The sequence below is a fragment of the Actinomadura fibrosa genome, from assembly GCF_900659615.1.
In the GTDB taxonomy this organism is placed as follows: domain Bacteria; phylum Actinomycetota; class Actinomycetes; order Streptosporangiales; family Streptosporangiaceae; genus Spirillospora; species Spirillospora fibrosa.
Window position 1 is genome coordinate 1 of record NZ_CAACUY010000015.1, and the last position, 56,245, is coordinate 56,245.

A 56,245-nucleotide genomic window follows, 5' to 3' on the forward strand; every position below is an offset into this window, starting at 1 on the left:
CGGGGGCTACCCGCAGCCAGGCGAGCCGCGGCAGCCCGGGTACGGGCAGCAGCCGATGGCGTCCCCGCAGGGTCCGGCCGAAAGTTCCGGGCCTCTCTCCGGGACGGGTTACGGCGAGTACGACTCCATCCGCAGTTCGGACGGCGGCCCCACGGGCTTCTTCGGCGGACGGGCGGGCGGTCCGGGCGGGCCGGGCGACTCCGGCGGCGGGGCCGGAGGGTCCGGCGGTTCGGGTGGCTATGGCGGTGGATCCGGTGGTTACGGCAGCGGAGAGTATGGACGCCGCAAGCGCAAGCGGAGCGCGGCGGCGCTGATCGGTCCGATGGCGGGCGCGCTGGGCCTGGCCCTCCTGCTGGGCGTGGGCGTGTACGCGTTCGCCGAGAGCGGCGGCGGCTGCACGGGCGATGACGCGCTGAGCCTGTCGGTGGCGGTCGCGCCGGACATCCAGCCGGTCGTCGTGAAGGCCGCCGGGCGGTTCAACGACGGGAAGCACAAGGTCGGCGGCAAGTGCGTCCGCGCGGACGTGCGGAAGGTCGAGCCGGCGTCGGTGGCGACGCTGCTGTCCGGGCAGGGCGTGGCGAACGACTCCAACAAGCGCCCGGACGTGTGGATCCCGGACTCGTCGCTGTGGACGGCGCTGGCGCAGGGCGGCGAGCGCGGCGCCAAGAACATCGAGCCGACGAAGACGTCGATCGCGACGAGCCCGATCGTCGTGGGGCTGCCGCAGACGCTCGCGGCGCAGCTCAAGAAGCAGGGCATCACCGCGAGCCCGTCCTGGGACAACCTGCTCAAGGCGGCGGGCGGCGTCGCGGGCGGCGCGGTGACGAAGAACCAGATGATCCCGGCGGGCTCGGTGCGGCTGATCGTGCCGGACCCGACCCGGAACGCGGCGGGCATGGGCTCGCTGATGATCACGAGCATGCTGCTCGCGAACGACCCCAACAAGGAGTCGATCTTCACGGGAATCGTCCGGACGGTCCGGGAGAGCACCGTGCCGAACGTCCAGGCGCAGTTCACGCACTTCCGCAAGGGGCGGACGGGCAAGCAGCCGATCTCGCTGTCGTCCGAGCAGGCGCTGTGGAGCTACAACCACGGCGGTCCGTCCGAGCCGGCGGTGGCGCTGTACCCGACCGAGGGCACGCTGTCGATGGACTACCCGTTCACCGTCACGAGCGACGACGGCGACCGGCAGAAGGCCGCGCGCCTGCTGGAGCAGGCGATGAGCAGCGAGGACACGCGGCGGGACGCGCGGGAGCTCGGCTTCCGCACGCCGGACGGGAAGGCGCCGTCGGGGTTCGGCGCGAAGGAGGGCGTCAGCCCGGCGCGGCCGCGGCAGCTCCCGAACCCGAAGGCCGCCGAGGTCAACCAAGTCATGCAGGCGTGGTCGAAGCTGTCGCTCGGCCTGCGCATGCTCACGCTGATCGACGTGTCGGGGTCGATGGCGGAGGAGGTCGCGCCGCACACGAACCGGCTCCAGGCGATCGCGCAGGTGTCGCAGGGCGGGCTGAGCATGATGTCGAACGACACCGAGCTCGGCCAGTGGCTGTTCTCGACGAACATGCAGGGCAAGCTGCCCTACAAGGAGTCGGTGTCGATCGGCCCGCTCGGTGAGCGGATCGGGTCGAACACGCGGCGCAACCTCGTCCTGTCGCAGCTCAACCAGATGAAGCCGAAGCCGAACGGCGACACGGGCCTCTACCGGACGATGCTGGCCGCGTACAAGGAGATGAACGAGTCCTACAAGCCGGAGTTCGGCAACTCGATCCTGCTGCTGACCGACGGCAAGAACGACGACCCGGGCGGCCCGACGCTGGCGCAGACGCTGGCGCAGCTCAAGGGCATGCAGGACGAGAACAAGCCGATCCAGGTCAACATGATCGGGTTCGGCAAGGGCGTCGACCGCAACGAGCTGGAGCGGATCGCGGAGGCCACCAACGGCAACGTCCAGATCGCCATGACCCCCCAGGACATCCAGAAGATCTTCCTGAAGATGCTGTCGCGGCGCATCACGTCGTGATCTTACGGACACGGATCGAAGTTCCCGATATTTCCTGGGATTCGTGTCAACCGGCGGGGCGCGCCGCCCGTCAAACTCTGTGGAGGCCCGACGGGGAGCGGGGCCGTCGGGCCTCCGACTCGACCTTCCTGCCCGGCCTTCCCGGCCCGTGACGGGGAGCGGCGGCCGGCACGAGCCGCGAGGCCCCCGGCGGCCCCGGGAAGCGATCTCCGTGGAAACGCCCCGCCCGACCCGGGTGTGCACGCCGGACGCCGGCGCCGGGCGACCACCTCATCGAACGGCTGACGCTCAGCTCGCGGGAGGACCCTGTGTCCGGATGGCCCAGTCTTGACCGCGCCGACGACGACCGCCTGGCGCGGTCGCTCGCGGCCGGCGACCCCGGTGCCCTGATCCAGGTCATGGACCGCTACGCGGCCCGCCTGTACGACTACTGCCACGCGCTGCTGCGCGACCAGGAGCCCGCCGCCGGCGCCCTGCACGACGCGCTCGTCGCCGCCTACGCGCACGTCACGCTGCTGCGCGAGCCGGAGGGCTTCCGCGGCTGGCTGTACGCGCTCGTCCGCAACGAGTGCCTGCGCCGGCTCCGCGACCCGCACCGCCCCGCGGAGCGGCACGAGGCCCCCGAGGTCGAGGAGGGCTTCCTCGACGAGGAGGAGCGGTTCCGGCGGCTGGAGGCGCGGCACCTCGTCCACGGCGCCCTGGCGGGCCTGCGCGGCCGCGAGCGGGAGTCGCTGGACCTGATGCTCCGGCACGGCCTGGAGCCGGTGGAGATCGCCGGTGTGCTCGGCATGGACGAGCGGCAGGCCGCGGACCTGACCGGCGAGGCCCTCGCCCGGCTGGACGACGCCCTCGCCGCCGCGTTCGTCGCCCGCACCGGCCGCCGCGACTGCCCCGACCTGGACGCCCTGCTCGGCACCCTGCCCGGCGCGGACGGCGACCAGCCGCTTCCGCCGCAGGCCGCGCGCCGGATCGTCCAGCACATCGGCGGCTGCCCCGTCTGCCACGCCCGCCGCGAGCGCATCTCGCCGGCGCGGCTGCTCCAGGTGCTGCCGGTCGCGATGATGCCCACCGACCTGCGCGGACGCGTCCTCGCCACCGCCACCGACCCGGCGCTGGCCGCCGACCTCGCGGCGGTCGCGCAGCGCGCCGAGCCGTTCGACGACTGGGGCTGGCCGGTCCCCGTCGAGAGCGCGGCGCCGCGAAGCGAGCGCCGCGGGGCGGGCGCACCGCGCGGGCTGTGGGCCGCCCTCGCCGCCGCGGCGGCCGTCGTCCTCATCGTCACGGGCGCGTTCTTCCTGATGCCCAGTTCCGGCAAGGAGCGGACCGGGGCGCAGAGCGGCCCGGTGACGTCGTCGTCCGCTCCGGACCCGTCGGAGTCGAGCGAGTCCGAGACGCCCTCGGACGAGCCGACGCCGACCGAGAGCACCCCGACGCCCACGCCGTCCACGACCACGCCGACGCCGTCCAGGACGCCGACGACCCGCCGCCCGACGCGCACGCCGAGCAGGACGGTCTCCAGCCCGCCCAGGGCCGGGACGCTGGCGGTCGGCGGCTGCACGATCTCCGGGCCCGGCCCCGGCAGTTGCAGCGCCTCCGTGCGCGCCGTGGGCGGTCCGGTGACCTGGTCGGTGCGCGGCACCTCGGGCGGCGTCAGCGCGGGCGGCGGCGGCAGGCTGGCGAGCGGGCAGTCGGCCTCCGTGCAGGTGAGCGGTACGTGCAACCCGCCCGGAGGGTCGGGGACGGTCAGCTTCTCGCCCGGCGGCGTCGCGACGATCACGCTGTCGTGCCAGCAGCCGCCCGACGGGGGCACGTCCGACTGAGGCCGCATCCGGCCGCCGGGTGGCTGACCACCCGGACACAAAGTGATCCAGATCACTTTCGCGCGCGCAACCGTGCTCTCACGAGGCGGAACGGCCACGGGGCGTGCGCTTCCCGTCACAACGAATCGCTCATATGGGAGAAATTCCAGGAATTTGGTGGCAAGATCGGGCAACCGGAGCGGGCCGAGAGGCGTCGGCGGCTCCTCGGGGCACGTTCATCACACCGAAAACTCACCTGGAGGGTTCCCGTGGCCGGTGAGCCAGGGCCCGGGCAGTTCGACGATCCCAGGCTGGCGGAGGCGCTGCGGGCCGGGGACGTCATCGCCCTGACCGAGGTCTACGACACCTACGCGCCGTTCCTGTACGACTACTGCCACGGCCTGCTGCGCGACCGCACCGAGGCGGCCGGGGCGCTGCGCAACTGCGTCATCGCGGCGCGCGAGCACGTCGGGCGCCTCCAGGAGCCGGAGCGGCTGCGCGGCTGGCTGTACGCGATCGCCCGCAAGGAGTGCATGCGGCGCCGCGACAGCCCCAACCGGCAGACCGGCCAGGAGGCGCCGGAGGCCGACGACGACCTGACCGACGAGCAGCTCGCCCGGCGCGAGGAGCGCCGCCTGCTCGCGCACAGCGCGCTCGCCGCGCTGAACGGCCGGCAGCGCGAGGCGATCGACCTGTCGGTGCGGCACGAGCTCGACGAGGTCGACCTCGCCGGGATCCTCGGGATCCCGCTCGAGGAGACGCTGCACCTGGTCGAGGACTCCCGCGAGGACCTCGCCGCCGCGCTGCGCGCGTCCCTCATCGCGCAGAACCACTGGAAGGACTGCCCCAGCGTCTCCGCGCTGACCGAGTCCTGGCCGCTGTCGCCGCAGACGTCGACGTCCCTCGTCCGGCACGTCGCGAACTGCCCGGTCTGCGGCGCCCGCGACACCCCGCCGCTGCCCGCCGACCGGCTGCTGTCCGTCCTGCCGATCGCCGCGATCCCCGGCGACCTGCGGCTGGACGTGCTCACCGCCGCCACCGCCGCGGACCGCGCCGACAACCGCCGCGCGATCGCCGCCTGGACCGAGCCGTTCGACGAGTACGGCTGGCCGCTCCCCTACGAGCCCGCCCCGTCCCGCGCCCGCGAGCGCGCGTCCAGGCGCCGCCGCGGGCCCCTCCTCGCGGGCGTCGCCGCCGCCGTCGCCGCCGTCGTGCTGCTCGTCGGCGCGATGTCGGCGTTCGGCGGCGACTCCGGCTCCAACGCCGCCGCGACCCGTCCCGCGCCAGCGGGCAGCGAGGACGAGTCGCCCGGCGCCGACCCGGAACCGCCCCCGGGCGACGGCGAGCCGACCCCGTCCGCGAGCGCGTCGCCGAGCCCGTCGAAGTCGGCGTCGCCGTCGCCGTCGAAGTCCCCCTCGCCGTCCAAGAGCCCGTCCAAGACGCCGTCGCCGGGCAGGCCGCCGTCCACGCCGACCTCGCGGGCGCCCGAGCCGCCCAAGCCCGGCACTCTGTCGGTGTCGGGGTGCAGCATGGGCGACGGCAGGTCCTGCACCGTCACGATCAGGGCGGTCGGCGGCGCGGTGAACTGGCGCGTCACCGGCACGTCCGGGAACGTGAGCGCGGGCGGCTCCGGGCACCTGTCGGCGGGCCAGTCGGCGGGCGTCCGCGTGAGCCGCGACGACTCCGACTGGTGCTGGGGCGGCACGAAGAGCGCCTCGGTCTCGTTCTCGCCCGGCGGCTCCGCGGCGGTCTCCTACTGCTGACGGGCGCGGCCGGGTCCTGGACGGGGCCCGGCCGCCGCGCCGTCCGTCACCAGGGGGAGCCGGCGTCCAGGATGCGGTGGGCGCGGCCGAGCAGCAGCGGCACCGCGGCGCCGATCTGGTCGAAGCCCTCGCCCACGGTCGCGTTCTGCAGGAAGCGGGCGTGGATGCCCTCCAGGATCACCGCGAGCTTGAAGCAGGCGAACGCCACGTAGAAGTCGAGGTCGGCGAGGTCGAACCCGGTCAGCGACGCGTACCGCTCGGTGAACTCGCGGCGGGTGAAGAACCCGGGCGCGGACGTGATCGTCGCCCCCACCGGCAGGACCTCCTCCTCGGTGTCGCCCGCCTCCGCCCAGTACACGAGCGTCAGCCCGAGGTCGGACAGCGGGTCGCCCAGCGTCGACATCTCCCAGTCGACCACGGCCGCGATCTCCGGCCGCGGCTCCAGCCTGGCCAGCGCGTTGTCCAGCCGGAAGTCGCCGTGGACGAGCCGCGCCGGGGCGTCCGCGGGCAGCCGCTCGGCGAGCCGCGCGACCAGCCGGTCGTACTCGGGCAGATCGTGGGTGCCGCCCGTGGCCCTGATGGCCTCCTGCGACCCGTCCCACTGCTTGCCCCACCGCTTGAGCTGCCGCGCCATGTAGCCGCTCGGCCGCCCGAAGTCCTCCAGCCCGGCCGCCTTCACGTCCACCGTGTGGACGGCGGCGAGCGCCTCCGCCAGCGCCTCGCTGAGACCGCGGGCCTGCTCGGGCGTGAGGTCCCGCGCGTCCTCCCGGGTGCGCAGGACGCGCCCCTCGACGAAGTCCATGAGGTAGAACCGCGCGCCGATGACGTCCTCGTCGTCGCAGAACGCCAGCGTCTTCGGGACGGGCACGGCCGTCCCCGCGCCGAGGGCGGACAGCACGCGGTACTCGCGGCCCATGTCGTGCGCGGTCGGCAGGACGTGCCCGAGCGGCGGCCGGCGCAGCACGATCCGGCGACCGCCGCCGCTGCCGCTCTCGGCGCCGCCGTCCAGGGTGATGCCGTAGGTCAGGTTCGACCGCCCGCCGGCGATCAGGTCGATCGCCGTGATGCGCCCCGAACCGGGCAGCTCGCGGGCCAGCCAGCCCGCGAGGCGGGGCACGTCGATGCCGGGGACCCCGGCCGGAAGTTCAGCGTCAACGGTCATGACGCCTTATTAGAACGCGGCTCGGTCGGCGAGGGAAACCCCACCCCCGTACTGAACGGTAAGCGCACCGCGCCTAGGCACCCGTCTTCGCGGACTGTAATCTTACGGCCACATCCGGCCGTATCGCCGCTCCGCGCCGGCGAGGTCCGACATACCGCACGACCTGCGACAACACCGCCGCTGCCGGGACGGAACAGGGCAGAACAGAAAGGAAAAGAGTGACAGCAGGTGCAAGCGGAAGACCACCGGGGTACGCATCTGCGACGACAGCCGAGCAGAGTGGACTTCCCTCAGCACGATTGTTGCTCGCCGTCGTTTCCGGCCCATGGCGGCAGGCTGGACCTCCGGGTCCCGCCGGGCTACCACCAAGGGACTAGACCATTCGGGGCTAGACCGCCCGATTGGGGGGATCACACCGTGGCAGACGCATGGCTGCCTGGCGCCGGACGCATGCCGGCAGGACGGGACGGTGGAGCGCTGCGAGGGGGTGCGCCCCGGGTCGTCTGGTTCGCCAGCGAGTCCGATCCCCGCACCGTCTCGGCGCGCTCGGTCGCCGCCGACCTCATCAAGGAGGACCGGCCCGCGCACCTCGTGTGGCACCCCGGCACCGGCGAGGTCGTCCAGCTCCTGCCCGCGACCCGCGCCGCCCGCCTCCTCGGCGAGCAGGTCGGCCGCGAGGGGCGCACCTGCCTGCAGATCGTCGTCGTCGGCCAGGCCCGCCTCCCCTTCACCGGGACGCTGCTCACCGGCCTCGACGCCATCGTCCGCTGGCTCGACACGTGGGGCGTCGCCCGCCGCTGGCCCGCCGGGCCCCCGCTGCCCCCGCCGCAGTCCTACCACTCGCGCCGCGCCCGCAAGGACTGGGCGCGCGGCGGCCACTACGGCGCCTCCCAGGTCCCCGTCATCGAGCGGCCCGACCCCGGCGGCATCGACATCCGGCGCATCACCGGGCCCGACACCCCCGTCGCCCCCGTCCCGAAGCCGCGCCTGCCGATCCCCGAGCCGGCCGCCGCCGGCCGCCTCGTCCTGCGCGACCCGCGCGGCGGCGACCCGGTCCGCACCCCGCAGGCCGAGCAGAGCACCCCGCCGCCCGGCCGTCCCGGCCCCGCTGTCACCCCGGTCCCAGACCGCTCGCCGCCCGCCGGCGACCCCGTCCCCGGACGCGTCACGGTCGGCCCGTCGGCGATGTCAAGCTGACCCGGCCGCGAGCTCGCGGACGACCGAGCAACCCTTCCGGAGCTCGGCGAGCCCCGCCGCCGACCCGTAGCCGATCACCAGTCCCGTGACCGGCCCGCTCCCGTCCCGGTGCCGCTCCAGCGTCTCCACGAGCACGCCCCGCTCCGCCGCGTCCCGCTCGACCCGCGCGGCGACCGGCCCGGGCAGCTCCACCACCACGTGCAGCCCGGCCGTGTCGCCGCGCAGGCGCAGCCCGTCCAGCGCCCGCACGGCGGCCTCCCGCCGCCGCGCGTACTCCGCGCGCATCCGCCGGACGTACCGCTCCAGATCACCGCGCTCCAGCAGCAGCCGCATCGCGTGCTGCGGCACCACGCTCGTCCGGTCCGCGAGCCGCTCCCGCCGCGCCGCGATCGCCGCCACCAGGTCCGGGCGCGCCACCAGCCAGCCCAGCCCCATGTCCGCCGTCAGGATCTTGGACGCCGTGCCCAGGTACACGACCACGTCCGGATCGAGCCCGTACAGCGCCGGAAGCGGCGCCACGTCGTACCGGAACTCGCCGTCGTAGTCGTCCTCCGCCACGAGCGCCCCCGTCCGCCGCGCCCACGCCAGCAGCGCCTGCCTGCGCGGCACGGGCAGGACCCCGCCCAGCGGGAACTGGTGCGACGGCGTCGTGTAGACCAGCCGCAGATCGTCCGGGAGCCCGTCCACGACGAGCCCGTGCTCGTCCACCGGGCACGGCACGATCTCCGCGCCCCGGGCCGCCAGCACCGTCCGCGCCTTCAGGTACCCCGGCTCCTCCACCCCGACCCGGTCGCCCGGACGCAGCACCGTCGCCGCGAGCAGATCCAGCCCGTTCGTCGCGCCCCGCGTGACGAGCAGCCCCTCCACCGCGCAGCCCACGCCCCGGCTCCGCCGCACGTACCCGGCGAGCGGCCCCCGCAGCTCCGGCAGCCCGAACGCGTCCGGACGCTGCCGCGGCGGCATCCCCGCCGCCAGCCGCCACGCCCGCCGCCACGCGGGCGTGTCCAACTCCCCCACGAACGCCGTCCCGGGCCGCAGATCGATCATCCCCGCCCGGACCCCGCCCCCGCCCGCCGCCTTGCCCACCGGCCGCGGCAACGGCACCGGATCGGCCGCCACCCCGTCCGTCACATACGTCCCGGACCCGTGCCGCCCCTCCAGCCACCCCTCCGCGTACAGCTGCTCGTACGCCTCCGTCACCACCGTCCGGCTCACCCCGAGCAGCCCGGCCAGCGACCGGCTCCCCGGCAGCCGCTCCCCCGCCGCCAGCCGCCCGTCCCGCATGGCCGCGCGGAGCTGCCCCACGAGCTGCGCGTTCATCGGCTCGTCCGCACCACGATCCACGGCGAGCGGAAGGTCGATCGTCAAACTGGTCTCCGGCTATCCACGGGAAGTGGCACTACTCACCAGGCCACTCGCCCCCTAGCGTAAACGGACATGACCTCACTCTCCGCCACGGAACGCACCCGTCTCGGCCGCCTCTCCGAACGCGCGTCCACCGACCGCGCCGCCCTCCACCAGATCCTGGACGACGGCCTGATCTGCCACCTCGGCGTCATCGTCGACGGCACGCCCCGCGTCATCCCCACCGGCTACGGGCGCCTGGACGACACCCTCTACGTTCACGGCTCCACCGGCGCCACCAGCCTTATGGCCGGACCGTCCCAGGAGATCTGCGTCACCGTCACCCACCTCGACGGCATCGTCCTCGCCCGGTCCCTGTTCCACCACTCCGTCAACTACCGCAGCGCCATGATCTACGGGACGCCCGTCCCCGTCACCGACCCCGACGAGAAGCTCGCCGCCCTCCGCACCATCACCGAGCACCTCGCCCCCGGCCAGTGGGACGTGGCCCGCCTCCCCGACCGCAAGGAACTGGCCGCCTCCGCCGTCCTCGCCCTCCCCCTCGACGAGGCGTCCGTCAAGATCCGCCAGGGCCCGCCCTCCGACGACGACGAGGACCTCGCCCTTCCCGTCTGGGCCGGCGTCCTGCCCGTCCACCAGGTCTTCGGCACCCCGTCCCCCGACCCGCTGCTCCCCCCGGACGTCCCCGTACCCGCCCACATCGCCCTCCGTGGTACCGAAACGGCTCCGACCTCGTAAATCGATCGGATCCGATGCCCCGCGCAGTCGTTCATGGTCGTAGGGTGAAACCCATGAACGAGCGGCTGGTCTGGATCGACTGCGAAATGACAGGACTCGACCTGCGCAACGACGCGCTCATCGAGATAGCCGCGCTGGTGACCGACAGCGAGCTCACGATCCTCGACGAGGGCGTCGACGTGGTGATCAAGCCGTCGCCCGAGTCGATCGCCCAGATGTCCAAGGTCGTCCGGGACATGCACACCGCGTCCGGCCTGCTGGAGGCCCTCCCCGGCGGCGTCACCCTCACCGAGGCCGAGGACATCGTCCTCAACTACGTCCGCGGCCACGTCAAGGACCCCAAGAAGGCGCCCCTCTGCGGCAACTCCATCGCCACCGACCGCTCGTTCCTCGCCCGGGACATGCCCTCCCTGGACGCCCACCTGCACTACCGCATGGTCGACGTCTCGTCCATCAAGGAACTGGCGCGCCGCTGGTACCCCCGCGTCTACTTCGCCAGCCCGGAGAAGAAGGGCGGCCACCGCGCCCTCGCCGACATCACCGAGAGCATCCAGGAACTGCGCTACTACCGCGCCGCCGTCTTCGTCCCCCAGCCCGGCCCGGACTCCGAGACCGCCCGCGCCCTGGCCGCCGCCATCAGCGGCTGACCCACTCCCCGGGAACCGCTACACTACTTGGAGCCGGGAGCGATCCCGGCCACGGTGGGTGTAGCTCAGCTGGCAGAGCACTTGGTTGTGGTCCAAGATGTCGGGGGTTCAAGTCCCCTCACTCACCCCACCAGAAGCCCTGGTCCTCACCGACCAGGGCTTTTTCGTTCCCATCCGCGCATCGGCCGCCGGATACGGCCCCGCTCCAGCGTCGCCCGTCCTCACGAGAGGGCGGCGATGGCGGCGGCCACCACGTCTCGGTGGCAGCGTTCTTGCTCGGCCTCGAAGCAGAGCAGCGCGACCCTCTGCTCGGTCGCCCAGCCCGCGATGGCCGAGAGCCATTCCCGCGCGGCCGGTGCGTCCAACTCCTCAGCGAAGCGCCGTCTGGCGTCCCGCAGCTCCGACAGATCACCGCCGAACCCCGCCCGATTCTCCTTCGGGTTGCCGAGCGGCCGGGCATGCTCGTACCCGATCCCGACAGAGTTCAGGGCTTCGGCCAAGGCGCGCTTGCTGAAGCCACGCTTACGCGAGATCGGGTTCAGCCGGACGTCCACGACTAGAGAAATGCCGTCCGCGGAGAGCTGCGCCAGGAACGAGGCGAGGTCGTGCCCCTGGTAACCGATACCCGTCAATCCAGCCTGATCGGTCACGGACATGGCGCACAGCCTCTCACGCCGATCACCGGTGCAAGCCCCTCCCCTCCGGACCGAACGTCCACTGTTCTAGCGACCGCCTTCGGTCGTCGTTGGCCCTGGCTCATCGCGGCAGACGAAATCGGGCCTACTCGGGAGGGCCGTCCTTCATCACGATCACCGGTGACCGGCGTGCCGGGAGGTCAGTGGAACTGGGGAACGATCAGGTAGACGCCGTACAGGACGAGGGCGGCGCAGGCGGCGAAGCACAGCCCCGCCGCGGCCGCCGGGACGGTCGCGGGCCGGCCCTGCTCGACCGCCGTCTGGCGGGCCGAGGCCGCGAGGAGGCCGACGGCGAAGATCACGACCACGGCGACCGTCGCGCCGAGGCTGACCACGAAGACCTGGCCGAGGGACGACCACTTGATGTCCATGTGCTGCTCCAGACCTACGCCGCCGCGCGGGCGGGCTCGCGCCGCTGTTCGGGGACCTCGTTGACGTTGCCGGAGTGGACGGGCGTCCGCCGCGACGCCGCGTAGATCCCGGCGGCCACGGCGAGCGCCGCCACCGCCGCGATCGTCACGCCGAGGTCGCCGTGGGTGGCGACGGACGCGGCCAGCGCGCCGACACCGGCCGCGGCGGGCAGGGTCAGCAGCCAGGCCACGGCCATCCGTCCGGCGACGTTCCAGCGGACCTCGGCGAGCCTGCGGCCGAGCCCCGACCCGAGGATCGCGCCCGAGCACACCTGGGTGGTCGACAGCGCGAACCCCAGATGCGAGGACGCGAGGATCACCGCCGTGGACCCCGACTCGGCCGCGAACCCCTGCGGCGACTCGATCTCGGTGATGCCCTTGCCCATCGTCCTGATGATCCGCCAGCCGCCGATGTAGGTGCCGAGCGCGATCGCGAGGCCGGCGGACAGGATCACCCAGAACGGCGGGTCCGCGCCCTGGTCCAGGGCGCCCGCCGAAATGAGCGTCAGCGTGATGACGCCCATGGTCTTCTGCGCGTCGTTCGTCCCGTGGGCGAGCGAGACCAAAGAGGCCGAGGCGATCTGCCCGATCCGGAAGCCGTCGCGCGTCGTGTCCGACCGCTCCTTGGCGGTGATCCGGTAGGCCAGGTAGGTCGCGGTCATCGCGACGAATCCGGCCACGAACGGCGCCGCCACCGCCGGAATCAGGATCTTCTCCACAACGGTGTCGAAGTGCACCCCGGACGAGCCGGCGCTGAACCACACCGCGCCGATCAGTCCGCCGAACAGCGCGTGGGACGAGCTCGACGGCAGCCCGAGCAGCCAGGTCAGCAGGTTCCAGACGATCGCCCCGACCAGACCGGCGAAGATCATCGCGGGCGAGACCAGCTTGTCGTCCACGATCCCGCCGGAGATCGTATGGGCGACCTCGACCGACAGGAACGCCCCGACCAGGTTGAGCGCCCCGGAGATGGCGACGGCGACCTTCGGCCGCAGCGCCCCCGTCGCGATCGAGGTGGCCATCGCGTTGGCGGTGTCGTGGAAGCCGTTGGTGAAGTCGAAGGCGAGCGCCGTGACGATCACGACGACCACCAGGAACGAGACGTGGTCCATAAGCACCCTTTCCGGACGAACCGGGCGCCGTCACGGTAGTCAGACCAGGTGAACCCTCCGTGAACTCGACATGCCCGACAGCGACCACGCACCTTCCACACAGGTGCGAGCGTCGGCACGTTCCACGCCCGGGACCGCTCGCCACCCCCTCACCGATCCCGTCATTCCGGCGGCGACATGTCTTCTCCACTTCCACGCGCGCGTTTTCTCCCGTCCGCCCCAAAATCCCCGGCCGAGGCTTTTGTGCAGGTCAACCCGGCAGATCTCCCCGACTAATGCCCCAGCACCGTACGAAAGCTTCCACTCGCCTCTGACCTGCACAAACCCCATAGCAACCACGGCCACTCGAAGCGCTCCGGCGAGAAGCCGGGCGTTCTTCGCGGCGAGGTTTGTTGGCTTAGGATCATCGGCCGGTTATGCTCCGTCCTTATACATGTCAACGACACCCCAAGGGCAACGGATGAGTGTCGACGAAACGGCTCCACTACGCGTGCTGGTGGTGGACGGCGACCCGCACGTGCGGGCGAACGTCATCTCCCTGCTGGACGGCAGCGACGAACTCCAGGTCGTCGCCGAGACCGCCGACCCCGGCAACGCACTCTCCCTCGCCGAACGCCTGAAACCCGACATCGTGCTCCTGGACGCCGCCGCCGCCCGCACAGGTCACGCCGGCCCCCTCAGCCGCTCGTCCCGCGTCTTCGTCCTCGCGTCCCCGGACGACCACGGCGTCGAGGTGGCGCTCCGCGGCGGCGCCTGCGGCCACCTCGTCCCCGGCTCCTTCACCGTCCCCGACCTCATCCGCAGCGTCCGCGACGCGTCCCGCACCTCGCTCGGCCTCTCGGCCCGCGAGGCCGAGGTCATGGACCTCATCGCCACCGGCCGCTCCAACGGCGAGATCGCCCGCCAGCTCTTCCTCAGCGAGAAGACCGTCAAGAACCACGTCAACCGCATCTACTCCAAGCTCGGCGTCAGCTCCCGCGCCACGGCGATCGCCCTCTGGCGCGGCATGATGAGCGTCCTCCCGGCCAAGGACTAACCGGTTCGCACTGGTCCGCAGGTCCTGATACTGTTCTTCCTGTCGCCAGGGACACCGGCCAAGGCCGGAGCCCCCACCGACAGGCGCCGTTAGCTCAATTGGCAGAGCAGCGGACTCTTAATCCGCGGGTTCGGGGTTCAAGTCCCTGACGGCGCACCCACCACCGCCAAGGCATTCGCGAATATGTCGCGAATGCCTTTGGCATTTCCTCCCCAAAAGTCTACCCGCGCTGCTCCAAGCTCGCTCATTGACGCAACCTCAGACAACGATCATGAGGATCGGCCATAACGGCCTCACGGAGGCGCGGCCGTGCGGGGCCGCGCCGCGGCAACGTCCACCCTGAGGAATCTCCATCACAAGATCCGATGCCAAGTTCAGGACGTATCGAGCCGGAGGCGCGCGGTCGCGGCCAGCGCCTGACGGACTTGGCTCGGTAGGCCGGCTTTCAGACATGCGGTTACCCTGAACGGGACCGAACACCGCCAACGACTTTTCGTCTAGTACGACTTGACGTCCGCTTCAGTGTCCGACCGGGACGTGTTCATCAACGGATCGACCAGCACGGTCATATCCGCGCTGGCGGCGAGCCCAGCGTTGCTGGCGCCCGCATTACCGCCGTCAATGCATCGGCGTGTGCCGATCCGGATCAGCGGATAGAAACCCGTCACCGCGCAGCTCGCCACCGTGGCCACCGTCAACGGGACACCGGCGGGCCGCGCGTCCCACATCGCCGGATCGCCAGCCTCCACATCCACCCCGACGATCAGCAGCCGCACTCCAGGTCACTCCCACGTCCGGGTCAGCACCTCCACCGACGCCAGATGCTTCTCCTCACCGGTCACCACGGCTTCCAGCGCGTTCCGCCGTACCTCCGACGCGGCCCCCGCCGGGTCCGGTGTGGCACAACCGAGGGCGGTGAACACCTCCTCCAGCCGCCGGGTCCCGGTGCCGAGCCGCTGCACTCGACGGGACCGCCACTTCGTCCAGGCTTCGACCGGCCCGCAGCACTGCCGCAACGATCGCACCAGCCAAATTGATCAACATCGGAACCCGGCGGCTCACCTGCCCGTGACTGCTGGTCCACCGCGGCCACCGCAGTGAAGAACCGACCTTCTCCCGTTCGGCACCACTGGCTAACCTGGCGCCGCCGCCAAGCTCGCACCTGCCACTACTAGCGTCATCTCAAAGACAAACCATTTAGATCACGATCTGTAACCGACATGTCACCTCATGAGACCAGTAACGTCACGCCCCCGAGCCACGCCAGACACTCAAGCGCCCACAGCAACTCTCACAGCGCTTCGCCTGGTGCTCTGCAAAATCCAGTAATAGGATGATACGGGCGTGGTCTGATCACGACCTCGCCGGTCGACCGGCCGATGCAGACACATTCGCACGGTAACGAGATCCTACCAGGACTCTCATCCTCACAACCTGATGCCGACCTACAAAGATGCTGTATAGCAGTACTTGGCATGGTCCTCACATCTATCCCGTGGCTTATCGCGTTCATGGCAGATACGAGTAGCACATGACTCAAGAAGCTGGCTGGACAGCCGATGCGGCAGAAATTTTCGCCATCCACTGCCTCGAGTGGGTGGTGTCTAACGAGGGTTCGTCAGTGGCTTCTTGCATTAATGCACTCGAACCCACTCTTAGCCATCTAAGGCCAATCATCCAAGAAAGTCGATGGGATCTATTGCCTTACAGATCAATCGCTCAGCTGCATGACGCTAAGTCAATTCTCTTGGACTGCTTTATAGCAAGCACTGAAATCTATGGCGACTACGTCAACCCGTCCGTCTTAGACTTACTCCTCAGAGAGAGTTCTGAGGCAGACCTTGAGTGGTGGAATGATCAACGAACTTGGTTCCGCCAACTCGAACTGCGAGTCACTGGCGTTGGGATTCGAAGACTCCAAACGATCAAACGACGCCGAACTGACGCTCCTCGGAAACAAAGCTCAATTTCAGGTGCTTTGATCGACTGGCTAACGTCGAAGCCTTCCGTCAGCGAGACCGCTCAGCCTAGGGCTGAATACGCCCAGTGGACGGATATAGATTTGTTCTGGGAGTCACCTCATTGCTATTACGAAGGAATCGCCGTCAGCCGGGAAGATGCAGTCGAAGCGGCAAGGATCCTCGAGAGACGCGGCACTCTTGCCCTCCAGGAGGATCGCATAGCCCTCATCAAGAAAGGAACAGTCATCTTTTCAGGATATGCGGAAAAGGTCATACAAATCAATAATATGCATCAGGGTACTATCAATACCTGAGTTCACAGACATAACTCCCATCCACCTCAGATGCGCCCAGACGCGAGAAGCATGCGACGGCGCCATCGCTGCAATAATCGCTCGGCATTTACACATCTCTCACATGCTTAGGAGAATTAGATGGTAGATCCGTTGACGTTGGCGATCGCCGCAGCGGCGGCAGGCAAGGCGGTTGAACTGACCGGCCAGCCCGCAAGGGACGGAATCATCGCTTTCAGCAACAAGGTACGTGCCCGGCTGCGCAAACGGCCTGACGACGTAGAAGCGCTCGACAAGGCGATCACTACTCCCGACGACAACACAAACGTAGTCCAACTAGCTGAGGTACTACACCGAACGATGGAGGAGGATGCCGTCTTCGCCGGCGAACTCGAGGCCGCACTGCAGCACGCAATGCGCGATGACTCGGATTTCCGAGCGGAAATCTACACCCGCCTCCGGCGGGCGCAGGTTGAGTCGACGGCAGGGCATCAGAATGTGACACTGGTCTTCAATGGAACAGCCGAAAAGTACACTCAGATCGGGAACATGTACGGCGGCAATTTGACCGTTAACTAACGACATCCGGACGGCTGTGCAATTCCCATTAAGCGCAGGTCGACCGGACGGGCAGAGGAGGCCGAGACGTCGCCCAGTGGCCTCATGAGGCCAATCCCCTTGGCCAGTCGCATCAGGAGGTTTCGGAGGATCTGGCGCTCTTCGAGACCGCGCAGATCGAGGGCGTTGCAAACGCGCAGGATTCCCCTCACCAGGTGGGGGCTTCCCCCGAGCGCTTTACGACGGGCGTAGATCTGGTCGAAGGCCGCCTCGCCCAAGACGTTCAAGGCTGCGTAGGGGTCGGAATCTCGGGCGGAGTGGACGAGTTGGGCCCGCCACCACATACGTCCGAACACGTGCCGCGTGAAGTCGGTGCCAAGAACGCGGTCTCCCGGCGGATTCGGATACCTCCAGTAGGCGACGTCCGGCAGCAGCACGAGGGCGAGAAAAGCCCAGACGTCCCCGTATGCGGCCTCGGCCGGAACGACATCCATGTCCGAGTGCAGAACCCTGGCGAGACGGAGGTCGGAACGCCCGCCATCGCTGTGCGCGTCGCCGACCATTTCGCCGCTGATCAGTACTGCAGAGTAGCTCGCTGATCAGTACTGCAGAGTAGCTGCCCAGCGCATCGTCAAGCGCAGCAGGTCATCCGCCCATCATCTTGCCATCCGAGAACGCAATGCCCCCGCCGGAGGGGCCAGGTAAGAGGTCTGCCTCGTTATCGTCGACCTCGATCAAGTCGACGTGGCCGACGAGTTTCCGGTCTGGTCATCGAACAGGCGCCCGCGATACGCTCCATCATGGTCACGAGATGCTCGCAGGTGCTGACCGTCGGGAACCTCGACAACGAACCGCTTTTTCGCCATCAGAGGCCACCGCTCCGTAAGCCTCCGACGCTTATTCCACCTCGTCAGACGAGAGCTTCGGCTTCCTGCCGCCAGCGTAGTAGTACGGCCTCAGGGCCCGGGAACGTGAAGGATGCCGAAGTCGCTCGAGTGCCTTGCTCTCGATCTGTCGAATCCGCTCCCGAGTCACCCCGTAGACCTTACCGATCTCGTCGAGGGTCTTGGGATTGTCGTCGACGAGACCGAAGCGCATCGAGATGACACCGGCCTCGCGTTCAGTCAAGGTGTCGAGCACGGCGCGGATCTGCTCCTGCAGGAATCCGAAGGTGACCTCCTGTTCGGGATCCTGGCGCGGATCATCGATGTCCAGTACGTCGGCGAGGGTGGCTTCACCGTCACCGATCTTCATATCGAGAGAGAGTAGGTCGGGCGGCCCGAGTCGGAGGCACTCCATGACCGCCTCCTCCTCTAGTTCGCAGGTTCGGGCGAGTGAAGCCAGCGAGGGGGTCTGCCCGTCGTAGGTGAGCAGCGCGCGTTGTTTCCAGACCATGCGCTGCCGTTCGACCATGTGAACAGGCAGACGGATGAGGCGTGCTTCTTTGGCTATCCCCCGGGTGATGCTCTGGCGCACCCACCACATCGCGTAGGTCGAGAACTTATTGCCTTGGGAGGGGTCGAACAGCTCCACGGCTCGAATGAGCCCGACCGCTCCGTGCTGGACGATGTCCTCATAGGTCATCCCCGTCTGCGGGTACTTCTGCGCGACGGAGTGCAGCAGACGCTGGTTGTGGAGGCAGAGACACTCGGCAGCTTCGCGCGCCTCACCGGTGAGCTTGGCGAAGTCTCCCTGCTCCAGCGGACGGTTCGCCTCGCCTCGGATGAGGAACGCCAGCCCCACCTCCTGCTGGGCGTTCAGCAGAATCCTGGCGCGATCCGCGACCAAGCGGTCAGCGGCAATTCGACGGCGTGCGGCCGCGATGGCCATCTCAGTCTCAGAACGCCCGATGAGCCGCGGCTCCCCACGAGGTTTCTCCTCCGTGAACTCCGGACCTTCTTCGTCGATCTCCACCTTGGTGGGGTCGGTGCTCTCACCACCAGGTGTATCGACGCCCGGTGGCGTTGCGACCAACTTGACCATCACAGGAGCCGGCTCCGGTACCAGATCCTCTTCGATGGTGATGCCCGCCTTGATGAGCAGACGCTCGACCTCCGGACGGACTGTATCGGAGGACATCTGTAGCGTTCCGAGTACTCGCTCGAGCCGAGTGCGCCGGAGGGTCTTACCACGTACGAAGGGCCGGAGCCGCATCAGGACGCGGGACAGATATTCGAGATCCACAATACTGTCTCTCCCCCTAGAGCTTCCCGTGGCCAACGGTATCGGGCAGGATTGACCTGACCCTCAGGTAACGGAGTAGAGCTTTGCGGATGGTACCGACAGAACTCGGGGCGGAGGAGATCACTTCCTCTGAGCGGAGGGTCTTCGAGGCCCTCTCGAGGAGCAGCCTCGCCGGCACCGCATTGCATTCGCTCAACCTCCCGGACCACGAATACAAGCTCACCGCCGAGCTCGACTTCGTACTAGTACTGGACGTCCTCATCCTGGCCGTCGAGGTGAAGGGCGGGCAGGTCTCCTGCCGCGACGGGATCTGGACCTATCGTGACCGCGCCGGACACCATCGGACCTCCCGTGAAGGACCGTTCAAGCAGGTGCAGACGGGTATGTTCGCTCTGCGTGACCGCCTCCGGCAACGTCACGGTCAGCCCATCGACGACGTCGCCTTCGGCTTTCTGGTCATCACACCCGACGTCGATCTAGCCGGCAGCTTCGAGTGGGACGACGAGACCTACTGCGGTCGTGGCCCCTTCAACCGGAATCTCACCAAGGCCGTCGAACGAGCGTGCGCCTACTGGAAGGCCAAGCAGCCCGCCGCCAACCCGATACCCAAGCAGCTTCAGACGACGTTGCTCCGAGACCTTCGTCCCTCGTTCGACCGTTCGCCGCTGCTCGATGCCCGCGCCAGCGAGCTGGAACGCACCATCGTTCGCCTGACCGAGGAACAATACGAGCGTCTGGATCTCATCAGCGAGGAGCCTCGCGTCATCTGTCATGGCGGGGCAGGGACGGGCAAGACTTTTCTTGCCGCGGAGGTCGCCCGTCGGCAAAGCCTGCTGTGCCGCCGAGTGCTGTTCTGCTGCCGGAGCGAAGTACTCGCCGGATTCGTCCGCAACCGCCTTGCCGGGACGAACGTGGACGTCATGGCCGTCTCCAAGCTGAAGGCCATCAAGCCATATGACGTGCTCGTCATCGACGAGGCTCAGGATCTGATGACCTTCGACATCCTGACCAAGCTGGATGACGCCGTCCGTGGTGGGTTGTCGGATGGTCGCTGGGTGATGTTCCTCGACCAGAACCGTCAGGCACACCTCTACGGCGACTACGATCACAACGCGCTCCAGTACGTGGAGTCCTTTCGGCCCGTACGCCCGAACCTGAAGTTCAACTGTCGCAACACTCGGGAGATCGCCTTCCAGACGCGCGCCTACACAGGCGCGGATACCGGCGTGGCCACCGCTGGGGCCGGGCCAGAGGTGTCCTTCGCTCCCGTCGACGATCGTGCGTCCGAGACGGCAGCCCTGGATGCACGCCTTCGAGCTCTTCGCGAGCACGAGGTACCGCCCGAGCACATCACCATCGTCTCCCTTCGGGGGGACTGGGAGAACTCGGCAGCGAGGGACCTGCGGGACGCCCGCAAAGGTCGGATCGCCAAGCTGACTCCCTCGCTGGCCACGACCTGGCCGGGTACCTCGATGACCTGGGCTTCGGCGGTGGACTTCAAAGGGCTGGAAAACCGCTTCGTCTGCGTCATCGACATCGATTCGGTCGAGTCGGAGACAGAACTCAATCTGCTCTACGTGGCTCTCAGCCGCCCGCGCGCCGGACTTTGGATTGCCGTCACACCGCTGGTGTCGGGTCAGCTCCGCGCACTGTTCAAGGAGCACCACGTCGGTGCCATGGATGCCTATCAGAAGGCGAAGTTATGAGTTCGCTGGCACAGACCCGTCAAGACTTCGTCGACTACGTGCGTCGGCAACTGGTCGGACCGTTCGACGGCCCGGCGGAGATCATCTTCGACCCGCCGAACAGGCGTTATTTGATGGGCATCCTGTTCCCGCGCCAGGTCTCCTTCGCCGGCTACATCGAAGCGGAGGGCGAGGAAGCCGACGAGGCGGGCACCGACACCGGCGACGAAAGCCAGTTCAGCGACGATCCGGTGTCAGCAGCCAACGACTTCCTGCCAGCATCCCAGGGGCTGTCGTTCTTCACCACCGCACCCCGTATGACCGTCCGGGCACACGGGGCCGAATACAAGACGCTCTCGGGGGCTGCCGCCGAAGCGGCCCTATCCGATGTCGAAGTCAAAGCAGGGCCGACTGAGAGGCTCGAGGACGACGAACCCAAGAAGAAGTCGCGAGGCTCACGGAAGATCTGGCGTCGCCACGAGCTGCAGGAAGCGACTGTCACCATTGCCCCCGAGGACGACAAGCCACACTCCATCTGGGATGGCAAGGCTGAGATCCACGTCCGCTGGCGGAGCTACCCGCATGGCTCTCTGGTGACCGTCACGCTCGTGAATGCACGTGAGGCCGATGACGAGCATCCCGAGCGCCATTGGGACGAGATGTTACTCCAGGTCGACTTCGACATCACTGTGCCGGACGGCTCTGAGGTGCTGGAGTATCCGAACGTCGCCATGGCGTCCCACGACCCCGAGGAGGACGAGCTGCGGCTCGTCCATCGGGCTGCCCGCGTGTTCGCGATCGGACACGGATGTTCCCCTGAATGGGTCGAGCACGACGGCACTGTGACGACGGTTCGTTCCGAAGTCATGCCGTCCCACGTTGTGCCCAGAGTCAGCGCCGAGGGCGACGCCTGCCAGGCGCTCGACGTGGCGTGGTTGGCCGACGAGTCGGTGCCTACCGCGACGCTGGTCGCTGAACTCAACTCCTTCATCGATCCCTACGAACACTGGATCAAAGGTGTGGAGGTGAAGGCCGCCACGCTCGACTCTCGCTACACGGCGGCCGCTGAGTCGGTCATCACGCGATTGAAGCGTGCGCTTGCCCGCATGCGGGACGGGGCACAGGTCTTCGTCGACCATCCGGATCGCGTCAAGCTCCTGACCGCCTTCCGCTTGGCTAACCAGGCGATGCTGATCCAGATGCATCACAGCAAAACGGGGTATGCCGGGAGCCGCCGTCCCCGAGCGGCTGCCCCGGACATGCCGGACGCCTATGCTCCCGGCGCGGCCTGGCGACCGTTCCAGCTGGGCTTCTTCCTGACGACCCTACGCGGCCTGGTCGCCGAGGTGCATGACGACCGCGACGTTGTTGATCTGATCTGGTTTCCGACAGGTGGTGGAAAGACCGAGGCGTACCTGCTCGTCGCCGCCTTCGAGATCTTTCGCCGCAGACTCGTGCTCGGTGAAGCGGGCCTGGGTACCGCAGTGATCAGCCGCTACACGTTGTCTCTGCTGACCGCCGACCAGTTCAAGCGTACCGCTTCAACGACCGCGGCCTGCGAGTACCTCCGCCGTAGGCGGCCCGGTGAGCTCGGGGACGAACCGATCTCCGTCGGGCTTTGGGTCGGGGAGGCGACTTCGCCCAATAATTACGTCAACGCACGTGAGCAGTTCGACGAACTACGCGATGCCGGCGAAACCGATGACCGATTCCTCCTGGATCGGTGCCCTTGGTGCGGCACCGAGATCGTCCCGCGAGACCACCAGGACGACGACTCGCTTTACGGCATCATCGCGACCGACCAGTCGTTCGCCTTCAACTGTCCATCGACAAAGTGTGAGTTCAACGAGATACTTCCGGTTCACGTCGTCGACTGCGCACTTTATAATTCTCCGCCGACCTTTCTTCTCGGCACCGTCGACAAGTTCGCTCAGCTTGCTTGGGTGCCCGACTCGGGGTCCCTCTTCGGCAACATGGTGGATCGACGCCCTCCGTCCCTGATCATCCAGGACGAGCTGCACCTGCTGACCGGCCCGCTCGGCACGACGGTCGGGCTGTACGAATCTGCGATCAACCTCCTGTGCGAGTCGAACGGTCGCCCGCCGAAGATCATCTCGTCAACCGCCACCATTCGCCGTGCCTCGGCGCAGATCATGGGGCTGTTCGGTCGTCCCGTCGACCTGTTCCCGCCGACCGGAGTCGATGCTGACGACTCCTATTTCGCCCGCGTTGACAGAAACTCACCGGGACGGCTCTACGTGGGCCTCATGGCCCAAGGGCACACCTCCGACACCGCAGTGGTGCACACCGGAGCCGCACTGCTCCAGGCGCCGGTGGATCTAAACCTCACCGGTGATGCCCAGGATGCCTACTGGACGGTCGTGGCGTATCACAGCTCGCTGCGGGAGCTCGGTCGTACGGTCACGATCGCCCGGGACGACATTCATGCCCGACTGGGGAGTCTCGTGGTTGACCGTCCCCGTAGGGATTACGACGTCGAAGAACTGTCATCCACAGTCCCGCGCGCATTGCAACCGCGTCTGTTGGAGCGACTGAATCTACCGGTGACGAGTAGTTCGGTGATCGATTTTCTTGCCTCCACCAACATGCTGTCGGTCGGTGTCGACGTGCCGCGGCTTGGCCTGATGCTGGTCAACGGACAGCCGAAAGCGACCGCGGAGTACATCCAAGCCACCAGTCGCGTGGGGCGTGCGAAGGCACCGGGTCTGGTGTTCGGCCTGTTCCGTTCGACCAAGCCTCGGGATCGGTCGCACTACGAGAACTTCCGGGCGTATCACTCGGCGCTGTATCGTCACGTCGAGCCGACCAGTGTCACGCCGTTCTCGCCGCCGTCGCGCGATCGGGCGCTGCATGCTGCGCTGGTCATCCTGGCGCGTCACCGACTGGGTATGCAGTCCGACGGTAGCGCCGGCCAGATCCTCACTCGTCGTGCTGAGGTCGAAACACTGGCCGAGAAGTTGGTCGACGTTGTTGTCCGTGTCGAACCCCGCGAGAAGAACGGAGCGCAGACGTATTTGGCACGGTTCATCGAGGACTGGGTCGGTCTCGCCAAGCAGGCGGACGCACAGAGTAAGTTGCTCTACTACCGCCCCAACGGCAAGGGGCAGTTCAATCTAATTCGGCAGTACCACGCCAAGGCGACAGGCTGGGAGACCCTCGGTTCGATGCGCAACGTCGATCTGGAATCGTTCGTCGAGGTAGCACGCAGCGGCGGTTCGACGGGGGGCGATGCGTGATGCAGCGCAAAATACGTCAGTCGCAGACCATCGTGCCGTTCGGGATAGGGGCCATCTTCGACTTCAAGGGCGAGTCCCTCGTCGCCTGCGACACCTTCCGCTGGGGACCACGCGGGGAGCGCATCCAGAGTGAACGATTGGCTGCGGTCCTTGGGGTAAGGGAGTTCCGGGCAGCCCCCGCAGTCGCCAGCAATGCTTGGGCGGCCCCATCGTCCGGCGTGCCGTATTCGCGCTTCCCGAGCTGGCTGTTCTGTCAAAGCTGTCGCCTAATGATCCGCTGGAGCCGGGGACGAGAGCAGGCGGACAAGGCACCCACCTGCGGCAATTGCCCCGGACGTAAGCAGCTGGTGCCGATGCGTTGGATACAGATCTGCCCCAACGGCCACATGGACGACATCGACTGGAAGCGGTGGGCGCACTCGCGCAACGCCGATCCCGAGGCCCGCCAGTGTCAGAGGGAGAACCTCTTCTTCGAAACGGTGTCAGGCAAGGGCGCCGGCGGTCTCGACACCCTGCAGGTCCGCTGCGGAAGCTGTCAGAGCCGGCGTAATCTAATGGGCATCACCTCCAAAGGCTCACTCAAGTCCATCGGGGTTGGTTGCTTTGGACGGCAGCCCTGGCAGCGATGGGACGAGCGCGTTGAATGCGAGGAGATTCCCCTGGCGGTCCAGCGTGGTGCAAGCAATGTCTACTTCCCGCTGGTGCACTCCTCGATCGAGGTTCCCAACCCATCGCGGGCGGATAGCAGCAGTGAGAAGGCGCTGGCGATCAAGGCTGACTCGATGTTCCTTGCCTTGATGGGGATGAACGATGACGCCCCGATCTACGATCAGATGATCGAGATGATCGGCGACGCCCACGATGCTTCGGCCGATTACGTCGCTGCGCTTGTTCGGGATGAGAAGCAGCGTGAGGCAGGAAGGGCGACTGCGGTCGAGGCGACTCCCGGCGATCTCCTCAGTGAGGAATGGGCAGCATTCCTGACTGAGATGGATAACGAGGATGATCCCTACTTTCGTACCCGCCACGTCGACCTTGTGACCGGATCGCCCACTTCCGTCACGTCGGCACTCTCCGATCGTGTCGACAAGGTGGTGCTCGCTGATCGACTCCGCGAGGTTCGTGCCTTGGAAGGCTTTCACCGGGTCACTCCAGCGGGGAGTGGCAAGTTGGTGCCGGTGGCGCTCCACCACAAGTCGTCGGTCAACTGGCTACCCGCAATCGATGTACGCGGCGAGGGCATTTTTCTGTCCCTCGACGAGGGACGTCTTTCGGTTTGGGAAAACAATGACGCCGTCCGTAAGCGGGTCGCTCAATTGGAACGACGACTCAATGATTCGTTCATGGCATCACGCCTGCGCGAGCGCACCGGACCGGTGCTCTCACCTCGGTACGTGCTCCTGCACACCTTCGCGCACTTGCTGATCCGGCGCTTGGCCTTCGAGTCCGGCTACGCCGCCACTTCCCTACGTGAACGCATTTACGCCCGCAGCAGTCTCGATGTCACCGGGGTCTCTCGGCAGGCGGGTGTCTTGATCTACACCGCAGCCGGCGACTCCGAAGGGACGCTCGGTGGCCTGGTACGACAGGGCGAGCCACCACAGCTTCAGGGCACGATGCTCGAATCGTTCCAAGACGCCATGTGGTGTTCCTCGGACCCTCTATGTAGTGAGACCTTGGCGAATACATTCAATAACCTCAACTTCGCCGCCTGCCACGCTTGCACGCTGGTTGCGGAAACCAGTTGTGAGAGTGGCAACTACCTCTTAGACCGTGTGCTGGTGATCGGCAACGGCACAGTGCCAGGGTACTTCCAAGACGTGCTCGACGCAGCGGTGGAAGCAGCGGGCGAAGGAGTCAGGGGGCTTTAACATGCGCCTGCCAGCCTTCGAGGAACTCTCGAAAGAGCAAGACCTTGTCTACAACCTCAACCTCGACGGGAACTACCTCGTCACCGGTCCGCCCGGCACGGGCAAGTCAGTAATGGCACTGTACCGGGCACAGGTGCTGTCCTTCGACGACCGCGAACCGGCTGTGCTCATGTACAACAACGTGCTCCGGCAGTACACCGAGCAGGCAGCCGAACAGATCAAGGTTGGCAGTTTCGTCACGACCTACCATAAGTGGCTTTGGAAGTTCTGGCGCGAGCGCTATCGTGAATCGATCCCCACGCTGGCGAGCAGTTCCTATGACCCGGATTGGGATGCGATTTGGAAGCAGTTCGCGGCCAAGCCGGCCAAGCTGGCCGTACTCCAGGATGTGCTAATCGACGAAGGGCAGGATCTGCCGCTCGACTTCTTTCGTCTGTCTCGCTTCCTGGCGAAGAACATCACCGTCTTCGCTGACGAGAACCAGCAGCTTTGGGATCAGAACACCACCATTGATGAGATCGCCAAGGCCGTGAAGCCCAAGGAGCAGCTGGAGCTCAGACGGAACTATCGGAACACCGCCGAGATCGCGGCGGTGGCGGCCAAGTACTACTCCGGTTCTCCGACGGGCATCCCCGACCCACCGACGCGTCACGGTGAGCAACCAACGCTTAGGCGCTACGCCAGCTCTGAGGAACTGGCAGACTTCATCGCACGCTACGTCAAGGCGCGCACCAACCTAACGATCGGGGTCGCCTGCGCCAGCAAGTGGTTACAGAAGCGGACGATGCGACTCCTTGTGGAACGCGATCTGCCCGTGCCCGTGCAGACCTATATGTCGGGCGACCAGCAACACAGCCAGCTTGACTTCACCATTCCGGCGGTGACTATCGTGAACTTCAAGTCCCTGAAGGGACTCGAGTTCGACACTCTCTTTGTGCCAGAGCTCCAGCGGGTCACCGCTGACCCGACTTCGGCAGCGACACGCATGCTGTTCTACGTGGTGATGTCGCGTGCCCGCGACGAGCTCCATTTGTCCTATAGCGGGCACGGCGGGGTACCTGCGATCTTGGATGATGTGAAGGGTCTGGTGCGCGAATTGTGAGCGGCGACGATCAGCTCCCGCTGGAGGGCCTCGATATCGAGACTCAGGCGTCCGGCGACGGTGCGCACGCACAGTCCGCAGCCGCAGAAGCACAAGGTGCGGCGCTGCCGGTCGAGACCCAGCCCGCAACTCTTGGTGGAGGTGTTGCCTCCATCGAGAGCGAACCAGCAGGTGACAATGCAGATAGGGACGCTCTCGGGCTCGCACATGCACCGGCAGGGAACACAGACGAGGACACCTCGGTGTCTCCATCGATGAAGGAGCAATCAGAGCTTGAACCGGACGCTCCGTCGAGCGACTGCGCAACGCTGCTCAAGGAGTCGTCAGCAGCAGCGCCCACCTCTGAGTCAGCTCCAGGCCTGGAGCCGCCGGCGAACGAGACCGGTACTGCCGTTGAGGATTTGGAAGCGGCACCGTCCGCCTCGATCGAGGTTGTGGCGTCTCGTCCGTCGGCGCTCTACTTCTTGACCAACCGCATGAACCTGAACGGCGTGCTCAGCTCCCGGCTGATCGCTCCGCGCGAATCACACGACAAGTACTACGTCGACCTTTTGGAGCAGGTACCTGGTTGGGTACCGCTGCTCACTCAGCCACCGACACAAGCGCTCATCGAAGCGGTGATGGTGGAGCGCGGCGCCGGTACGCCCGTAGTCATCGAGTTTCCGCTCGATGTCGCGAAGGAGGCGGAGCTTAGGCAACCGGTGACATACGTCCCAGCACTGGCGCTGTCCCAAGCGGTCGCCATCCACTTCCGTAAAGAACGGGATCTGCGCGAGCACCGGGCACGGGGTTACAAGAACATCCACCCGCATGACGAACTGTTGAAGGTAACCCCGGAGCTCTTCGCTGGCGATGTACCTGGCGAGGTGGCGCTGACTGCACCTGCCAGCTCGTGCCAGGTGAATTGGCGCCGGATCGACCGGATTCGCGGCGCAGTCAATGCCGCATTGGCTTCAGTCCAGAGCGGGGAGCAACTCGCTGTCGCTGCTGCCTTCTTCGGCGAGGTGGAGTTCCCCCCAGGCATCGTGCTGCCGGAATGGATCAGTTGGTGCGAGCTAGGAGACCATGGCGAGATTGCCGGACGCGTCGCCCCTGCCCCTGACGTGCCTGACCATGTCGGCTTCCGTGCGGTCTACGAGGTACTCGGTGAGCTGGATACCTCGGATGCCTGGAGCCCGAACGCTGTGCTCGACGGAGTCACCACTCGTGTCCAGGGAGCCGGGCTGACGGCCGATGCGGTCGATGCCCTCATCCGAAATCTTCAGCGAGTGCGGTCGATCGTGAACGTGGAAGCGGACTTCGAGCCCTTCCGACCGACCGCACGGGGACTTGTCAGTGCCAAGGCATTGCTGCTCGTACTGCTCAGGAACGAGCTGGAGGAACTGCTGGCCTGGCCGGAAGAGCAGACTGGAGTCGACGACCTCACGCGAGTTACCGCAGCGGTGCTCGCAGGGCGCCTGCGCGGTGTGGCGCGAGAGACGACATCGCTTCGTCCTCTGGCACTCGACGATCTGACGGCGGCTTGGGCCGTACGAGTGGCCCGCGGGGAGGGCGGTGCACTAGGCGAAGTGCAGTTCTCCGCGACCACTAGTGGCACGTCCCTCGAGCTCGGCGGGGTCGAGTTGTCAGCCCAGGCCGCGCTTCTGCCCGACCCCGTGGCCAGATACCACAAGGTGGCCGACGCCAAGAAGGAGTCACTGCGGGTCGCCGTGTCAAGGGCGGTGGGATGGCCGGTCACGCACCGGATTACGGTTCCAACAGGTGCGACCAAGACAGAGGACGCCGGAGGTTTCACCATCCTCACCGTTGGTGAGGTGCAGCTGACGGTCTCGGTCAATGAGAAAGACTTCTTGTCGAAGCTCGGGACCCTCGACGGAGGCGGCAAGCGCAAGGCGCTGGCAACCCTCGATCTTGAGAATAACCTTCGCCTTGATTGAAGGTGTGCACTGCGAAACCTCCCATAGAAGACTCCTGGTCGTTACCAGCGCTAGCCATCCGCATGGTGAGGAAAGAGCCCCCTTCGCGCGAGCATCATGCGAGCATCGCGGCATGGCCGCGGCCATGTTCGCTCGAAAATTGCTCAGGAGCATCGACACTGACCTGACATAAAAGATGGATAACTCTCAATCCGCGGGTTCGGGGTTCAAGTCCCTGACGGCGCGCCCGTTATGACCTGGGCAAATACAGACGATGTCGCGTTTGCCCATCGGTCTTCATAAGCCCTTTCGTGCCCGTGTTCGCTCCATGTTCGCTCGCCGACGCGAACCGAGCCAGATACGTCACCAATTGAGCGATCAATTGGCCCTCTTACTGGGCGCCCATTCATCCACCTGGCGTCTCTCCTGCCACTTCCCCGCCGAGGCCATCGGCGCCAGACCACGGGCATGGCTGCACAAGGACCCTCCCGTATTTGACTTGACCACCGGACTACCGTCCTCTCAGACTCGGTGAAGCACCGCGCGCAGGCCGGTTGATAGGCGAGGTGTGGTACCGGTGAGCTTCGTCAGAGCGGCCAGGTTTCTGTACCACAGCTCACGGACGGCGGATGTCGGCCTGCTCAGCAGCGTAGACATACGCTGCTCGAGGTAGGTGATGTCACCAGACTTACGGGCGCGTATGGTGCGGCGACTGCCGGGGAAGTCGGTCGCTGGCAGTAGGCGATCGGTGGGGATCCAGGTAAGTCGTTCGTCAGTCATGGCTGCGTTGACCGAGAAGTAGCAGCCTAGGTCGGCGGCGCGTTGGATCTGATCGCGGGTGCCGTTGAACCAGTGCAGGATCGCGCCTGCGTGCGGGCGGTGAGTGAGCGCATCGACGATCTCGCCGGTGCGGCCTGTGCTGTGCAGGGACAGCAGGAGCGGCTGGTTGGCACACTCACTGAGGATGGTGTCGAGTGCTGCCAATAGAGGCGAGCGCGGCGGGCAAGCCCGGGTGAGCACCGTACCCCCACGCGATGGTGGCGTCACTGCGAAGTTCGGCGACAGCAGCTTCGGCCGGGCTACGGGTCATTGCGAAGATCATCGCGCCGTCGAGTGCGTTGACCTGTGGGTCGGTGACCTCGGGGGCGATGTGGGCGTGGCAGTCCAGCGGCGGCAGATCAGATAGTGACACTGGCGAGCTCCTCCAGGCCTCGGTCACAGAGCTTCAGGACCGCGTCGAAGTCGGTGTGCGGCGGCCACAGTCCCGAGGCGATGACACGGTACTCGTCGAAGCCGGCCTCGGTGGCGTAGGCCCAGGCGGCGATGTCGTGCCGACGCATATTCTGAGCTTTTCCAGCGCAACCCCGGTCACCGTGTCGATCAGGTACCGGGTCCGGTCCTGCCGCTGCGCGCCAGCGAAGGCGCTGCGGCGTACCAGGCAGGCGATGCACAGACCGCAATTGAGGTTGGCGTTCCCGCCTGGAAGTCGGCCAGCATTGAGTTTGGCGCAGGATACGGTAGCGGCGGCCAGACCTAGATCGTCGTCCGGTCCGTCCGAGGCGGGAGCCAGCGCCGCGGCGACGAGGTCACCCTTGGTCATGGCAGCGTACGGATTGCTTATGGTCACGCCATCGAACGGCAGAGCATCGAGCAGCCGCTGCAATGTGTAGAAGGTCCAGGGGTGGGTTGAGCGGGTGGTGAGGGATCCGCCGCGAGAGGGTTCCAGCGGACGGTTGATGCTGGTGAAGCCGTTCTCGGGGACCAGGATACGTGTGGCTTTGTGCCCAGAAGCCACGGCGGTGGCCATTGCCATGAACAGCAGGGAACGGCTGCGCGGGGTCGGTTCGCGGCGTGCGGTCAGGGGCCTGAACGCCAGGCGGAGGTAGGTGACGTCGGAGGTTCGGTGCCGCAGTGCATCCTCGATGGTGGTCTGAGCTCTGGACACAGCGGTCGAGGTGTCGCGGTGTCCTAGGAAGAGGGTGGTGGCGGCGTCACCTAGGTGCAGCAGGGCGCCACACAGCGAGTCCAGGCCTCCCGAGACCAGACTGATCGTTTGAACCGGGACGAGGTCGAGGCTCCGCTGGCTGGGAGTGGGCGGCGTGGCGAGGGTGGTGATACGCCAGGTGTCTCCGGTCAGCCAGTGCAGCAGGTCAGCGAGCTGGTTCAGCAGTTCCTCAGTCCAGACGTCGGGGTTCTCGACGTGGATGATGACGTGCAAGTCGCGGCGCATCGCCAGCCGCGGCCGCGACACGGTCCTGTCGGCTAGGTAGGCGCCGCCGACGATCCGCAGAAAGTCTTTTGTTGCTGGTTCAGCCGGGCCAAGCTCGTCCATGGACCAGCTGATGTCCGTGCGAAGGCCGGCTGTGCGTCCCGGCTCGTAGGGCCAGACGTGGAAAGGCTCAAGCCGCTCGAGGACGGCAGGTCGCGCCAGTACCTGACCGGCTGGTTCGGCCACATCGGGGCAAGCCTGCCGGGCCGCTGCGAGGGATGCGATGACGTACTCAGGGGTCAGTTGCTCGCCCAGCTCTTGCACCACGATCGGTCGGTCGGCTCCAGCTCCTTCAACTGCTGAACCGCGGCGCTCCTTGTGGAATCGGAGGGAGAAGCGAGGTCCTCCACGATGCGCATAAGCGTGCCCGTAACCGCGCCTCCGAAGCGAAGTCGCCCAGCAGCGTCGCGGCGACGCTGAGGTACCGTTCAACCTGCTCTGGTGCCTCGTTCAGCGATGGCGGACCGGCCGCCCGTGCCCGGGTCTCCTCGCCTATCCCCTGTGGGAGCTCGCCGCCCTCGCGGGCCCACTGCTCCCACTCTGCAACCAGCGCACGACGGTCGGCGGTCGCCTTCTGACTCAGCAGCCGGAATTCCGACAGGTGACGGACCTCCAGCAAGCAGAGCTTGAGCAGCGTCTTCGGATCCAGCTCCGCGCCGTTGCTGCGGGCAAGGTGCTCGCGGACGGCGAAGGCGTTGAGGAAGCGTTTGATCGCCCGAGGGCTGCGCCACACATCGGCGCTGATTCCTGCAGCGATCTGCGCCGCTATGGCTAGGTGTTCGCCCGACGGGCCATCGGGGCCGTCTACGGTGGCGATGACTTAAGGTGCGCGACCCTCAAGGCGTCGCTGCCGCGCGGTGTCGATGGCCGTGTCCAACGCGTGTGTGTTGAGCTGTCCGGCACCGCTGCACAGCAGCAAGGCTATGTATGCCTCAGCCTGCTCGACCGACAGCATCGGCAAGGAGACCGGAATCTGGATGATTTCTTCGGTGTAAAGCTTGGCGAACCCGCTCCTGCCCGCCCCCTGCAGGTGCATCCCGATCGCTTCGCGGATCAGATCCTCATCAGCAGCGAGCACGAACGACATCCCAGGTACAGCCAGGAAGAGCTTGATGGCCTCAAGTGTCGCCATGATCGTTGCAGGGAGGCAGCGATCCAGGTCGTCGACGAGCACCACCACTTTCTCGATGCCCTCGACCTCGCAGAGCCAGCCTCGGCTGCTGTCCCAGATGCTCAGTCAATCGTGATGTACCACACCCTGGGAGCGGTGCTCGGCGGCGCCCGCGGCGGTTCCGGTGGCCGAGCGGCCGCCCGTGCGCGGCCACGCCCCGGTGGCGGACCTCGCGGACCAGGTTGTCCTGGGGGTGGCGGAGGCGGTGGAGGTCCTGGTGGACGCTCTGGTGGATCGGGGAGTGGAGCGCGCCGCACGGAACCGCCGCAACAGCAGCAGCCGCGCGGGCGGGCCGAACAACCGGCGGGAAGTCGTGGCGGTCGCGGTAGCGGCCGTGACGGCGCCAGGGGCAGGAGCGACGCGGAGCACCGAGAACCGGTCGGCACGCGTGGTCCTGGTGCTCCCGGCCGACCACTGCATCTGCGGAGCACCTATCCGCCCGGGCCTCCGTGGACGGTGAGGCCCGGTCTCGCTTCAGCCGCATGCCGTGCGCCGGGCGGAGCACCTCCGGCGACCGGTGAGCCCCCGCTCCCCGGTCGGAAGCGACTGACGGTTCCGGTAGCCAGCGAGGCTGATGGTCCTTGACGCGTCGCAGAACCGGTGAATCACACCGTCGGCGTGGAGCGCGTCAATCAGGCCCTCACGTGCCGGTCATCGGTACGTCGCGTACAGCCGCGAGAGCTCCGAGGACTTCCGCCACCTCCTCAGCAACGGCTCACGCTCGGCGCCGGACCGTCACTGCCGACGATACGACGGCGCCGCCGCCGCTGTCAGGCGTCTCAGCCCGTACAGGCGTCCGTCGAGCGCCAATCCACTTCTATCGCACCGTCCGTATACGAGTCGGGCTTCCATCCATCTGTTTTACAGAGGAGGAGCAGTGCTTCAGCAGCGTTTCCGATCTTTGAACCGGTCCGTGCTTCGGCGTATCCTATCAGCGCTTTCGGGTCGTCTACGTACATTGCATGGCTGTCCACGATGGACACCCACGTCCGTTCACCTGGCGGACTGTCAGCACGGTCCCCGGCCTGCTCGTCTTCAGGACCGGTAGTCGGTTCCTCTACATTGAGGAGCGGATTGGACCATCCGGACTTCTCGATTAGAGTATCGCCGTAGGAACGAATCAGGCGATGAATGTTAGAGACAACCGGCATGATCCGAGGTGCGTCATCGGGAGTCTCAGTGCAGAGCCTGGCGTGCTCGATGACGGCCGCACACAACTCCTCTGCGACACTTCTGAGATCGGATTCGCTCATCAGTTACCCCTAGGGCGATGCCACTGGTAGTGCCAAGTGTACAATACCTCTCCACGATTATTGGAGATGTCGACGTGAACGTGACAGGCATCTGCCGCACACTCTTCACGGAATCGAGCCGTGGAGTGTTTCGCCACCATCTCCTTTGCTTTCCGGACAGCCGTCTCGCGGTCTTTGTAGATTCCGCCGTCCTCGTTCTTCTTACTGGTAGCTTTAGGTGCCTTATTTTTGCCGACTCCCCAGCGAACACCGTCACAGTCCCCCTTGGTGTTATGGACGAGGACGGGCGCGGTGGTGGTGCCGTTGCTCAGGTGCAGTTCCATGCCCGGCAGGTAGAGGGTGCTGCCGGTGTTGTCGCGGCGGACGAGCCGTTCACCGTCGGCGTCGTAGACGAAGTGGGCGTCGCCCGTGGCGGTGTCTTCGGTTTTGATCAGGTCGCCGGTGGGGTCCCACGTGAGCTTGAGGTCGTTCGTTCCCTCGGTGCGCCGGGTCGTGGTGCTGGCGGCGTCGTAGGTGTAGCCGAAGGTTGTGCGGTCAGTGCAGCGCTGGCGCCTGGCCTGGGCCAGCGGCGGGACGGCGGCGCTGCGCTCCAAGGGGCCGGCTTCGCTGCCGCTGCTGAGCGATGAACAGTTCGCCGTCCTGGAGGCCGAACTGGCCAAGGGGCCGGCCGCACACGGCTGGCCCGACCAGAGATGGACGCTGCCCGTGGATCAAGACCGTGATAGCCCGACGCTTCCACCTCGGCTACAACGTCCAGGGCGTGGCCGCGCTGCTGCGTCGGCACGGCTGGTCCTGCCAGGTCCCGGCGCGCCGCGCGATCGAACGCGACGAGGCCGCGATCGCCGGATGGGTGAGGGAGACCTGGTCGCAGGTGGAAGCACCGCAGCGGCGCTCGGGGCCTGGATCGTCTTCGAGGACGATTCCGGATTCACCGGTGACGCCGCCGACCGCCCGCACCTGGGCACCACGCGGCCGGACCCCGGTGGTGCGCTTGCGCGGCCGGTCCCGCCGCAGGGTGTCGGTCGCCGCGCTGGCCTGCTACAAACCCGGCGAGCAATCCAGGCTGATCTACCGGTTCCGGCGTGATGACCGGGCACCGCCGGGACGCAAGAGCTTCGCCTGGACCGACTACCACGATCTGGTCCAAGCCGCCCACGACCAGCTCGGCGGCCCCATCGTGCTGGTCTGGGACAACCTGAACACCCACCTCACCGCAGGCATGCGCCAGTTCATCGCCCGCCGCGACTGGCCGACGGTCGTCCAACTGCCGACCTACGCACCCGAACTCAACGCCACCGAGGGCCTGTGGTCCCTACTGCGCCGCGGCCCACTGGCCAACGCCCTGTTCACCGACCCCGACCCACCTCATCACCACCCTGCGCCGCGGCTGCGACGCATCCAGTACCGGCCCCACCTCATCGACCGTGCCTCACCAGACCGGCCTCTCCCTCCCACTCAGCACCTCATGACGACATCACACATTCAAACTCAGTACCCCACCGTCCACCAAGTTCGGGGCTTGGCAGCGAGCCCTTCCTGCGCTGCACGTCCACATGAGACCGTAGGTGGAGGCACGGTGCCGCGATCACCCTGAGGGCGGCGATGGTATGAAGGCCGTACTGGTGATGTTGCTCCTCGGGTTTTTTGCGCTCTTTCACCTGCAGGGCTACGACGAGGACACGTTGCCCGTCGGCTCGGTCGAAGCCGGCGACCGACCTTCCCCTGTGCGTTTCTTTGACGGACCGGGCTTCGCCTACCGGATGTCGGCCGGGCAGACCGTCAGTTCCACTTACACGCTGCCACGTTTGAAACAGCGCTGGGTCGATCGGTTCAGCGACCGTTCTTCCTACCTGTACGGCGCCGTGGAATTTCGTGCCGACCGGTCCTGCGCGCCCGACGCCCGGATCGATTGGCGGCTGGACGACGAGCATGGTCGGCTCCCACTGACTCACCGGGTCCGGTTCAACGCCCTCGCCGTGGACCGGACCCCCATGCGGCTGACCGCACGCTTGGACGCGAGCACCCCCTGCACCGGGATGCTGCGACTCCGCAATCCCCTGCTAGCCAATGTCAAGCCCTACAGTGACAGCGAGACCAGGTCAGCGCCCTCGATCGAGACGATCGACCTCAGCCGCTGGGGCGGGCCTTCCGCCTGATGCCTCCGGATACCCTTGAGAGAGGGTGGCCACCGCACCTACTCGCTGCGGTAGACAGGATGAAGGTCCGGACCTTACTGCTTGCCCTTCTACTACGGCGGCAACTATGAGCCCGGATCGGTCGATCCCGGCATCTATCTGTGCGTTCAGCGGGCCAGCGACCACCTCCTCACTCGCTCGCTCAGGGTAGACGAGATCGGTAATCGAAGTTCCACGAGCGGGAGATTGCCTGGTGACGTGGCCGGTTCTCATACCCGCGGCGGTTGGTCGGCTTCTAGAGTTTCGAGATGGCTGACGGAGAGGTCTTGGGGGTTCTGCGGGCTTTGGAGGTGGGGCGGGTTTGTCGGGGGGTGGTTAGGTCCATTGAGCGGTTTGGTGTGTTTGTGGATGTGGGCGGGGTTGTCGGTCTGGTGAGTGTGGCCGAGCTTGCTTGGCGGCGGTTCGGGGATGCGTCTGAGGTCGTTCGGGTTGGTCAGGAGGTCGTGGTCGAGGTCTTGGACGTCGATCTCGACCGTGAGCGCGTGTCGTTGTCGTTGAAGGCGTTGCAGCCCGACCCCTTGGTGGAGGTTGCGCGCAGCCGCCTGGGGGACGTGGTGACCGGGCCGGTGACCAAGGTCGTGCCCTTCGGGGTGTTCGTGGAGGTGGACGACGGGGTCGAGGGGTTGGTCCATGCCTCGGAGTTCGCCGACGGGGTGTTGCCCGGCGAGGGGCGGGAGTTGAGGGTTCGGATCGCGGACATCAATCTTCGGTCGCGTCGTGTCAGGCTCACCTTGGTTTGAGCGGGATCTCCGTGGGTGGCTTCTGGGAGTGATGGACGGATTGGTGGGGTGGGGCTAGATTTAGGCGTGAAAGCTGCTTTCAGTCAGTGAAACGGAAGAAGGAAGCTCGTGTCCGAGCAGAGCCAGGCCGCCTACATCCCGCGCCGCTTCGAGGGCCGTACCGTGCTGGTCACGGGGGCCGGGACGGGGTTCGGGGCCGAGATCGCCGTGCGGGCGGCGCAGGAGGGCGCCCGGGTGGCCGTCCACTACAACAGCTCGGCCGCCGGCGCCGACAGGACGGTCGCGCGGGTCAAGGAGGTCGGCGGCGAGGCGTTCACGACGCAGGCCGACATCACCCGGCACTCCGACATCCAGCGCATGGCGGACGAGGTGTTCACCCGGTTCGGGACGCTCGACGTGCTGGTCAACAACGTGGGGGACGTGGCACGCGACGTCATGTCCTGGCGTGAGGTCACCGAGGAGTCCATCGACCATGTCCTCGCCGTGGACATCAAGGGCACGATGCTGTGCGTGCACGAGTTCGGCGCCCGGATGCTGGACCAGGGCCACGGTTCGATCGTGAACATCGGTTCGACCGTCATCGTCCGGGGCAGCGCGCGGGCTCCGCAGTACGCGGCGGCCAAGTACGGCCTTCTCGGGATCACCAAGTCGTATGCGCAGGCGTTCGCCCCGACCGTGCGGGTCAACACGTTCGCGCCCGGTTTCATCGAGACGGAGGCGACGCTCAGCCGCAAGGACTGGCAGAGCGGCCGCAGGGAGAAGCTGATCTCGCAGACGCCGATGGGACGCATTCCGGGTCCGGCGGAGCTGGCCGGCACGGCGCTCTTCCTCGCCACGGACGACGCTTCGCACATGACCGGCGCCTACCTGAACGCCGACGGCGGCTTCAACATGATCGGTGCTTGAGGGCGCGGTGGGGAGCGTCGACGCGCGGGCGGGCGGGGTTCGGGTGGTCGACGGGCTGGTCTACGGGCAGCCCGCCGGTTTCCGTCCGCTGCGGCTCGATCTCTATCTGCCTTCCGGGGTGGGGGCGCCGCTGGTGGTCTTCGTGCACGGAGGCGGCTGGCTGGGCGGCAGCCGGAAGACGCTGACGCCGGTCTTCCGCGACTGGCGGCCGCATCCGTTCGAGCGGCTGGCGGCGCGGGGGTTCGCGGTGGCGTCGGTCGGCTACCGGTTCAGCGGCGAGGCGCGCTGGCCGGCGCAGCTGGACGACGTCGCCGCCGCGTTCGACCATCTCGTCGAGCGGGCGGAGGAGTTCCGCTACGACGCCGGACGGACCGTGCTGTGGGGCGAGTCGGCGGGCGCGCACCTGGCCGTCATGCTGGGGTTGCGGGAGGCCGCCCGCGTCAGCGGGGTCATCGACTGGTACGGGCCCATGGATCTGGTCGCCATGGGGCGGGAGGACGATCCCGCCCACGCGCTTTCCGATGATGTGCGCGACACCCGGGAGGCGCGGCTGCTGGGGGCGCCGGTGCGGGACGTGCCGGAGCTCGCCCGGGCGGCCAGTCCGATCGCCCACGTCCACGGTGGGGCGCCGCCTTTCCTCATCGCGCACGGCACCGCTGATCGGGCCGTGCCGTTCGAGCAGAGCGCGGCGCTGGCCGCGGCCCTGGCGGCGGCCGGGGCGAGCGTTCGGTTCGAAGCGGTCGAGGGCGCCGATCACTTGTGGCGTGGTGTCGACGATCTGGAGCCGCTGTTCGAGGCGGCGGTGGCGTTCGCGGGTGAGGTGACCGGTCTGGGGTGAGAGGGGCCGGGGCCGCCCCTCCCGAGAAACGTCAGGACGGCGGGCGGGCGAACCGTTGCCGGATCTCGCCGATGCCGGAGATCCGGCTGACCAGCTCGTCGTCCGCGGTCAGGTAGCGCGGTGGGTCCATGCGGTTGCCGACGCCGGCGGGGGTGCCGGTGAAGATCAGGTCGCCGGGGAGCAGCGGGACGATCGCCGAGAGGCGGGCGATCAGCTCCGGTACCGGGAAGATCATGGACTTGGTGCGGTCGTGCTGGACGACCGCGCCGTTGAGGAGTCCGGTGATCTCCAGGTCGTCGGGGTCGTCGAGCTCGTCCGGCGTGACCAGGGCGGGGCCGGTGGGTCCGAAGCCGGGGAAGGACTTGCCGAGGCTGAACTGGGCAGGCTTGCCGCGGAGCTGGGTGACGCGTTCGGAGAGGTCCTGGCCCACGGTCAGGCCCGCGACGGCCTCCCAGGCGCGGTCCTCGCGGACCCGGTGGGCGGGCCGGCCGATGACGGCGACCAGCTCGACCTCCCAGTCGACCTTGCCGTCGGGCAGGTCCACGATGGTGCGCGGGCCGGTGACGCATGTCGGGAATTTGGTGAAGACCAGCGGGTCTTCGGGCGGGGTGAACCCGGCCTCGGCCGCGTGCGGCGGGTAGTTCAGCGCGACCGCGAACACCTGGCGGGGCCTCGGGACGGGCGCCTGGAGCTCGTCCTCGACGACGGGCGTGTCGTATTCGGACGCGGGCAGGGTGGCCGCCCACTCGCGTGCCTCGTCCCAGCGTTCGAGCAGGGCCATCGGGTCAGCGGGAAGCGAACCGCCGGACGCTCGGGCCACGTCCGCGGCCCGGTCGCCGCGGACGATGGCGGCCCTGCCGCTGATGACGCCGAGCCTCACCAGTCCACCTTCTCCGGGACGGGCGTCCCGTGGCCCTCTTCCCAGCCGATGATCGGGGTGCGCAGCACGCCCAGGCGCTCGACCTCGGCCTCGACGACGTCGCCCGGCTTGAGGTAGAGGTCGGGGTCGCCGCTGAACCCGGCCACGCCCTGGACGGTGCCGGTGCTGATCAGGTCGCCGGCGCTGTAGCCCTGCGGGGAGTGGTAGGCGACCAGGTGCGGGATCGACACCGACATCCGGTTGGTGTTGGACTTCTGCCGGACCTGCCCGTTGACGCGCAGCTCCATGTCGAGGTCCTGCGCGTCCGGGATCTCGTCGGCGGTGACGATGTACGGGCCGAGCGGGCAGAACGTGTCGATCGCCTTGCAGAAGGAGAAGACGCCGGACTCCATCTCGCGGCGCTGGATGTCGCGGGCGGTGATGTCGTTGAAGACGACGTAGCCGGCGATGTGGTCGGGGGCGTCGTCCACGCCGAAGAACTTGCCGGGCCTGCCGATGACGACGGCGATCTCCAGCTCGTAGTCCAGCTCGCTGGTGAGGTGCTCGGGGTAGATGACCGGTTCGTCCGGGCCGACGATGGCGTCGACGTTCTGGAAGAACACGATGCCCTTGTGGATCGGGTGCGACCAGTCGACGTTCTTCGACTCGTCCTCGTGCTCGCGGAAGTTGCCCGAGGTGTGGAAGAACTTCTTCGGGACGATCGGCGCGCGCAGCCGGACGCCGTCCAGCGCGAGGCGCTCGCCGGTCTCGGCGACGCGGCCGTCCCGCTCGAAGTACTCGCGGGTGCTCGCGACGTCCAGCGGCAGGATCAGCCGCTCCTCCAGCTCCAGTCTGCCGACGCGCCCGTCGTCGAAGGTCACGAGCTTCATGTGCCTTGCCTTTCCTCGTTGGTTTCCGTTGCCGGGGCGGGCGGCTCCTCGCCCGCGAAGACGCGCAGCTGCAACGCGAGCAGGCCGTAGTAGCCGACCAGCGTGGTCAGCTCGAACAGGGCCCGTTCACCCAGCACCCGTACGGCCTCGGCGTACTCCTCGTCGGTGAGCCGTCCCGCGGCGGTGAGCGTCCTGGCGGTCCGCAGGGTGGCGGCCTCGGCCGGGTCCGGCAGGTCGGGTTCCGTTCCCGAGCGCAGCGCGGCCATCTCGGTTTCGGTCAGGCCGCAGGCCCGTCCGACCGCCTCGTGGGCCTCCCGCTCGAAGGCGCTGCCCCAGTGCGCGGCGACGGCCAGGATGGCCAGCTCCCGCGCCCGGTCGGTCAGGACGCTCGCGTACCGGACGGCGGACCCGACCGCCTGGAGGGCCTGGCCGACGGGCGGGCTGAGCAGCATCGCGTTGAACGGGCCGCGGAGGCGGCCCTCCTCGTCCGTCAGGGGGAAGGCCTGCGGCCCGGCCGCCCGGGGGCCGCCGGTGATGGCCCGGTAGACCTCCGCCTGCGGCTCGTCCAGTTCGCCGGGGAGCAGTCCCGCCAGCCGAACGCCCATGTCACCCTCCCTCGCCCGGGTCTTGGCCCCCACCCTAGCCGCTTGCTTCGCACTGCAAAAGCTGCTTTCACTGTTCAAAAGTCTCTGCGATACTGCTTTCATAGAGTGGAAGCGCTCAAGCCGAGTCGAGAAAGCGAGACCGCCGTGCCGCCGCAGAAGGCCTCCTCCAAGTCCGCCGGTTCCGCCGACGGAGCGGCGCCCGCGAAGCGGGCCTACCAGGTGGAGGCGCTGGCCAAGGGCCTGCGCCTGCTGGGCGTCTTCTCCGAGCAGCGGCCGTCCATGAAGCTGTCGGACATGGCCGCCGAGACGGGGGTGCCGCTCCCGACGGCGTTCCGGATGGCGGCGACCCTGGTGACCGAGGGCTTCCTGGAGCAGCTCCACGACGGGTCGTACCGGCCCGCGCCCAAGGTCCTCACGCTCGGCTTCGCCGCGCTGCGCGGCCTCGACATGGTCCAGCTCGCCGAGGGTCCGCTGCGCCGCCTCGCCGACGCCACCGGTGAGACGGTGAACATGGGCGTCCTCTCCGACGACCGCGTCCTCTATCTCGTCCGGCTCCGCAACACCGACCTCGTCACCGCGAACATCCAGGTCGGCTCGCGGCTCCCGGCGGTGTCCACCTCGATGGGCAAGCTGCTGCTCAGCGGCCTGCCCGACGCCGACCTGGAGGAACGCCTCACCGACGCCTCCTTCGCCGGGGCGGCCGGGCCCAACGCCATCCGGTCGATCGACGACCTGCGGCCCGTGCTCGCCGAGATCCGCGAGCGGGGCTGGGCCGTCCAGGACGAGGAACTCGCCCACGGGCTCCGCTCCGTCGCGGGACCCGTGTACGACGCCGGCGGCCTGGCGGCGGCGGTCAACATCGCCGTGCCCGCCCGCGAGTTCCCCGTCCCCCGCCTGCTGGACGAGCTGCGCCCGCGCCTGCTGGAGACGTGCCGCGAGATCTCCGCCCTGCTCGGCGGCCGCTGAGGCTCCGGGCGGCCGCTGTGCTCGTCCTCTCCGGGGGTCAGACGAGGGTGCGGCCGCCGTCCACGTACAGCACCTGGCCCGTCACGAACGACGCCCGCTCGGACGCCAGGAACAGGACGGCGCCCACCACGTCCTCCGGGGTGCCGAGGCGGCCGGCCGGCACCAGCCCGGTCAGCTCTTCGCGGATGCCCGGCTTGTCCAGGTACTCCCGGGTCAGCTCCGTCTCGGTGTAGCCGGGCGCGACCGCGTTGACGCCGATGCCGTCCGGCGCCCACTCCCGCGCCATGACCTTGACGAGCTGGTCGAGGCCGCCCTTCGTCGCCGCGTAGGGCGCGTGGTGCCGGTGCGCGAGCTTCGAGGAGACGGACGAGAAGAACACCATCCGGCCGCGCCCCGCCTCCCGCATGACCCGGCCCGCGGCGCGTCCGGTCCAGAACGCGCTGGACAGGTTGAGCGCGAGGAGCCGGTCCCACACCTCGTCCGGGATGTCGACCACCGGACGGCGGTCGTTCGTCCCGACCGCGTGCACCAGGACGTCGAGCCCGCCGAGCAGCCCGGCGGCGGTGGCGACGGTCTCGTCGCACGCCTCCGCGGTGGTGAGGTCGGCGCCGACGGTGTGCGCGCCGGCGCCGGCGAGGAGAGGGTCGTCCGCGAGCGCCTTCAGCTTGTGCTCGTCCACGTCCACGACGGCGAGCCGCGCTCCCGCGTCCGCCAGTCCCCGGGCGCAGGCGGCGCCGAGACCCCCGGCGCCGAGGACGAGCGCCCGGGCGCCTTCCAGGCCCAGCCAGTTCACAGAGCCTCCGCTCGGATAACTTTCACTGTATGAAAGCTACTTTTATAACTCCCCGAGAGTACTCCGGTCTGGCTGCGAATGTCCACGTCAGGCGACTGCGCCCGGACTGTTGACAGCGGGGAGAACTGCGATCAAACTCACAGCACCAAGTGATGAAAGTTGATTTCACGCTATGAAAGCTGCTGCGGCGGCCCCGGGGAGGAGCAGGCGATGGAGCGCACGGTGTTCACCGGCGGCCTGGTGTTCGACGGAAGCGGTGCCGAGCCCGTGCCCGGCGAGGTCGTCGTCGACGGCGAGCGGGTCGTCGAGGTGCGTCCCGGCCGGAGCGAGGAGCACCCCGGCGCGCGGGTGATCCGGGTCGACGGCTGCACCGTCATGCCGGGGCTCGTTGAGTCGCACGCCCACCTGACCTTCCCGTCGGCCGTCGGGCACATCGATCCCTCATTCAACCCACCGGTGGACGTCGGCTTCTTCCAGAACGTCCGGGGAATGGAAACCGAGTTGGCGCGGGCCGAGCGCAACGCGGGCATCCTGCTGGACGCGGGCTTCACCTCCGCCTACTCGGCCGGATCGCTCCTGCCGATGCCGACGGAGGTCGTCCTCCGCGACAGGATCAGGGCGGGCCAGGTTCGCGGGCCCCGCCTCCTGGCGGCCAGCGCCGAGCGCGACAACCACCCCGTCCGCCCCGGCGGCCACGTCGTCGCCGACTGGCAGGGCCCCGACTCCTGCCGCGCCTACGTCCGCGAGCACGCCGAGCAGGGATACGACAGCGTCAAGTTCCTGCTCAGCAACGACGACGTGTTCACGCCCGGCGGCTCGCAGATGACCCAATACACCTGGGAGGAGGCGCGGGCGGCCGGGGAGCAGGCGCGCGAGTCCGGCGTCTGGCTCAACTGCCACGCCCAGTCCGCCGAGTCGGTGAAGCTCGCCGTGCGGGCCGGGTTCCGCTCGATCTACCACTGCACCTACGCCGACGACGAGGCGCTCGACCTGCTCGAATCGGTGAAGGACGACGTGTTCGTCTCGCCCGCGCCCGGCATCATCTACGCCAATGTCCACGAGGGCGAGGAGTACGGGATCGACCGCGCGACGGCCGAGCGCATGGGGTCGGTCGCGGCCCTGGAGGGCATGGCCGCGATCTACCCCGAGATCCGCAAGCGCGGCATCCGGGCGCTGCCCGGCGGCGACTACGGCTTCCCCAACAACCCGATCGGCCGCAACGCCCGCGACCTCCAGCTGTTCGTCGAGGTGCTCGGCTACGGCCCGGTCGAGGTCCTCACCGCGGCCACCAGGCACGGCGGCGAACTCATGGGCATGGGGGACGAACTCGGGCTCCTCGCCCCGGGCTACCTGGCCGACCTCCTCGTCGTCCGGGGCAACCCGGCCGAGGACGTCCGGCTGCTCCAGGACCCGGACAACCTCCTCTGGATCGTCCAGGACGGACGTGCGCACAAGCAGCCCCAGGCGGCGCACCCGCACGCCGCCGCCTAGCACCAGCGACATCCGCACTGAGCAGCGAGGGAACGCAATGAACGCGGGAAGCCGGCAGGGCGTCGTCCGCGCCTCGCTCATCAGCGGAGTCATCGGAGCCGCCCTGAGCGCCGCGATGAGCGCGCTGATCAACTACCTCGTGGTCGGCATGCCGACCACCGAGGCCGCGAACGCGGCCAACCACGCGATCTCCGGCCTGGCCAGCGGCTTCATCGCCGGATTCATGGGCGTCCTGATGTACCAGCGCAAGAAGAGCCTCGCCCGCCGCCCCGCGCCTCCGAAGGCCGCCGCCCCCGCCGCGGAGTAGTTCCGCACGTCCGCGCTGGCATGGGTTCACGCCACTTACCGCGACGGACGGTTGAACGCCAGACGTGGCTCGCTGGTGGGTGGGTCAGTCATGTCTGTTGTACAGGTGGAGGGCGAGAGGTGTGCATAGGGCGGTTATCGCGGTGGTTGCTATGAGTGACCAGGTGAGGGATCCGCTGCTGCCGCTTGTGTCGTTCATCAGGGCCCTTGCCGCGGTCGCGACGTGGCTCAGCGGGTTCACGTCCACGACGGCCTGGAGCCAGCCGGGCATGGTCTTCGGTTCGACGAAGATGTTGCTCGCGAACGAGAGCGGCATCAGGACCACGTTGGCGATGCTGATGACGACGGCCGGGTCGCGGACGAGCAGGGCGACCACCGCCCACAGCAGGGACAGGGAGAGTCCCCAGACGACGACCAGGGCCACCGCGGCGAGAACGCCCGGGACGCCGCCGTCCGGCCGGTAGCCCATGAGCAGCCCGAGACCCACCACGGTGGCGGACGCGAACAGGTAGCGGGCGGTGTCGCTGAGCAGGCTGCCGGCCACGAAGGCGCCGCGCCAGACGGGCAGGGAGCGGAAGCGCTCGAAGGCCCCGGTCGTCACGTCCTGGGCGAGGCGGGCGCCGCCGTACATGGTGACGATGGAGATGCTCATGCTGAGGACGCCGGGCAAGAGCATCCGGAGGTACTCATCGGACGAGCCGCTGATGGCGCCGCCGAACAGGTACGTGAACAGCACGGTGAACAGGATCGGGATGGCGATCGACTCCACCAGTTGCTTGGGATCGTGCTTGATCTTGAGCAGTGCCCGCCGGCCGAACGTGGCGGAGGCGGCGAACGCTCCGGGACGGCGGTGCGGTCGGCTCGCGGTCAGCACGAGGTCGAGCGGTTGCGTCTCCGTCGCAGCGGAGCGCGGCACGGCCGTTGGGGCGCTCATACGCGTACATCCTTCGGGTCGGCTGTGCGGCCGGTCAGGGCGAGGAAGGCCTCGTCCAGGCTGGGCTGGCCGAGGGTGACCTCGGCGACGCCTACCTGGGACTCGGCGAGCCGGGTCAGGGCGTGCCCGACCGGCCCGGCCGCGTCCGCCGCGCCTGCCGCGTCCGTCGTGGTGGCCAGCAGTACGGACAGGACGAGCGGGTCGGCGGCGAGATGGACCGTCCCGGTCAGGGCGCCGGCGAGGATCTCGCGCGCCCGCGGGCGCTGCTCGCCGTCGAGGAGCCGGACGTGCAGCGTGTTCGAGCCGACCCGCGCCTTGATCTGGGCGCTGGTGCCCTCGGCGACGATCCGGCCGCGGTCGATGACCGCGATCCGGTCCGCGAGCCGGTCGGCCTCGTCGAGGTACTGGGTGGTGAGCAGGACGGTGGTGCCGGCCGCGGCGATCCGCCGGACCAGCTCCCACACCCCGCTCCGGCTGCGCGGGTCGAGCCCGGTGGTCGGCTCGTCCAGGAACAGCAGGTCGGGGGTCACGATGAGGCCGGCCGCGATGTCCAGCCTGCGGCGCATCCCGCCCGAGTAGCCGCCCACCGGACGGCCGCCCGCGCCGGTCAGCTCGAACCCGGCGAGCAGGTCGTCGGCCCGCCGCCTCGCCCCGGCGCGGGACAGGCCGAGCAGCCGGCCGAAGACGACCAGGTTCTCGTAGCCGGTCAGGTCCTCGTCCAGGGCGGCGAACTGGCCGGTCACCGCCGTCCGGGCCCGGATCGCGTCGCGTTCCCGGACGACGTCGTGCCCGAGGACGCGGGCGGTGCCGCCACCGGGCCGGGTCAGGGTGGCCAGGACGCGGATCGTGGTGGTCTTGCCTGCCCCGTTCGGTCCGAGGAACCCGAACACCTGGCCGCGCCGGACGGTGAGGTCGAGCCCGTCCAGGGCCCGGGTGGCGCCGTAGTGCTTGACGAGACCGCGCGCCTCGATCGCCGGGCCGTCCTCGTTTTTCTTTGACACGTTGTCAGAGTTGTCTATCTTTGACGGCCTGTCAAGGATGGCCGCCGCAGCTTGCTCAACCGGGTTCCGGGGCATCTCGGTGTAGTCGGTTGACCCAGTCGGGGAGCAGGGATTCGTAGGGGGCGTTGGTCCATTCGGCCTTGTCGATGACCTCGAAGAACTGGCGGGTGCCTTGCGGCATACCGGCGTTGGCGGTGCCCGGACGCTCCACGATGGCCTGGCTGGCGGTGAGGCGGCCGGTCGAGCCGTCGATGATCAGCTGCCAGTCCAGGGTCCCGTAGGCGGGACTGGTGGTGCGCATCGCGACCGCGCGGCCGCGGTGTCCGTCGGCGTCGGTGGTGGTGACCATCCGCACGCCCTTCAGGCCGGCCAGCACCCGGTAGGTCGCCGCGCGGACTTTGTCGGGGACCGGGCTGTCGATGAGCAGGAACGAGGCATGGGTGAACAGGTAGGCGTCCGGGTCGCGCAGCCGCTTGTGGTCGAACTTGGTGGCGTAGTTGAGCAGCCAGGCCCGCAGCTTGGCCGGATCGGTGGGCAGCGTGCGGGCGTCCTGGATGCCGAAGTCCAGTTCGCCGCCTTCGCCCGTGGACGGACCGCGCTCCTGCGCCCCCAACGGGCAGTACCCCAGCGGCTCCCCCGACGACGGCGACGGCGGCGGTGCGGTCTGGGTGTCGGGGCAGGGGGTCCTGAAGTCGGTCACGCCGGGTCTGCCGTCGGCGTTCCAGGCCCGCCGATCGGCTGGTCCGACCGGACGGATCTGCGGATCGCCCACCGGCCCCGCTGTCGCCGAATGGTTCTTGCCCAGGCCGTTGTCGGTCCTGGCCGCGACGTTGAACCGGCGTTGCCGCACCTGTAGCACGTATCGGACGCCCGGCCTGGTCGGAGACTCCACGAGCGTGGTGGAGCCGGTGGTGGAGGAGACGAACCACAGCCGTCCCTCCTGCGGCGTTCTGTCTGTGGTGGTGGCCGCCGCCAGCAGGAAGTCGGCCGCCGGTCCGCTGTGCGCGGCCAGCGGCTCGGGGGCGTACAGCGGACGCTGCGTCCAGTGCGGGTAGGCGATGCCGCCGGCGACCGCCACGGCGGCTGTGGCGGCGGCGGCCAGAGTCAGGCCGCGGCGGTGGTTCCGGCGGCGTGGTTGTTGGGCGATGTAGCCGGTCAGGCGCCTGCGCGCGTCCTGGGTCGTCTCGGTGGAGGCGGGTCGTTCCTCGGTGAGCAGCCGGCTCACCATCGTGACCTCGTCCATGTCACTCTCCGTCCGCGAGCGGGTTGATGTCGCCGAGTGCCTGGCGTAGCTGTCTGCGGGCTCTGCTGAGTCGTGAGAAGACGGTGCCGTACTTGATCCCGAGGGCCTGGGCGATCTCGGGGTAGGTCAGGTCGGCCAGCGCGACCAGGAGCAGCACGTCCCGGTCACCGCTGGACAACCCGGCCAGCGCCCGGCCGAGGCGTGCGCCGACGGCCGAGGCCGCCACCTGTGCCTCGACGCGTTCGGCGTGGCCCTCACCGGACGGCTCGTCACCGAGCCGTGCCAGTGCCCGGTAGCGGCGCCTCTCATCGCGGCGGTGCCTGCTGACCAGGCGGGTGGCGATCCCGTACAGCCACGCCCGCGGCGTCCCCTGCTGAGGGTCGAAGGCCGACCGCTTGCGGAACGCGACCAGGAAGACCTCGGCCGCCAGGTCATCGGCCGCGTCCGCGCCCAGCCTGCGATCGATGTAGCGGCGGATCTCGGCGTAGTGCCGGTCGAAGAGCTCGGCGAACCGCTCGGGATGCTCCCTCGACGCCGCGATCAACGCGGCGACGTCGTCCGATAACGGTGGCGGTGGGGGTTCGGGCTCGGCGGGGCGGCGCGCCCGGCTGAAGCTGGAGATGGCGTTCACATCCCTACTCGCCCGAACCCCCGCGACCCCTTCTCGGCCCGTGGACATCCCCGCATGCTGTAAGGCGCGCAGTATGTGTCAGAAGCGTCGCGACGTCCATGCCCGGCGGCGGTTCCTGCGCGAGCACCCCGGGCACGCGCTCGACGTCGGGCCGCTGCCCGCCGATTGATCTCCTCCAAGCGCCCGCACCCTCCGGCACGCCAGTATGGACACTTCCCGAGCACAGGAGAGGCTCATGGGCAAGGTGGTCATGTACGGCACGGTTTCGGTGGACGGCTTCATCGCCGACGAGAAGGACCAGGTAGGCCCGCTGTTCGAGTGGCTGTCCAGCGGTGATGTCGCGTTGGACGAGGCCGGGCCGTTGAAGGTGTCGCAGGCGTCCCACGACTACATCCGGCCCTACTGGGACGAGATCGCGGTGACGGTCGTCGGCCGCCACGTCTTCGACATGACCGACGGCTGGGGCGGCACTCCCCCGTCCGGGGTGGACCACATGGTCGTCGTGTCCCACCGGCCGATGCCCGAGGACTGGAACCAGGAGGCGCCCTTCCACTTCGCCGACGGCATCGAGGCCGCCATGGCGAAGGCGCAGGAGCTCGCGGGCGACCGCACGGTCGAGGTCGCCGCGGGCGACGTCGGCGGCCAGATGCTGGCCGCCGGGTTCGTCGACGAGGTCGCCATGGACGTCGCGCCCGTGGTGCTCGGCTCCGGCAAGCGCTACTTCGGGCCGGTCAGCGCCCAGCACCTCCTGGAGGACCCCGACGTGGTGATCCAAGGCGTCCGCGTGCTGCACCTGCGCTACCGAGTGCGCCGATGACAGCCGATGCGGCGGCACTGCCCCGGCCCGCGATGGACGCGCAGGAGCGGCTCACCACTGCGCAGAGGGCGAGCAGAGCCAGCGCGAGCCGAGTCCGCGCCCGTCATGGGTAGGTCCTGCGCGCCACGATCCGGCCATGGCGCCCGAGCGCGGTGACCTCGCGCACCCGTCCGCGGGAGGCCTCGACCCAGGTGCCGAACCAGCGTGCGCCCTCGGCCCCGATCGGACGGCTGAGCGGCAATCCGAAGGACTGGCCGTCCGCCAGGGTCAGGCGGACCCGCGCCACGTCCGCGCCGACGGCACCCTCGACGAACCGGCCGTCCGCCTCGGCCGTACCGGCGAGGGCCATGCCCTGGCGCGGCACGTCCAGCCCGGCGCTTCCGCCGCCGATCACGCGTCCCCTGCCGTCGCGACCGCGCTCGGTGAGGGAGTAGGCCCCCGGACGGCCGAGCGGCTTGGCGAAGACGGCCCACATCGTCTGCGCGTCGCGGCCCGAGGCGACCAGCCGTTCGCCGGGCCCGGCCAGCCGCTCCGGCGGGTACCGGGAGATCGAGGAGCGCAGCGCCTCCAGGCCACCGCCCGAGACGGGGCGCAGACTCGCTATCAGCGCGTCCACCTCGGAGTCGGGGATCCCCTGCGCGGTCACGGTGACGATGGCGCCGTTCTCCCGCCAGGCCCGGGTCAGCGTCCGGGTATGACCGACCGGATACACCACCGAACCCGCCATTCCGGCGTCCCCACGGATTCGCGTCGGCCGGCCGAACGTCATCATGCGGGCGAGCGTCTCGACCCGCTCGTCGCCGCGCATGGTCCGCACCGTCAGCCATCGGCGCGGTCCGGACGTCCAGCGCTGGGTGATCCCGGCCCCGAACGACACATCGGCATTGTTGAGACCCATCGGAACCTCCGCGATCGGACGAAGTCCCGCGGCCATTCCGGATGGTGCGATGCGCAGATGCTTCTTGTCGATGGCATCGGCCGCCGAGCGGATCTGTCGTTCGGTGAGCCCTTTGCCGACCACGCCATAATGCGGCGGGTCAGCGCCTTCATCGGCGGTGCCGGTCCATCCGATCCAAGCGATATCGCCTTGCCCGCCTGAGTGGCCTTCGCCGAATCGGCGGATCCGCACCGTGCGCGTCCCCTCCGGTAACTCGCCGTCATATTGGCGGGTCAGCGCCAGCACCCGTCCAGCGAAGGGATCGCGGCGGCCCGGCTCCGCGTACACGACCACACGGCCGCTCACCGGGGCCGTCGGCCATAACCACTCCAGAAACAGCCCAGACGGCTTGGACGGTGCCAAGACTTTCGACACCGACCCAGCGGTCACCGACGGCACTGGTGTGGCATCGCGCGGCCGATCGGCACATCCGGCGAACACGATGACGGGCGCGGCGGTGACAGCGACGCAGACAGCCGCCCTCCGGCATCGCCGAGCCATGATCGCGATCCTGGCACACATCCGCCCAAAAGGGCGTCGGTGCCTTTGCAGTCGGGCCTCGGACGGCTTCAACGTCGGCCCGGGGCCCCCGGCCATCGCAGGTCGGGGTTGCCGCGCGCGGCCCACACCGTCAGCGCGGCGAGCAGCGCGGAGGCCGCCTCCACGGCGCGCGGCGCGGTCTTGACGAGGGTGAGTGTCGTGGGTGCCCGCTGCCCAGCTCCCAGCCTCTGACATGCGATCGGCCGTATGTTTTGTTCGGGCCTTGTGGCAGGATGGCTTCCATGAGTGGGCGGATCCAGCACGCGGGCTCGGACGGGGCGGTCGCGCAGGCGAAGCCGCCCGCCGAGAGGGAGGGACGGCCTGACCAGCGGCTGGTGCGGGGGGCACGGTCCCGGCGCGTGATCGCCCGGCGTGCCGTGGACATCGCCTCGCTGGAGGGACTGAGCGGGCTCAGCTTCGGCCGCCTGGCCGCCGAGCTCGACATCAGCAAGAGCAACATCCAGACGCTGTTCCGGTCTAAGGAAAACCTCCAGTTGGCTGCCGTGGAAGCGGCGCGCGAGGCTTTTCTGGACGCGGTCGTCCGTCCGGCCAAGAGCGCTCCCCGGGGTGCCGACCGCCTGCGCGCGCTGGTCGAGCACTGGATCGTCTACGCCGAGACGCCGCTGTTCCCGGGCGGGTGCTTCCGGGTCGCCAACCTCGTCGACTTCGACAGCCGCCCCGGTCGGGTCCGTGACGAGCTCAAGCGCGACCAGCAGGACTGGGTCGGCCTGATCGCTCACCATCTGCGGGTCGCCGCCGGCGCCGGGCAGATCGCCGATCTTGACGCGGACCTGGCCGCCTTCCAGATCGACGCGGTCCTGTGCGCGGCCAACACCGCGATGCGCCTCGGTGACGCCGGCGCCGTCGACAAGGTCCACCGCGTGATCGACGGCTTCCTTCGCCCACCGCAGACTTCCTGAGCGACGCCGCCCCGGCCCGCACCGCGCGCTAGACCCTTGCCAGGGCCGCCTCGATGAGCTGAACCGCTCCGCCCTTGTCTTCCCTGCGGCATTGAGGTGCAGGTCACCTCGCCGCCGAGTGCAGCCGACTCGTCCTGCCGCGAGCGCGCACGCCACTCGTCCAGTTATGCGTCCGGGGCACCAAGGAGGCACTTGATAAAAGCATACGATCGACCGTATGTTTTTCTCCATGACGTCGACCGCCTTCACCGAGGCCACCGATCCGTTCTGCCTGGCTCAGGCGGATGCCGTGGCGATGCTGTCCGGAGCCCCGTGGAGCAGGTTCGCCGTGATCGGCGACAGCCTGTCGGCCGGCACCGGCGACCCGACCCCGGGCTATCGAGACCAGGGCTGGTCGGACCGGGTCGCCGACGTCCTACGGCGCGTCCGGCCGGAGCTGGAGTACCTCAACGTCTCCGAGATCGGGGCGACCACCGCTCAGACGCTCCAGAACCAGGCGTCCCGCATGGTCGACTTCGCCCCGGACCTGCTCCACCTGCCGTGCGGCGCCAACGACATCGTGCGCCGCAGGCCCGACTTCGGCGAGATAGAGCGCACCCTCCGGCGCATGTACGACGTGGCCGCGGAAACCGGCGCCTTGCTGACCACCTTCACACTCGGCCGGGCGTACGTCGTTCCGGTCTTCCCTGACTGGACGGAGCGGATCGTCACGCTGAACGAGATCGTGCGCGGGCTCGCCGCCGAATACGACGCCCTCGTGGTGGACATGTGGGACCACCCGATCAACGACCGCGACGACCTGGTCAGTGCCGACCGCATTCACTTCTCGACCTCGGGCCAGGCGGTCATGGCGGCCGAGGTGGTCAAGAAGCTGGCCGTTTCCCTGGGACGCACCGCATCGGCGCAATCACCGCCCCGCGCTTGACCGTCCTGCGACGCCGCCAGCCCATTTGGGAGGTTCTCTCGTGACAGACAGTCAGTTATCAGCTGACCATTCGATGGCGGCCGAAGAGGCTGGCACCATCCCGTGGATAGCGATCTCGGTCGTCCTGTCCGCTCTGTTCATGGCGGTTCTCGACTCGTTCATCGTCGTGGTCGCGGACCCCTCGATCGCGGTGGATCTCCATGCCTCCGCCGGTGATGTCCAGTGGGTCCTCGCGGGTTATCAGCTGAGTTACGCGGTCTTCATCATCACCGCCACCCGCTTGGCCGACCTGTACGGCCGCAGGCGAATCTTCCTCTTCGGAGTGGTTCTCTTCACCCTGTCGTCGATCGTTTGCGCGTTGTCGCCGAACGCGGGCACGCTCATCGCCGCGCGCGTCGTCCAGGGGCTCGGAGCTGCCCTGATGGTCCCGCAGGTGTTCGCGTACGTCACGGTGCTGGTGCCTGCGGCGAGGCGGCACAGCGTCTACGGCGTGCTCGGCGTCGTCATAGGGATGGCCACCATCGGCGGACAGGTCATCGGCGGGCTGCTGATCGGCGCCGACCTGTTCGGCTCCGGCTGGCGGCTGGTGTTCTGGGTGAACGTGCCAATCGGAATCGCCATGTTCCTGCTCGCAATGCGATACGTGCCGAGGACGAGCGCGACCGCCACCCGCAAGCTGGACATGCCCGGAGTCCTGGTGCTCAGTGCGGCCCTTTTCCTTCTGGTACTGCCGCTCATTCAGGGGCAGCAAGCGGGCTGGCCGACGTGGGTCTGGGCCTGCTTCGCGGGCAGCGTGGTCGCCTTCGGGTCATTCGTCGCGATCGAACGGGGCCTGGAACGGCGAGGCGGGGATCCCTTGATACCGCTGGCCTTGTTCAGGCAGCGCTCGTTCTCGCTCGGGATCATTCTCGTCCTCACCCTGTACGCGCTGATCTACTCGTACTACCTGGCCTTGTCGGTGACGATGCAGCAGGGCCTCGACATGTCGGCGCTCGGCGCGGGCCTTGTCTACACGCCGGCCGCCATCACCTTCTTCGTCTTCAGCATGGTCGCGAGCCGCCTGATCCCGCGCCATGGACGGCGGGTCCTCGAATTCGGGGCGATCACCCTGGCGAGCGGCTACCTGGCGACCGGCCTGCTGCTGGTCTCCGGCCCGCGGATCACTCCGCTGCTCGTGATCCCCACCCTCGTCCTGCAGAGCGTCGGCGGCGGACTGGTCATCACGCAGGCGTTCAACACGGTGCTGAGCCGCGTCAGGCCGGAGTCGGCCGGTGTCGCGTCGGGCGCCCTGTCCACGGCCCAGCAGTGCGGCGGGGCGCTCGGCGTCGCCGTGATCGGAGCGATCTACTTCGCCTGGTTCGATCCCGCGTCCACAGTGGACGGCAGGGTCGCCGCCGCCGGTGACGCCTTCGCCGCCGCGTCCTTCGGGACGTTCGTCATCGCCGTCATGGCGGGCGTGATCGTCTTCCTCCTGCCGAAGTGGCCGTCACCCCAGCCGAGCACCGGCGAGGGCAGGTGAATCGCTTCCGGCGGCACGGTCGTCATCGAGGCGCTTCCGGCGTCGCCGTCCGGAGAGGCCGGGGAGGAGGCGGACTGAGCGCGCGGCCCATCCACAGGTAGGCGGCCGAGGACAGCATGCCCGCTGCCATGACCGCCAGCAGCACCCGGTAGTCGGCGAACCCGATGAGGGCGGCACCGACCGCGAGGGAAAGCGCCTGCGGCCCGGTGCTGAGAGTCTCGATGGCGGTGGAGGTCCGGCCGATCAGGGCGCGGGGCGTCCGGCGTTGCAGGACGGTGGCCAGGGCGACGGCCTCGACGGCGATGCCCACGCCGATCAGGACCCGTCCCGCGAGGACGACGGGGACCTCACCGGCCACGCACAGCGCAGAACCGGTGCCGAGGGCGAGCATGCCGAGCCCGTCGGCGCCGAGCTCGCCGCAGCGTCCGATGAGCCGCGCCGCGACCAGCCCGCCTACGACCGACCCCGCGCCCTGCGCGCACGACAGGAAGCCTGCAAACGCCGGCGGCCGGTGCAGTCCGTGCTCAAGCAGCGCGAACGTCACCGAGTCGAGCAATCCGATGCACAGCCACGCCGTCGCGCCACCCCACGCCACGCGGCGCAGCGCCGCCTGCGCTCGCAGATGGCGCAGGCCCGCCGAAAGCTCCCGTGCCGCGCGCCGCTCCAGGCGTTCCGGTCGCGCCTCCCGCACCCGCATCAGGGCCAAGGCCGCGCCTGAGGCCAGGAACGTGGCGGCATCCACCAGCGCGACGGCGGCTCCTCCGACGGACGTGAACAGCGCGGCACCCAACACCGGCCCAACCAACCGCAACCCTTGACGCAGGGTCTGGAGCACCCCGTTGGCCTGGCCGAGTTCTTCGTCCGACAGCAGTTCCTGAAGCAACCCGTTGAGCGCGGCGTTACCGGCGACGAGGGCGAAGCCGTAGAAGGCCGCGACGGCGTAGATGATCCAGACGTCCTGCGGGCCGTCGACCGCCAGCAGCGGCACCATGGTCAGCGCGGACAGGACGTTGAGTCCGATGAGGAACGGGCGGCGGCGCACGCGGTCCACCAGCCAGCCGCCCAGCGGAGCGAGGACGCACGGAGCCGCGATGCAGAGCGCGACCGCCCCGGCCGCGCCGTTCGAGCCGGTGATCGTCTTCACCCAGATGGAGAAGACCAGCAGCATCAGCGAGTCGCCTGCCATGCCGGTGGTCAGGCCCGCCAGCAGAAGGCGGGTGTCCCGCTGCCGCAGCAGCCCCCTCACGACATCGGCTCGGCGGGCTTCGAGTCAGCGGGCATCGGTTCGGCGGGGACCGCCCAGGCGAACATTCGGATCGGCCTGGCGCCTGGCGGACGCTCCCGGTCCCGGTACCGGGTCATGATCGCGACGAACTCGGCCTGGACTTCGGCCAGCTCCTCGACGGTCAGCCAGGCCAGCGCCTGGGAGAAGTCGGCCACGTCCTGCCATTCCGGCGGATCCGTGCGCCGCCAGGTGTTCCAGGCCCGCAGCCCTTCGAACTCCTCCTCCATGACGACGGCACTGAGTTCGTCGCTGGCCGCCGCCGCGCCACCGCTCTCGGTGCTGCCGCCCCACCGCAGTGATCGGCTGGCCGGACGCCAGGGACGCCGCCGTCCCCGTCCCTCGCCCGTCTCCTCCACGAAACCGTGCTTGGCGAGCTGCCGCAGATGCCAGGAACAGTTGGCCGGGCTCTCCCCCACCGCGTCCGCGATCTCGGTCGCGGTGGCGCTGCGCAGCGACCACAGAACCCGCATGATCCGCTGCCGCACGGGGTGGGCCAGCGCCCTGATCTCGCCGGGGTCGGTCAAGTGCCTTCGCTCGTCCATGCCCCGACTCTAGACGTGGAAGGGCTCTTTCGAAAGACTCTTTCGATGCTGGACGGGTGGCGCAGCCGCTGTTACCGCGGGGGCAGTTGATGACGATCACGTTTTTGCCATCGCATGATATTTACGAGTGTTTCGAGAGATCCGAAGTGGTTGGGGTGTCGGGCGTTCGCGTGGCGTATTTCATCGTGCTATAGAAGCGTCGCAAGGTGCGTTCGACGCTCACCGGTTGTGGCAACGCTAACCGGTCGGATGAGAATGAAAGATCGCCGGTCGCTACGGCGACCGACTCATGGGGAGCTTTTTGTTTCGAGCGTTTTCGCCGAGTTGTTCATGTTGGACGGCCGGCAGGGGCTCGTGCGGTTTGGTGAACGTGCGGGGGCGGCCCCGCTCCGGTGTAGTGAAATGGCCGGGCGGGGCCGAGTCCGCCGCTAGGTCTGGATCACCGGTCGGTGTACGGGTCCCGGCTGCCGGACTTGGCCAGTCCCCGGCTGACCAGGTACCCGATGGTGAGCAGGACGATGTAGAACCACGCCTTGTCACCGCGGAAGTAGTCGTTGTGTCCGTCCTCGGTCCCGATCACCTGGGAGGCGATCAGAACGCCGATCACGGCGACCACGTAGGCGAAGAACTCGGTCGTCTTGAAGAAGGCCTTGGTCTCCGTGGTCAGCCGCCGGGCGGGCGTCCGGCCGTCGGGGGCCGCGTGGCCACCGGGACGGTTCGTCGTCGCATCCGTACCGGCCGCACCGGAAGCGGGCATGGTCATCTTTTTTCTCCTTCATCGGGGGCAGTCCTCGCTTTCAGGAGGACTGCCCCCCTCTACCCCCAACAGCCGGTACAAACCTCTCCTACTTCGCATCTCGCCCAGGCGTGCCGTTTCGATGAGATCGAGTCCTGTTCGTGA

Annotated in this window: 54 protein-coding genes and 2 tRNA genes; 28 read left to right on the forward strand and 28 right to left on the reverse strand. The window is 68.3% G+C overall.

Translation table 11 applies throughout. The features are described from left to right. The 3 genes from E1300_RS08450 to E1300_RS49895 form a co-directional block, all read left to right on the forward strand. Nucleotides 1-2,017: substrate-binding domain-containing protein (locus E1300_RS08450; protein ID WP_131756320.1), on the forward strand; the 2,017-nt coding region annotated here is incomplete at its 5' end. A gap of 308 nt (nt 2,018-2,325) precedes the next feature. Then, on the forward strand, nt 2,326-3,837 hold the full coding sequence (locus E1300_RS08455; protein ID WP_131756321.1) for an RNA polymerase sigma factor: 1,512 nt from the start codon (nt 2,326-2,328) through the stop codon (nt 3,835-3,837). Nucleotides 3,838-4,085: 248 nt separating this feature from the next. Then, the gene (locus tag E1300_RS49895) at nt 4,086-5,579 is read left to right on the forward strand and encodes an RNA polymerase sigma factor (RefSeq protein ID WP_165502740.1); all 1,494 of its coding nucleotides are present in this window, start codon (nt 4,086-4,088) and stop codon (nt 5,577-5,579) included. 46 nt (nt 5,580-5,625) lie between these two features. On the opposite strand, the gene E1300_RS08465 is transcribed toward E1300_RS49895, so the two are convergent. After that, nucleotides 5,626-6,741 carry a phosphotransferase family protein gene (locus E1300_RS08465; RefSeq protein ID WP_131756323.1) on the reverse strand — a complete coding sequence of 372 codons (1,116 nt, stop codon included), beginning with the start codon at nt 6,739-6,741 and terminating at the stop codon, nt 5,626-5,628. A gap of 417 nt (nt 6,742-7,158) precedes the next feature. Here E1300_RS08465 and E1300_RS08470 point away from each other — a divergent pair, with 417 nt between their 5' ends. After that, on the forward strand, nt 7,159-7,938 hold the full coding sequence (locus tag E1300_RS08470; protein ID WP_242619019.1) for a hypothetical protein: 780 nt from the start codon (nt 7,159-7,161) through the stop codon (nt 7,936-7,938). Here E1300_RS08470 and pdxR read toward each other — a convergent pair. Then, entirely contained in the window at nt 7,930-9,258 is a 1,329-nt protein-coding gene (pdxR, locus tag E1300_RS08475) for a MocR-like pyridoxine biosynthesis transcription factor PdxR (RefSeq protein ID WP_131756397.1), read from the reverse strand. The two genes, E1300_RS08470 and pdxR, sit on opposite strands and share 9 nt — an antisense overlap. Nucleotides 9,259-9,375: 117 nt before the next feature. Between pdxR and E1300_RS08480 the strand changes: the two genes are divergently transcribed. From E1300_RS08480 to E1300_RS08490, 3 genes are all read left to right on the forward strand, one after another. Continuing rightward, complete coding sequence (locus E1300_RS08480; RefSeq protein ID WP_131756324.1) at nt 9,376-10,041, forward strand: pyridoxamine 5'-phosphate oxidase family protein; 666 nt, start codon at nt 9,376-9,378, stop codon at nt 10,039-10,041. 53 nt (nt 10,042-10,094) lie between these two features. Then, complete coding sequence (orn, locus tag E1300_RS08485) at nt 10,095-10,688, forward strand: oligoribonuclease (protein WP_131756325.1); 594 nt, start codon at nt 10,095-10,097, stop codon at nt 10,686-10,688. A gap of 54 nt (nt 10,689-10,742) precedes the next feature. After that, nucleotides 10,743-10,818 (forward strand) — tRNA-His (locus tag E1300_RS08490). Nucleotides 10,819-10,909: 91 nt separating this feature from the next. Here E1300_RS08490 and E1300_RS08495 read toward each other — a convergent pair. The 3 genes from E1300_RS08495 to E1300_RS08505 all read right to left on the reverse strand — a co-directional run bounded on the left by E1300_RS08495 (nt 10,910) and on the right by E1300_RS08505 (nt 12,905). Beyond that, entirely contained in the window at nt 10,910-11,344 is a 435-nt protein-coding gene (locus E1300_RS08495; RefSeq protein WP_131756326.1) for a DUF488 domain-containing protein, read from the reverse strand. A 179-nt stretch (nt 11,345-11,523) separates the two neighbouring features. After that, entirely contained in the window at nt 11,524-11,754 is a 231-nt protein-coding gene (locus E1300_RS08500; protein ID WP_131756327.1) for a hypothetical protein, read from the reverse strand. A gap of 14 nt (nt 11,755-11,768) precedes the next feature. Next, nucleotides 11,769-12,905 carry an inorganic phosphate transporter gene (locus tag E1300_RS08505; RefSeq protein WP_131756328.1) on the reverse strand — a complete coding sequence of 379 codons (1,137 nt, stop codon included), beginning with the start codon at nt 12,903-12,905 and terminating at the stop codon, nt 11,769-11,771. Between the two features lie 460 nt (nt 12,906-13,365). Between E1300_RS08505 and E1300_RS08510 the strand changes: the two genes are divergently transcribed. Together E1300_RS08510 and E1300_RS08515 are read left to right on the forward strand one after the other, a co-directional pair. Next, on the forward strand, nt 13,366-13,941 hold the full coding sequence (locus tag E1300_RS08510) for a response regulator transcription factor (protein WP_131756329.1): 576 nt from the start codon (nt 13,366-13,368) through the stop codon (nt 13,939-13,941). A gap of 83 nt (nt 13,942-14,024) precedes the next feature. Then, nucleotides 14,025-14,097, forward strand: a tRNA-Lys gene (locus E1300_RS08515). Between the two features lie 341 nt (nt 14,098-14,438). Here the strand turns inward: E1300_RS08515 and E1300_RS08520 are convergent. Next, nucleotides 14,439-14,717, reverse strand: a complete 279-nt coding sequence (locus E1300_RS08520) for a patatin-like phospholipase domain-containing protein (protein WP_131756330.1) — start codon at nt 14,715-14,717, stop codon at nt 14,439-14,441. 6 nt (nt 14,718-14,723) lie between these two features. Continuing rightward, nucleotides 14,724-14,966 (reverse strand): hypothetical protein, encoded by a 243-nt coding sequence (locus tag E1300_RS08525; RefSeq protein WP_131756331.1) that lies wholly within the window; start codon nt 14,964-14,966, stop codon nt 14,724-14,726. A gap of 506 nt (nt 14,967-15,472) precedes the next feature. On the opposite strand from E1300_RS08525, the gene E1300_RS52285 reads away from it, so the two are divergent. Both E1300_RS52285 and E1300_RS08535 read left to right on the forward strand, forming a co-directional pair. Beyond that, a complete protein-coding gene (locus E1300_RS52285; RefSeq protein ID WP_242619020.1) occupies nt 15,473-16,216 on the forward strand; it encodes a hypothetical protein in 744 nt (247 codons plus the stop codon). Nucleotides 16,217-16,336: 120 nt separating this feature from the next. Continuing rightward, complete coding sequence (locus E1300_RS08535; protein WP_131756333.1) at nt 16,337-16,774, forward strand: hypothetical protein; 438 nt, start codon at nt 16,337-16,339, stop codon at nt 16,772-16,774. Here the strand turns inward: E1300_RS08535 and E1300_RS08540 are convergent. Both E1300_RS08540 and E1300_RS08545 read right to left on the reverse strand, forming a co-directional pair. After that, nucleotides 16,771-17,316: a DUF6339 family protein gene (locus tag E1300_RS08540; protein WP_131756334.1), complete on the reverse strand. Its 546-nt coding sequence runs from the start codon at nt 17,314-17,316 to the stop codon at nt 16,771-16,773. The two genes, E1300_RS08535 and E1300_RS08540, sit on opposite strands and share 4 nt — an antisense overlap. 334 nt (nt 17,317-17,650) lie before the next feature. Continuing rightward, entirely contained in the window at nt 17,651-18,832 is a 1,182-nt protein-coding gene (locus E1300_RS08545; RefSeq protein ID WP_165502741.1) for a sigma-70 family RNA polymerase sigma factor, read from the reverse strand. Between the two features lie 194 nt (nt 18,833-19,026). Here E1300_RS08545 and E1300_RS08550 point away from each other — a divergent pair, with 194 nt between their 5' ends. From E1300_RS08550 to E1300_RS08570, 5 genes are read left to right on the forward strand one after another with little or no spacing between them, the layout of a single operon-like run. Continuing rightward, the gene (locus tag E1300_RS08550) at nt 19,027-20,643 is read left to right on the forward strand and encodes a nuclease-related domain-containing DEAD/DEAH box helicase (protein WP_131756336.1); all 1,617 of its coding nucleotides are present in this window, start codon (nt 19,027-19,029) and stop codon (nt 20,641-20,643) included. Next, nucleotides 20,640-23,879 carry a helicase-related protein gene (locus E1300_RS08555; RefSeq protein ID WP_131756337.1) on the forward strand — a complete coding sequence of 1,080 codons (3,240 nt, stop codon included), beginning with the start codon at nt 20,640-20,642 and terminating at the stop codon, nt 23,877-23,879. Before E1300_RS08550 ends, E1300_RS08555 begins: the two co-directional genes overlap by 4 nt. Then, complete coding sequence (drmB, locus tag E1300_RS08560) at nt 23,879-25,750, forward strand: MrfA Zn-binding domain-containing protein (RefSeq protein WP_242619024.1); 1,872 nt, start codon at nt 23,879-23,881, stop codon at nt 25,748-25,750. Before E1300_RS08555 ends, drmB begins: the two co-directional genes overlap by 1 nt. Before the next feature lies 1 nt (nt 25,751). Next, nucleotides 25,752-26,852, forward strand: a complete 1,101-nt coding sequence (locus tag E1300_RS08565; RefSeq protein WP_131756339.1) for a 3'-5' exonuclease — start codon at nt 25,752-25,754, stop codon at nt 26,850-26,852. Then, nucleotides 26,849-28,789 carry a hypothetical protein gene (locus E1300_RS08570; RefSeq protein WP_131756340.1) on the forward strand — a complete coding sequence of 647 codons (1,941 nt, stop codon included), beginning with the start codon at nt 26,849-26,851 and terminating at the stop codon, nt 28,787-28,789. The genes E1300_RS08565 and E1300_RS08570 overlap by 4 nt, the downstream gene beginning before the upstream one ends. Nucleotides 28,790-29,290: 501 nt before the next feature. Here E1300_RS08570 and E1300_RS08575 read toward each other — a convergent pair. The 7 genes from E1300_RS08575 to E1300_RS08605 form a co-directional block, all read right to left on the reverse strand. Continuing rightward, nucleotides 29,291-29,752 carry a TatD family hydrolase gene (locus E1300_RS08575; RefSeq protein ID WP_165502742.1) on the reverse strand — a complete coding sequence of 154 codons (462 nt, stop codon included), beginning with the start codon at nt 29,750-29,752 and terminating at the stop codon, nt 29,291-29,293. Beyond that, complete coding sequence (locus E1300_RS49900; RefSeq protein WP_165502743.1) at nt 29,724-29,960, reverse strand: hypothetical protein; 237 nt, start codon at nt 29,958-29,960, stop codon at nt 29,724-29,726. The genes E1300_RS08575 and E1300_RS49900 overlap by 29 nt, the downstream gene beginning before the upstream one ends. Nucleotides 29,961-29,993: 33 nt before the next feature. Beyond that, nucleotides 29,994-31,304, reverse strand: a complete 1,311-nt coding sequence (locus E1300_RS08580; protein ID WP_131756342.1) for a queuosine biosynthesis protein queC — start codon at nt 31,302-31,304, stop codon at nt 29,994-29,996. Between the two features lie 25 nt (nt 31,305-31,329). Further along, nucleotides 31,330-31,770 (reverse strand): hypothetical protein, encoded by a 441-nt coding sequence (locus E1300_RS08585; RefSeq protein ID WP_131756343.1) that lies wholly within the window; start codon nt 31,768-31,770, stop codon nt 31,330-31,332. 87 nt (nt 31,771-31,857) lie between these two features. Next, nucleotides 31,858-32,211, reverse strand: coding sequence for a P-loop NTPase fold protein (locus E1300_RS08590; RefSeq protein ID WP_165502744.1), 354 nt, complete (start codon nt 32,209-32,211; stop codon nt 31,858-31,860). Between the two features lie 776 nt (nt 32,212-32,987). Beyond that, nucleotides 32,988-33,461, reverse strand: coding sequence for a hypothetical protein (locus E1300_RS08600; protein ID WP_131756346.1), 474 nt, complete (start codon nt 33,459-33,461; stop codon nt 32,988-32,990). Beyond that, nucleotides 33,461-34,054 (reverse strand): hypothetical protein, encoded by a 594-nt coding sequence (locus E1300_RS08605; RefSeq protein ID WP_131756347.1) that lies wholly within the window; start codon nt 34,052-34,054, stop codon nt 33,461-33,463. Before E1300_RS08605 ends, E1300_RS08600 begins: the two co-directional genes overlap by 1 nt. A 29-nt stretch (nt 34,055-34,083) precedes the next feature. Between E1300_RS08605 and E1300_RS51380 the strand changes: the two genes are divergently transcribed. From E1300_RS51380 to E1300_RS08635, 5 genes are all read left to right on the forward strand, one after another. Next, nucleotides 34,084-35,055 carry a winged helix-turn-helix domain-containing protein gene (locus E1300_RS51380; RefSeq protein ID WP_442316419.1) on the forward strand — a complete coding sequence of 324 codons (972 nt, stop codon included), beginning with the start codon at nt 34,084-34,086 and terminating at the stop codon, nt 35,053-35,055. A gap of 13 nt (nt 35,056-35,068) precedes the next feature. After that, entirely contained in the window at nt 35,069-35,617 is a 549-nt protein-coding gene (locus E1300_RS08620; protein WP_131756348.1) for a hypothetical protein, read from the forward strand. A gap of 287 nt (nt 35,618-35,904) precedes the next feature. Next, complete coding sequence (locus E1300_RS08625; RefSeq protein WP_131756349.1) at nt 35,905-36,396, forward strand: S1 RNA-binding domain-containing protein; 492 nt, start codon at nt 35,905-35,907, stop codon at nt 36,394-36,396. Between the two features lie 108 nt (nt 36,397-36,504). Next, on the forward strand, nt 36,505-37,302 hold the full coding sequence (locus tag E1300_RS08630) for an SDR family NAD(P)-dependent oxidoreductase (protein ID WP_131756350.1): 798 nt from the start codon (nt 36,505-36,507) through the stop codon (nt 37,300-37,302). Nucleotides 37,303-37,309: 7 nt separating this feature from the next. After that, on the forward strand, nt 37,310-38,140 hold the full coding sequence (locus E1300_RS08635) for an alpha/beta hydrolase (protein ID WP_207399559.1): 831 nt from the start codon (nt 37,310-37,312) through the stop codon (nt 38,138-38,140). A 31-nt stretch (nt 38,141-38,171) separates the two neighbouring features. Here E1300_RS08635 and E1300_RS08640 read toward each other — a convergent pair whose 3' ends face one another. Genes E1300_RS08640 through E1300_RS08650 form a run of 3 tightly spaced genes read right to left on the reverse strand, consistent with a single transcriptional unit; the run spans nt 38,172 to nt 40,494 of the window. Continuing rightward, nucleotides 38,172-39,020 (reverse strand): fumarylacetoacetate hydrolase family protein, encoded by an 849-nt coding sequence (locus tag E1300_RS08640; RefSeq protein WP_131756351.1) that lies wholly within the window; start codon nt 39,018-39,020, stop codon nt 38,172-38,174. Then, nucleotides 39,017-39,889 (reverse strand): fumarylacetoacetate hydrolase family protein, encoded by an 873-nt coding sequence (locus tag E1300_RS08645; RefSeq protein WP_131756352.1) that lies wholly within the window; start codon nt 39,887-39,889, stop codon nt 39,017-39,019. The genes E1300_RS08640 and E1300_RS08645 overlap by 4 nt, the downstream gene beginning before the upstream one ends. After that, on the reverse strand, nt 39,886-40,494 hold the full coding sequence (locus tag E1300_RS08650) for a carboxymuconolactone decarboxylase family protein (protein WP_131756353.1): 609 nt from the start codon (nt 40,492-40,494) through the stop codon (nt 39,886-39,888). Before E1300_RS08650 ends, E1300_RS08645 begins: the two co-directional genes overlap by 4 nt. A gap of 144 nt (nt 40,495-40,638) precedes the next feature. On the opposite strand from E1300_RS08650, the gene E1300_RS08655 reads away from it, so the two are divergent. Then, nucleotides 40,639-41,460 carry an IclR family transcriptional regulator gene (locus E1300_RS08655; RefSeq protein ID WP_131756354.1) on the forward strand — a complete coding sequence of 274 codons (822 nt, stop codon included), beginning with the start codon at nt 40,639-40,641 and terminating at the stop codon, nt 41,458-41,460. 37 nt (nt 41,461-41,497) lie between these two features. On the opposite strand, the gene E1300_RS08660 is transcribed toward E1300_RS08655, so the two are convergent. After that, entirely contained in the window at nt 41,498-42,253 is a 756-nt protein-coding gene (locus E1300_RS08660; RefSeq protein ID WP_207399560.1) for an SDR family NAD(P)-dependent oxidoreductase, read from the reverse strand. A gap of 210 nt (nt 42,254-42,463) precedes the next feature. Here E1300_RS08660 and E1300_RS08665 point away from each other — a divergent pair, with 210 nt between their 5' ends. Further along, complete coding sequence (locus E1300_RS08665) at nt 42,464-43,744, forward strand: amidohydrolase family protein (protein WP_131756355.1); 1,281 nt, start codon at nt 42,464-42,466, stop codon at nt 43,742-43,744. Nucleotides 43,745-43,781: 37 nt separating this feature from the next. Continuing rightward, a complete protein-coding gene (locus E1300_RS08670) occupies nt 43,782-44,051 on the forward strand; it encodes a hypothetical protein (protein ID WP_131756356.1) in 270 nt (89 codons plus the stop codon). An 84-nt stretch (nt 44,052-44,135) separates the two neighbouring features. Here E1300_RS08670 and E1300_RS08675 read toward each other — a convergent pair whose 3' ends face one another. Genes E1300_RS08675 through E1300_RS08690 form a run of 4 tightly spaced genes read right to left on the reverse strand, consistent with a single transcriptional unit; the run spans nt 44,136 to nt 47,859 of the window. Next, nucleotides 44,136-44,984 carry an ABC transporter permease gene (locus E1300_RS08675; RefSeq protein ID WP_131756357.1) on the reverse strand — a complete coding sequence of 283 codons (849 nt, stop codon included), beginning with the start codon at nt 44,982-44,984 and terminating at the stop codon, nt 44,136-44,138. Further along, the gene (locus E1300_RS08680; protein ID WP_242619022.1) at nt 44,981-45,985 is read right to left on the reverse strand and encodes an ATP-binding cassette domain-containing protein; all 1,005 of its coding nucleotides are present in this window, start codon (nt 45,983-45,985) and stop codon (nt 44,981-44,983) included. Before E1300_RS08680 ends, E1300_RS08675 begins: the two co-directional genes overlap by 4 nt. A 55-nt stretch (nt 45,986-46,040) precedes the next feature. Beyond that, a complete protein-coding gene (locus E1300_RS08685; protein ID WP_131756359.1) occupies nt 46,041-47,228 on the reverse strand; it encodes a CU044_5270 family protein in 1,188 nt (395 codons plus the stop codon). Between the two features lies 1 nt (nt 47,229). After that, on the reverse strand, nt 47,230-47,859 hold the full coding sequence (locus E1300_RS08690; protein WP_306440644.1) for an RNA polymerase sigma factor: 630 nt from the start codon (nt 47,857-47,859) through the stop codon (nt 47,230-47,232). A 235-nt stretch (nt 47,860-48,094) separates the two neighbouring features. Between E1300_RS08690 and E1300_RS08695 the strand changes: the two genes are divergently transcribed. Then, nucleotides 48,095-48,676, forward strand: a complete 582-nt coding sequence (locus tag E1300_RS08695; RefSeq protein ID WP_131756361.1) for a dihydrofolate reductase family protein — start codon at nt 48,095-48,097, stop codon at nt 48,674-48,676. 103 nt (nt 48,677-48,779) lie between these two features. On the opposite strand, the gene E1300_RS08700 is transcribed toward E1300_RS08695, so the two are convergent. Further along, on the reverse strand, nt 48,780-49,907 hold the full coding sequence (locus tag E1300_RS08700; protein ID WP_131756362.1) for a hypothetical protein: 1,128 nt from the start codon (nt 49,905-49,907) through the stop codon (nt 48,780-48,782). A gap of 605 nt (nt 49,908-50,512) precedes the next feature. Here E1300_RS08700 and E1300_RS08705 point away from each other — a divergent pair. From E1300_RS08705 to E1300_RS08715, 3 genes are all read left to right on the forward strand, one after another. After that, complete coding sequence (locus E1300_RS08705; protein ID WP_207399561.1) at nt 50,513-51,073, forward strand: TetR/AcrR family transcriptional regulator; 561 nt, start codon at nt 50,513-50,515, stop codon at nt 51,071-51,073. A gap of 229 nt (nt 51,074-51,302) precedes the next feature. Further along, nucleotides 51,303-51,998, forward strand: coding sequence for an SGNH/GDSL hydrolase family protein (locus E1300_RS08710; protein ID WP_131756364.1), 696 nt, complete (start codon nt 51,303-51,305; stop codon nt 51,996-51,998). 73 nt (nt 51,999-52,071) lie between these two features. Then, nucleotides 52,072-53,517, forward strand: a complete 1,446-nt coding sequence (locus E1300_RS08715; protein ID WP_131756365.1) for an MFS transporter — start codon at nt 52,072-52,074, stop codon at nt 53,515-53,517. A gap of 22 nt (nt 53,518-53,539) precedes the next feature. On the opposite strand, the gene E1300_RS08720 is transcribed toward E1300_RS08715, so the two are convergent. The 3 genes from E1300_RS08720 to E1300_RS08730 all read right to left on the reverse strand — a co-directional run bounded on the left by E1300_RS08720 (nt 53,540) and on the right by E1300_RS08730 (nt 56,107). Then, nucleotides 53,540-54,763: an MFS transporter gene (locus tag E1300_RS08720; RefSeq protein WP_131756366.1), complete on the reverse strand. Its 1,224-nt coding sequence runs from the start codon at nt 54,761-54,763 to the stop codon at nt 53,540-53,542. Continuing rightward, a complete protein-coding gene (locus E1300_RS08725; RefSeq protein WP_131756367.1) occupies nt 54,760-55,344 on the reverse strand; it encodes a winged helix-turn-helix domain-containing protein in 585 nt (194 codons plus the stop codon). Before E1300_RS08725 ends, E1300_RS08720 begins: the two co-directional genes overlap by 4 nt. Nucleotides 55,345-55,783: 439 nt before the next feature. Continuing rightward, a complete protein-coding gene (locus E1300_RS08730; protein ID WP_207399562.1) occupies nt 55,784-56,107 on the reverse strand; it encodes a hypothetical protein in 324 nt (107 codons plus the stop codon). Nucleotides 56,108-56,245: the final 138 nt, after the last annotated feature.

What these genes read in the sequence shown, in the direction of transcription:
- E1300_RS08465 (WP_131756323.1), bottom strand. Translation starts at nt 6,741, where the DNA reads ATGACCGTTGACGCTGAACTTCCGGCCGGGGTCCCCGGCATCGACGTG.
- pdxR (WP_131756397.1), bottom strand. Translation starts at nt 9,258, where the DNA reads ATGAACGCGCAGCTCGTGGGGCAGCTCCGCGCGGCCATGCGGGACGGG.
- E1300_RS08480 (WP_131756324.1), top strand. Translation starts at nt 9,376, where the DNA reads ATGACCTCACTCTCCGCCACGGAACGCACCCGTCTCGGCCGCCTCTCC.
- orn (WP_131756325.1), top strand. Translation starts at nt 10,095, where the DNA reads ATGAACGAGCGGCTGGTCTGGATCGACTGCGAAATGACAGGACTCGAC.
- E1300_RS08495 (WP_131756326.1), bottom strand. Translation starts at nt 11,344, where the DNA reads ATGTCCGTGACCGATCAGGCTGGATTGACGGGTATCGGTTACCAGGGG.
- E1300_RS08500 (WP_131756327.1), bottom strand. Translation starts at nt 11,754, where the DNA reads ATGGACATCAAGTGGTCGTCCCTCGGCCAGGTCTTCGTGGTCAGCCTC.
- E1300_RS08505 (WP_131756328.1), bottom strand. Translation starts at nt 12,905, where the DNA reads ATGGACCACGTCTCGTTCCTGGTGGTCGTCGTGATCGTCACGGCGCTC.
- E1300_RS08510 (WP_131756329.1), top strand. Translation starts at nt 13,366, where the DNA reads ATGAGTGTCGACGAAACGGCTCCACTACGCGTGCTGGTGGTGGACGGC.
- E1300_RS52285 (WP_242619020.1), top strand. Translation starts at nt 15,473, where the DNA reads ATGACTCAAGAAGCTGGCTGGACAGCCGATGCGGCAGAAATTTTCGCC.
- E1300_RS08535 (WP_131756333.1), top strand. Translation starts at nt 16,337, where the DNA reads ATGGTAGATCCGTTGACGTTGGCGATCGCCGCAGCGGCGGCAGGCAAG.
- E1300_RS08540 (WP_131756334.1), bottom strand. Translation starts at nt 17,316, where the DNA reads ATGGTCGGCGACGCGCACAGCGATGGCGGGCGTTCCGACCTCCGTCTC.
- E1300_RS08545 (WP_165502741.1), bottom strand. Translation starts at nt 18,832, where the DNA reads ATGTCCTCCGATACAGTCCGTCCGGAGGTCGAGCGTCTGCTCATCAAG.
- E1300_RS08550 (WP_131756336.1), top strand. Translation starts at nt 19,027, where the DNA reads ATGGTACCGACAGAACTCGGGGCGGAGGAGATCACTTCCTCTGAGCGG.
- E1300_RS08555 (WP_131756337.1), top strand. Translation starts at nt 20,640, where the DNA reads ATGAGTTCGCTGGCACAGACCCGTCAAGACTTCGTCGACTACGTGCGT.
- drmB (WP_242619024.1), top strand. Translation starts at nt 23,879, where the DNA reads ATGCAGCGCAAAATACGTCAGTCGCAGACCATCGTGCCGTTCGGGATA.
- E1300_RS08565 (WP_131756339.1), top strand. Translation starts at nt 25,752, where the DNA reads ATGCGCCTGCCAGCCTTCGAGGAACTCTCGAAAGAGCAAGACCTTGTC.
- E1300_RS08600 (WP_131756346.1), bottom strand. Translation starts at nt 33,461, where the DNA reads ATGAGCGAATCCGATCTCAGAAGTGTCGCAGAGGAGTTGTGTGCGGCC.
- E1300_RS51380 (WP_442316419.1), top strand. Translation starts at nt 34,084, where the DNA reads ATGAACAGTTCGCCGTCCTGGAGGCCGAACTGGCCAAGGGGCCGGCCG.
- E1300_RS08620 (WP_131756348.1), top strand. Translation starts at nt 35,069, where the DNA reads ATGAAGGCCGTACTGGTGATGTTGCTCCTCGGGTTTTTTGCGCTCTTT.
- E1300_RS08625 (WP_131756349.1), top strand. Translation starts at nt 35,905, where the DNA reads ATGGCTGACGGAGAGGTCTTGGGGGTTCTGCGGGCTTTGGAGGTGGGG.
- E1300_RS08645 (WP_131756352.1), bottom strand. Translation starts at nt 39,889, where the DNA reads ATGAAGCTCGTGACCTTCGACGACGGGCGCGTCGGCAGACTGGAGCTG.
- E1300_RS08650 (WP_131756353.1), bottom strand. Translation starts at nt 40,494, where the DNA reads ATGGGCGTTCGGCTGGCGGGACTGCTCCCCGGCGAACTGGACGAGCCG.
- E1300_RS08665 (WP_131756355.1), top strand. Translation starts at nt 42,464, where the DNA reads ATGGAGCGCACGGTGTTCACCGGCGGCCTGGTGTTCGACGGAAGCGGT.
- E1300_RS08670 (WP_131756356.1), top strand. Translation starts at nt 43,782, where the DNA reads ATGAACGCGGGAAGCCGGCAGGGCGTCGTCCGCGCCTCGCTCATCAGC.
- E1300_RS08675 (WP_131756357.1), bottom strand. Translation starts at nt 44,984, where the DNA reads ATGAGCGCCCCAACGGCCGTGCCGCGCTCCGCTGCGACGGAGACGCAA.
- E1300_RS08685 (WP_131756359.1), bottom strand. Translation starts at nt 47,228, where the DNA reads ATGGACGAGGTCACGATGGTGAGCCGGCTGCTCACCGAGGAACGACCC.
- E1300_RS08695 (WP_131756361.1), top strand. Translation starts at nt 48,095, where the DNA reads ATGGGCAAGGTGGTCATGTACGGCACGGTTTCGGTGGACGGCTTCATC.
- E1300_RS08710 (WP_131756364.1), top strand. Translation starts at nt 51,303, where the DNA reads ATGACGTCGACCGCCTTCACCGAGGCCACCGATCCGTTCTGCCTGGCT.
- E1300_RS08715 (WP_131756365.1), top strand. Translation starts at nt 52,072, where the DNA reads ATGGCGGCCGAAGAGGCTGGCACCATCCCGTGGATAGCGATCTCGGTC.
- E1300_RS08725 (WP_131756367.1), bottom strand. Translation starts at nt 55,344, where the DNA reads ATGGACGAGCGAAGGCACTTGACCGACCCCGGCGAGATCAGGGCGCTG.
- E1300_RS08730 (WP_207399562.1), bottom strand. Translation starts at nt 56,107, where the DNA reads ATGACCATGCCCGCTTCCGGTGCGGCCGGTACGGATGCGACGACGAAC.